Source organism: Algoriphagus sp. NBT04N3 (assembly GCF_019443765.1).
GTDB lineage: Bacteria > Bacteroidota > Bacteroidia > Cytophagales > Cyclobacteriaceae > Algoriphagus > Algoriphagus ornithinivorans.
Genome location: NZ_CP048415.1, coordinates 37501 through 95171, shown reverse-complemented (window position 1 = coordinate 95171; position 57671 = coordinate 37501). Strand labels below are relative to the sequence as shown.

Sequence of the window (57671 nt, the reverse complement as noted above, 5' to 3'; positions counted from 1 at the left end):
TCTTTCCTACTTTCCTAATCTGACCGAAAAACAAATCGAGCAATTAGACCGATTGCAGGAATTGTACGAGGATTGGAACTCTAAAATCAATGTAATCAGTCGAAAGGACATGGATCAGTTCTATGTGCATCATGTGCTGCACTCTTTGGGGATTGCTAAAGTGATGGGATTTCAGCCTGGCACCAAAGTATTGGATATCGGTACAGGAGGAGGATTTCCGGGTATTCCTTTGGCCATTTTATTTCCTGACACACACTTTCATTTGGTAGATTCTATTGGTAAAAAAATCACCGTAGTCAAAGAAGTGGCAAAAACCCTGAAGCTAAGCAATGTCGAAGCCCAGCAAGTAAGGGCCGAAACCTTAGTCAGAAAATACGATTTCGTGATCAGCCGAGCCGTGACCCGAATGATCAATTTTTATCCTTGGGTCAAAGGAAAAATCAAAAAAGAAGATTTCAACGAGTTTCCCAATGGTATCCTCTACCTCAAAGGAGGAGAGGTGGATGAAGAAATGGAAGAAACAGGCAAGTCCTATGTCACTTATCATTTGGAAGACTATTTCAAAGAAGAATTTTTTGAGACCAAAAAAGTGGTCTATATGCCTTGGGAGGATAAAAGATAAAAAAAATCACAACTAACTTCAGTGCTTTTTTTCAATCAAATGGCTTCTGTGATTGACTTAATTTTATTATCCTTTTTTTGGTAATGTTAAACCAAACTGGTTATAGAATTTAATTCTAACTCTCCCCGACAATTCCTGCCACTTGACTTTTTTGCCTCCTTCAAATGACCTAATTTGAAGCCTCAATTTTCTGTGCTGTATGTATATTATTTTCGATACCGAGACCACCGGTTTACCCCGAGATTACAATGCCCCCATGTCCGATGTGGACAACTGGCCTCGCTTGGTTCAATTAGCTTGGCAACTTCATGATGCTCAGGGCAAACTGATCTCCAACCATAATTACATCGTCAAACCGGAGGGTTTTACTATTCCCTATAATGCCGAAAAAGTTCATGGTATTTCTACCAAAAGAGCGCTGGCAGAAGGACATGACCTGAAAGAGGTCTTGGCGATTTTTGAAAAAGATGTCGCTGAGGCAAAGCATCTGGTCGGTCATAATATCGAGTTTGATATCAATGTGGTCGGTTCGGAATTTATCCGGGCTGAATTGCCCATGCCATTAACGGCCAATCCACTCGACACGAAGGATATTTCCACTGAATTCTGTGCGATCCCAGGCGGTAAAGGAGGCAAATTCAAATGGCCTACCCTAACTGAATTGCATCAAAAATTATTTGGAGAAGGATTTGGGGATGCGCACGATGCAGCTTATGACGTAGATGCAACCGCCCGATGCTTTTTTGGATTGATTACACAGGGTGTACAAAAGCCAGAAGAAGGCGTAGCCGTTTCAGAAGTAATCTACGAAGCTCCCAAGCTTGCTGAAGCAAATTTTGCGCAGGCTAAAGACAGCCAAAAAGCCGCTGCTAAAGATGTATTAAAGCAGGCTGGAAAAGCAGATATTTCTGACTTGGTGGATATACCATTCACCCATTTGCACGTTCATACACAGTATTCAGTTCTGCAAGCAACCTCAGAAATTCCCGCTTTGGTAGCCAAAGCAAAATCCATGAATATGCCAGCTATCGCGATGACTGATCATGGCAATATGATGGGCGCTTTCCACTTTGTCAAAGCTGCTATGGGCGCAGAAATCAAGCCGATTGTAGGTTGCGAATTTAACCTCTGCAGAGATCGAAAAAACAAAGGGCAAAAAGACGATGGTTTTCAAACTGTCTTAATTGCAAAAAACAAGGCAGGCTATCATAATCTTGCCAAATTGGCCTCATACGCCAATATAGAAGGCTTTTATTATGTCCCGAGAATAGACAAGGAAGTTCTTGTGCAGTACAAATGCGACTTGATTGCCACCACCGGAGGGCTTTGGGGAGAGATTCCATTTTTGATTTTGAATGTGGGAGAAACTCAAGCAGAGGAAGCGTTTATCTGGTGGAAAGAGCAGTTTGGCGATGATTTTTATGTAGAGCTCAATCGACATGGAATCCCGGAAGAAGAAAAAGTCAATGAGGTTCTCTTAGAATTTGCCAAGAAGTATAATGTGAAATATTTCGCTGCCAATAACACCTATTATAATGATAAAGCGGATGCAAAAGCCCATGATATTTTGCTCTGCGTCAAGGATGGGGAATTGGTAGAAAAACCCAAAAAATATGTAGGCAAGCGAGGACGGGAGTTTCGATACGGCTTCCCAAATGACGAGTTTTACCTCAAGTCTCCAGAAGAAATGAAAAAACTTTTTGCAGATCTGCCGGAGGCTATTGAGTGCACCCAGGAAATCGTCGAAAAATGTGAAGCCTACAAGCTGGCCAGAGAGGTTCTTCTTCCCAAATTTGACATTCCTGAAGAATTCAAAGATCAGCAGGATGATGTAGATGGCGGAAAGCGGGGAGAAAATGCCTATCTACGTCACCTGACTTATGAAGGTGCCAAAAAACGCTACTCAGAAATCACTCCTGAAATACGGGAAAGATTAGATTTTGAGCTGGCAACGATTGAGAATACCGGCTATCCGGGTTACTTCCTCATTGTACAGGACTTTACCCGGGCAGCCCGGGAAATGGGCGTTTCGGTGGGACCCGGAAGGGGTTCAGCGGCAGGGTCTGCTGTGGCTTACTGCATCGGAATCACCAATGTAGATCCTATTGAGTACGATCTCCTTTTTGAGAGATTCTTGAACCCAGATAGGGTTTCACTTCCCGATATTGATATTGACTTTGATGATGAAGGTAGAGGAAGAGTCATTGACTATGTAATCAAAAAATACGGTTCTAATCAGGTCGCACAAATCATCACCTATGGTACCATGGCGGCAAAATCAGCGATTCGGGATACCGCCAGAGTGCTCAATCTTCCCTTAGCAGAGGCAGGACGCCTTGCCAATCTCGTTCCGGACATCAAGTTGAAAGTACTGTTCGAGCTGGCGAAAAACAGAGCTGCTCTCTCTGATAAACTGAAAGGACAGGGAGAGTTGATCCAAAAAGCAGAAGAATTGCTTCGGGTTGCTCAAGGGCAGGATGAATCGGCAAAAACAGTCAATCAGGCAACAGTTTTGGAAGGCTCAGTTCGAAATACCGGGATTCATGCCTGTGGGGTAATCATTACGCCAGACGATATCACCAATTTCGTTCCTGTGGCCTTGGCCAAGGATTCGGACATGGTTTGCACCCAGTTTGACAACTCGGTCGTAGAATCAGCCGGATTGCTGAAAATGGACTTTTTGGGTCTAAAAACTCTGACCTTGATCAAAGACGCGATCAAAATCGTCAAAGAGCGTCACGGTTTAGAGTTGGACGCAGACACATTTCCGATAGATGACGAAAAGACCTACGAGTTATTTCAGCGGGGTGAAACAGTCGGCATTTTCCAGTACGAAAGTCCTGGGATGCAGAAATACATGCGTGAGCTGAAACCTACTGTTTTTGCCGATTTAATCGCGATGAACGCGCTGTATAGACCAGGACCATTGGCTTACATTCCTTCTTTCATCAAAAGGAAGCATGGGACCGAACCCATCACCTACGATCTGGAGGATATGAAAGAATACCTGGAGGAAACCTATGGAATTACGGTTTATCAGGAACAGGTAATGCTTCTATCCCAAAAACTGGCCGGCTTCACCAAAGGTGAGGCAGATGTACTTCGTAAAGCCATGGGTAAAAAGCAGAAGGATGTCTTGGATAAAATGAAACCCAAATTTATCGAACAGGCAGCTGCCAAAGGACACGACCCTAAAAAGCTGGAGAAAATCTGGACAGACTGGGAAGCTTTTGCTTCTTATGCATTCAACAAATCTCACTCCACCTGTTATGCCTGGATAGCTTATCAAACTGCCTATCTTAAGGCCCATTATCCAGCCGAATACTTAGCCTCAGTTCTGAGCAATAACATGAACGATATCACGCAAGTGACTTTTTTCATGGAAGAATGTAAGCGGATGGGTATCCCGGTATTAGGACCGGATGTCAATGAATCCAAAAATGGCTTTACTGTAAATGCCGCTGGAGAAATCCGCTTTGGAATGGCAGCAATCAAAGGTGCTGGCTCCGCAGCAGTAGATGAAATCATCAAGGAAAGAGAGAAAAACGGCCCTTTCAAAAATATCTTCGATTTCGCCAAAAGAGTAAATTCCAGAGCCTTGAATAAGAAAACCATGGAAGCTCTGGCCATGGCCGGTGGCTTTGACTGCTTCCCTGAACATCACCGCAGACAATACTTGGAAGCACCGGATGGAGATGTGACTTTGATCGAAAAAGCGGTGAAATATGCACAAAAGGTGCAGCAAGAGGAAGATAGTGCACAAGTAAGTTTATTCGGAGGCAGTAGTGGTAGCATGGATATTCCCCTGCCTAGTATTGCACCTATGGAGCCATTTTCTCAATTGCAGCAATTGAACATTGAAAAAGAGGTAGTAGGCTTATATATTTCAGGTCACCCATTGGACCAATACCGCTTGGAAATTGAGTCCTTTACGAACGCTTCTTTGCCTGACCTGAATGATTTGGACGCCTTACGTAGCAAGAAAGAAATCAGGCTAGCCGGATCAGTTTCTTCTTTCGCTCATAGAACCACCAAAAACGGGAAACCTTTCGGAACCTTGAGTTTGGAGGACTATCAAGGAGGCTTTACTTTCTTTTTGTTTGGAGAGGATTATGTGAAATATAAGGAGTACTTCATGACAGGCTGGTTTTTGTTTCTCAAAGGAGAAGTAGGGCAAAAACGCTGGGATGAAAATTCCTTGGAGTTTAAGATCAATAGCATCATGTTATTGTCTGAGGTCCGAGGAAAAATGATCAAAGGCCTCCGGGTAAATATTGACTTGGATGATTTGACTTTAGATTTGATGGAAAAGCTGGAGACAATCACCCAGAAATACAAAGGAGAGGCAAAACTCTATTTCGATGTGATCGACCGAAAAGAGAATATCAGCCTTGAATTATTTTCCAAAAAATTTTCAATTGACCCAAGTGCCGAAATGATCAAAGAACTAAAGGAAATACCTGAAATAGTCTATAAAGTAGAGTAAGAGAAGTGAATTTTGTATTTACCTATGCTCATAGACAAAAAATGATAAGTGGTAGGAACTAATTACCGATTGATTCACTTTCTCTCATATATTTGAATAAAAGAATCGAACTAAACGAATTATACAATGGGAAAAGCAATCGAAATCACCGACGCTAATTTTGAAGATGTAATCAAATCCGATCAGCCAATTCTGGTTGATTTTTGGGCCGAATGGTGTGGACCTTGTAAAATGATCGGACCAGTAGTTGAAGAATTGGCCGGTGATTACGAAGGAAAAGCAGTAATCGGAAAAGTGGATGTAGACTCTAACCCAGGAGTTGCTCAGGCATTTGGCATCCGTTCTATTCCAACCTTATTGTTCTTCAAAGATGGGCAAATCGTAGATAAGCAAGTAGGTGCAGTGCCTAAAGCTGTATTAGCACAGAAGTTGGATGCTCAATTATAAGCAGCATCTTCCAAGAATTTGAAGCCACGGAAAAATCCCGTGGCTTTTTTTATATTCGATACTTGATGAATGAAAAGCTAATTTCTCTATCTGAATTTTTCCATTTAAGGGCCTCAACACCTATTCTTGATGCCCGAAGCGGAGGAGAGTTTGAGCAAAGCCATATACATGGCGCACAGAATCTCCCTATTCTAAACAATCAAGAAAGAATTGATGTCGGAACTCTTTATAAAAATGAAGGCAGTGAAGCGGCTACCTTAAAAGGTTTTGAACTGGTTGGCCCTAGATTTCATCTCATCCAAAAAGAAGCAATTCAACGATTCCCTGAACGAAAAGTCCTACTCTACTGCTGGCGAGGAGGAATGAGATCCCAGATTTTATCTTGGCTATTGGGAATGGTAGGATTCGAAGTGTATCGCTTAAAAGGTGGCTATAAAACCTATAGAACTTTTACATTTGAAGAGGTTCGAAAACCCCGTATACTCATCATATTAGGTGGAAAAACCGGTTCTGAAAAAACACTGTTACTAAAGGAGCTCTCCAAAAGCGGAGAGCAAGTTATAGATTTGGAAGCCCTGGCAAGGCATAAAGGATCCTCATTTGGAGCGATTGGGCAAGATCCTCAGCCTACTGTGGAGCAGTTTGAAAACCTAATGGCCGAGCAATTACTCCAAATGGATACTGTTCGACCTATCTGGGTAGAAAACGAAAGCCGAAAAATAGGGAGGATTATTATCCCTGATCATTTTTTTCAGCAAATGCTTGAGGCACCCCTGATAGATATTTTCAAGACAGATAAGGAAAGAATAGCGCATATTGCTGATGAATACGGGAAACTTCCCAAAGAAGAATTGATCGCTGCTGTCAAGCGATTGAAGAAAAAATTGGGAGGACTAAGAACGGAGCAGGCGATTGAAGCAATCCGATCAGGAGACCATGCAGCTTGGATTCAGAATCTCTTAATCTACTATGACAAGGCTTACGAATATGACCTTAACCGACATCCCAACGAAAAAACGTATTCATTGGACTTGAGCAACAAAAACATTAATCAGCAAATAGAACTTTTAATTCAAACCAAATCCAAGATCCATGGAAACTCAAGCAACCCGATTAACTGAATGGAGCGAAGGCTCAGGTTGTGGGTGCAAAATCGCTCCTGCCATTCTTGATCAAATACTCACTTCCAGTAATTCATTCAGCCAAACTGATCCCAAGCTTTTGGTTGGTAATTCCGCCAAAGATGATGCAGCAGTATATCAGGTTTCGGAGGATATCGCAATCATCAATACCGTTGATTTTTTCACACCTATAGTCGATGACCCATTTGATTTTGGAAGAATAGCTGCGGCTAACGCCATTTCTGATGTTTATGCGATGGGAGGAAAACCAATTTTTGCCAATGCCATCTTAAGCTGGCCTGTAGAAAAACTGGCTCCCGAGCTAGCAGCAAAGGTACTAGAAGGAGCTAAAAGTATTTGCCAAACCGCGGGAATTGAACTGGCAGGAGGGCATTCCATAGCTGCCAAAGATCCGATATTTGGACTCTCGGTCAACGGAATAGTTCATCCGAGAAAAATAAAAACCAACAAAGGGGCAAAGGCTGGAGATTTGATATTTTTGACTAAACCACTGGGAATAGGTGTTTTGGCCACTGCCCTCAAGCGCCAACAAATTAAAGAGACGGATTATCTCAACTTACTGGATACTGCCTGTAGATTGAATCAAATTGGAGCAGTTTTGGGAAATCATGAGGAAGTTCATGCTATGACAGATGTGACTGGTTTTGGATTGCTGGGCCACTTGATCGAAATGGCAGAAGGTGCAGGACTTTCGGCAGAATTAGAAATTGAAAGACTACCCTTAATTGAAGGAATACAGGATTATATCAATCAATTCATTTTCCCTGATAATACGTACAGAAATTGGAATGCTTTTAATGCCAAAACAAAAGGCGTGAAAGGAATGGAACTGGTCAAACTTTGCGATCCTCAGACCAGTGGTGGATTGTTGATTGCAGTTGCACCGGAGAATCAGACTTGGTTTGAAAATACCTTACAAGCGGAAAATCAGGTAGCCTGGGAAATAGGAAAGTTTACTGAAAAACTGGATTTTACAGTAAAGGTAAGCTAGGAATTCCTAGGCTTTTGTAACTTGATTTCAATCAAACCTAGCCAAAATGAACCTCAAACTCTGCTTCCTGCTCTTTTTGCTTCCATCTTTATTTGCCATGTCCCAAGTCCCATCCACCATTGAAAGTGAATTAGTCATTTTAAATGTAAAAACCCTAGAAGAAAAGGTTGTTTTGAGGGAAAAACGGCATTTTGAAGCTCCTAACTGGACCCGAGACGGAAAACATTTATTAATCAATGCTGACGGAAAGCTGGAAAAAATTGATTTAAATGGGAATAAGCTAGGCTTTATATTCCCGGATCAAATTACCCGCATAAACAATGACCATGGATTGAGTTTTGATGGAAAAACCCTTGTCTTCAGCAAAAATGAGGAAGGCATGGGCTCCCGGATTTATACGATTCCTGCAAAAGGAGGAAAAGCCAAACTTATCACTCCCAAGTATCCGAGCTACTGGCATGGTATTAGTCCTGATGGCAAAACGCTCGTGTATTGTGCAGAAAGAGATGGGGCATGGGATGTCTGGGCGATTTCAACTCAAGGAGGCACGGAAATCAGGCTAACTGATTCTGAAGGCTTGGACGACGGCCCGGAGTACTCCTATGATGGGAAATGGATCTATTTCAACAGCCACCGCACAGGCAGAATGCAGGCTTATAGAATGAAGCCAGATGGGGCTCAGCAAGAGCAGCTAACTTTTGATGAGTTGGATAATTGGTTCCCTCACCCTTCCCCAGATAATAAGAGCGCTGTGATTATTTCCTATCTAGAAGATCAAAAGGGAGCCCATCCTTTTGGGAAGGATGTGAAGCTCCGGTTACTGGATGTGGAAAACAAAACACTCAGAGATCTTACACCAGTTTTTTATGGAGGTCAAGGCACCATTAATGTACATTCTTGGTCTCCGGATGGAGATTGGATAGCTTTTGTGAGGTATTATAGATAATTACCTCAAACTCACCACTCCCCTAGAAACCATAAACTTCATCACATCAGTACTTTTGACTCCTTTGAGAGGTTTGACATCATGATTCAAACTAAATATCTATCGCAATTCTTCCGGCAAATCGAAAATAGCGATTCCCGGGTCTTCATCAGTGGTTATTCCATATAATTTTCCCAATTCCTCATCGATAACCATGGATTTGATAGACCGATCTAATTTTACCTCATAAAGTGGTACTCCCTTCTTTGTGAAGATAAAGATTCTTAAAGCCAGTTCACCAGTTTCTCGGTAATGCTCTTCAGTTAAGCCTCCATATAATGCGTAAATTTTACTTTCTGAAATATAGACATCTCTATACCTAAAGGGATTAGATATTGGAATATTCAATGGCATATTCTCATTATAATACTCGAAGGGTGGAAGCTCTTCTGATGGTCCATCTATGGTAATGATTTCCTTGTTTTGTCGATTGAAAATTTCAAGTCTATCCCTAAAAATTGAGGCATTAACAAAAATATTATAAGAATCATCTGTTTTAAACCACCCATTATTCAGAACAAAATGATGGAAATAAGATAAATCCTCTTTGCCATCAACAATTTCCCAATTTCCATACCCACCCATTTTATGTCCTCTGAAATCAACTTCTACAAACTTATTTTCATCGAAAGTGGACATACCGATAAAGGTAGAATCAGGCAAAAAATAAAATAACCCTAAAGGAGTATTTGACGGAGGCATTTTGAACTCATCTAAACCAAGCAGAGAAGAATCGTTTAAATCATATTTTACAAACTTTTTATCCATTCCACTATAGACCAGAAATTCGTTTTTTGAGCTAAGAGGATGAAACACATCTGCGGAGGGAATTTCAAATGGCCCAAATCCAATTTTCCCTTTTGATGACTTATATTCCAAATCTTCTTTATCAAAAATATGGATCAAAGGCTTATTCTCAGGAATTCTTCTATCCTCTAGGATAAAAAGATATGTTTGGCTCCTAAAAATCTTTAATGGATTTAACAAGATAGGATGATTGAATTTCGCTGAACTCAACTCATACTGAGCTAGTAATTCTGGATTTAGTTTTCCTTCGTACGGTCTATTGGAATCACAACCCAACAAGGCAAAAATTAGCAGTAAAAATGATTTACTAATATTTTTCATTTTTAATTTAGCAAAGAGATTTAAGAATCAAGGATTTGGAAGAATCATTCTTCAAATTAAAAAAATGGGAAAGGTAGCCCTTTCCCCTGCCGGTTTGTCATGGACAAAACTGGCCATAATAAACATAATCTGTTGGAAAATATGAACCATCTCTTGCCCAACATCCAGTACTCTGGGATTGACAGCAAACCCAGTATTGAGGATATCCGCCACCAGGAGGCGCTGGTTCTTCAGATTGCCCTAAGGAAGGAGTGGAAGTAATGGCAATCATTGCTAAACCACCGAAGAATAATTTAATCTTTTTAAGCATAGAGCTTTGTTTTAAGTTAAAGAATAATTAAGAGTCATTTAGACTATACTTTAAAGAAAGAAAGAAAGAAAGAAAGAAAGAAGCAAGGAATTAGTTTAAAAATGATTAAATTTTTTCTTTTTCTTGAAATAATACAACTATTCATGTTTTCACCTATTTAATAATTCTTATTCAATTAATAATTATAAATTATGATTATCCGCAATCTTGCCAGTATGGGTAAATAGAAGCAATGATGAGCCGGTCAAAGAGTTTTTGACCAAAGTATCTTCTGTTGAGCTTGTAACAAAACTCATCCAGGTAGTTCTGCATCATTCGTTCACTGATCATATGGTAAGTCTGCAGGTGTTTCTTTAAGTTACTGATGGCAATGTGAACCCATCTAAGGTTAAATTTCCCTTTATCTGTTCCAGAGATTTCTCTGACATGGACATCAATACAATCACTCAGATCTGAGAAGGTGGTACTCTTATCTGTTTGAAGCACGGAGTTAGAATCAATGTATTCTTTGATTAAAGTCTGTGCTGTTTTTGCCTCCAAGTTCTTGATCTTCTTCATTTTGAAGTACCTACAACTCTTGTCAAGCTTTCCCGACTCAGGGTCTTCTAAAACAGTTGATTCGGCCATCACAGCCACTTTTGACTGTTTTTGAGTACCCCGACCTCGCTTGAGTTTGCTTCGGATTTGGGCTTTGGTGGACTTTCCCACAAAAGCTTCATCGTATTCAACCATGTCCTCGAGTCTGTAGCGATCATCACGTTTTCCCATGACGACACGGAGCTTATGGTACATCCTGAAAACGGGTTCATAACGCTTCATTCCCAGTAATCTCTGGAGCTCGGCTGCACTGAATCCTTTCTTGGTAGCGGTAATGTAGGTGATGGCCATCATCCAGATCCTAACTGGTAAATTACTGCTTTCCATAACTGTACCGCTCTTGATACTGGTTCTGAATCCACAGGAAGAACACTGGAAACAGCGCTTGTTTTCAAGCCAATAGTGTTTGCAACCGGAGCACTTCTTACAGATGATCCCCTGTTGGATTCTTTGCTCTTTGATGAATTCAATGCAGGAAACTTCGTCTGGAAACCGATTAATGAAATTGATAATATTCATGGTCAAAACCGTCTATTTTGACCTAATTTAAAGTAAGTTAAAACCTCAATGAAGCAATTGTCACTAACTGTCAGTTAGAACTTATTTGGCCACTGGTGTCATTGCGGATATACATATTATAAATACTTACAATTGGTTTTTCATATCTCTTTCAAAGAATTTTAGTTTTTTTTAACCTAAATAAAATGATCAAATCCTTTTGGGAAGGATGTGAAGCTCCAGTTACTTGATGTGGAAAACAAAACACTCAGAGACCTTACTCCCGTTTTTTATGGAGGTCAAGGCACCATTAATGTGCATTCTTGGTCTCCGGATGGAGATTGGATAGCTTTTGTGAGGTATTATAAATAAAAGATTGAAAAAATTAATGTTTCAGACTTGATACCTCGCCCAAAACCATAAACTTCTTTTTGTCGGCACTTTTTCGCCCAAGAATTGGATGAAATACCTAGGGTATTTACATCACAATTTTAGTCTTATAATAACGAGAGATTTGATTTAGGATGCCAAATAAAAAATCTATCGTAGTTCCTCAGGTAAATCAAATATAGCGATTCCAGGATCATCATCGGTAGTTATTCCAAATATTTTTCTTTGTTTTTGATCCACTACTATTGAACTAATAGATCGGTCTAACTCTAAATTGTAGAAAGGTTCACCTTCTCTTGAAAAAACAAATATTTTTCTGGCCAACTCACTGGTTTTATAATAGTGATCGTGGCTAAATCCTCCGTATAAAGCAAAAATAAATTTATCTGTTATGTAAACATCACGATACCGAAAAGGATTGGAAATGGGAATATTCACACCATCACTGGGTTGGTAATATTCAAAAGGAGGAAGCTCTAAAGAAGGCCCATCAATGATTTTAATTTCTTCAGATTCAGGATAGAAAATTTCCAATCTATCACGAAAAATCGATGCTTTTACAAATAAATCAAAATCAACATCTGGACGGAACCATCCATCATTCAAGGTGAAATGATGAAATGGGGACATGTCTTCTTTTCCCTCTATTTGTTCCCATTCACCATATCCAATGATTTTATTTCCATAAAAATCAAGCTTTAAATACTTATTTTTTTCAAATGTAGGTATTCCAAAAAATGAAGAATCAGGTAAAAGGTAGGCCAAACCTAAAGTAGTATTTGATGCAGGCATTTTAAATTCTGAAACCGCTAATCTTGAACTATCATAAATTTCAAACTCCACAAATTTACGGTCTATTCCACTATAAATTAAAAAAGAGCTATCAGATTCTAATTGATTAAACATATCAGCAGAAGGAATTTCCAACGGGCCATATCCGTTAACACCTTTTGAATTAAAATAGGTTAATGGGTTCTTTCTTAAAATATGAACTAAAGGAAGGTCAAAGGAGATTCTCCTATCTTCCAGAACAACCAAAAAATCTCCATAACCATATATGTGAAGGGGATCAATTATTTGTTCAAAATAATATTTTTTGGAATTAAGTTGAATAATTTCAAGTTGATCAGGATTAAAAACATTTTGATCGGATTCTGAGCAAGCCCAAAGTGAACAAAGGAAAAGAAAACAATAATTTTTCAATTTCATATAATATAATAGTTGAAATGAGCGAAATAAAATAGGGAGACTCTGTCTCCCTACCTTTAGTTTACGGGCAAGTTGGATGGTTGTAAAGCTTGTAATCAGTAGGCCAAAAGGTACCGTTCATATCCCAGCATCCGGTGCTTACCGATTGACAGCAAATCCACTGAGAATAATCAATTGGGCCTACGGGTTCTTCACTCTGACCCAATGATGGAAGGGACGAGATTAAAAGTAAAGCAAGCCCCGCAAAATAAAATTTGATTTTTTTTAACATGGTAAAAGAGTTTAGGTGTGAAATAAATTTAATGCCATCTAAATGACAGTTGAAAGAAAGAAAGAAAGAAAGAAGCAAGGAATTAGTTTAAAAATGATTAAATTTTTTCTTTTTCTTGAAATAATACAACTATTCATGTTTTCACCTATTTAATAATTCTTATTCAATTAATAATTATAAATACTTACAATTGGTTTTTCATATCTCTTTCAAAAAATTTTAGTTTTTTTAACCTAAATAAAATGATCAAATCCTTTTGGGAAGGATGTGAAGCTCCGGTTACTGGATGTGGAAAGTAAAACACTCAGAGATCTTACACCAGTTTTTTAACCCGGATTATGCATTAGAATCTGTAGTGAGAGGTCAAACCGCAATAAAATCAATCCGCCTGAGGCGGAGAATGAAGCATAGCACCGCTACGGTGATTGAGCTAAATACAGCAAAGCGATTGATTTTGAAGCGGTTTGGACTCGTAATAAGAAGTCTACTGCATATTTCGGGTTTATGGAGGTCAAGGCAACATTAATGTGCATTCTTGGTCTCCGGATGGAGATTGGATAGCTTTTGTGAGGTATTATAGATGAATTTAATCTTCGCTTTCAAAATGAAACTTGTAGATATGAAACACCAACTTATCTTCCTTCACTTCTTCATTTAAATAATGAGTATAAGGAAAGTAAAGCCCATCTTTTGTCACAAAAAAGGAAAGGGCATCATATTTATGGGCGGGAAGCTCAATCTCCTGAAGAAGATTTAAGTTGTGGTCCATCACTGTCAAGTAATCTTTGGTATAAGAGAAATTAAGATTTCCCAGATTCAAATCTGGATTAGGATGTTCTCCTCTGTGGGTTCTGTAAAATAAATTTCTATAGGGATCAAAGACGGTTTGGTAGAAATAGGGGTTTTCTATCAGATGATTGAGCCTAAGATGTATTTCTGAATAGGTTTCACTTGGCAATGATTTAACCGTATTTTTGGTAAACCCACTTTCAATTGTTCTTGAAATTAGCTTTCCATTTTTTCTATCGTAGACATTAACGACTGGTGAATTGGGAAATGAGTAAATAATCAGTGAATCACTTAGCACCATATTAGGATTCATATATTCTCCCAAATACTCCCCATCTAGAAGATACGAATCAGGAAAATGAAACGGGTAATCTTTGACTTTTCCCATTTGAAGATTGATCTCTGCTAAAATAGGCACTTCATAATAGGCTGATTTGTTGGGGATTGACTCCATCGAGTAAGAATGAAAAAATACTGAGTTTGATGCCGAATCAACATACAGTTTGAAATGTACGGAATTTGATAGGTACCCTACTTTTTGCTTTCCGACATGAGAACTATTTCGACTTGATGGAATTAAATCTTTACCGAAAACTATACCTAGATCATTGATAATATCCAGTGAATAATTTTTTCCATAAAAAAAGATGGAGTCAGGTTGATGAATAAAAAAATCAAAAGGAGAATCTATTGCATTTGGTCCATCGGTATTTAAAGGTATTGAATTGATAAACTCGCCCTCAGTAAGTGAAAATATATCTAACCTGTGTAGGGATTGATTATACCCATAGAAGTAATCGATAGAGTCAGTTTTGAAAACAGAGGAACGTGGATAATCATATAATTGGTTTTTATCCAAATCAATTCTTACAGTATCGACAGTATAGGTAATGCTTTTAATTAAACTCTTTTGCTCGACGTCATTTTTACAGGATACTAAAGAAATTAGAATAAAAAATCGGGCTATTTGCCCGATTTTACAACTTAAAGACATTTTGAATATTCGGTACATAGTCCTTCTGGATTTTCAATTTGGCACTCGGTTCCAGCATTTTCTCCTGGCTTAACACTACATAAGCGGTTATCGTATTTTTTTCCACCGTCTCCACCCATCGTTTGACCTGTTGCTGAAAACCCTAATAAACCTGCTATGAGTATTACAGGAATGAAAAGTTTAACTTTTTTGAACATAATAATTTTTTGTTTTGTGAAAGATAGATTAAAAGTCATTTAGACTATGCTTAAAGAAAGAAAGAAAGAAGCAAGGAATTAGTTTAAAAATATTTAATTTTCTTTGTTTTTTCTTGAAATAATACAACTATTCATGTTTTCACCTATTTAAAATTTTTTATTCAATTAATAATTATAAATACTTACAATTGGTTTTTCATATCTCTTTCAAAAAATTTTAGTTTTTTAACCTAAATAAAATGATCAAATCCTTTTGGGAAGGATGTAAAGCTCCGGTTACTGGATATGGAAAACAAAACACTCAGAGATCTTACTCCCGTTTTTTAACCCGGATTATGCATTAGAATCTGTAGTGAGAGGTCAAACCGCAATAAAATCAATCCGCCTGAGGCGGAGAATGAAGCATAGCACAGCTACGGTGATTGAGCTAAATACAGCAAAGCGATTGATTTTGAAGCGGTTTGGACTCGTAATAAGAAGTCTACTGCATATTTCGGGTTTATGGAGGTCAAGGCACCATTAATGTACATTCCTGGTCACCAGATGGAGATTGGATAGCTTTTGTGAGGTATTATCGTTAGGAAAAATGAGTGTGAAATTGAACTTAAATTAATGCCCCAGATTGGATACCCCACCAGAAACCATAAACTTCATCACATCTGAGCTTTTCACTCCATGGAGAGGTTTGACCTTGTCCTTTGGAACTAAAAACACATTCCCGGACACATTATAGCTGTGTGGAAAGTAAACAGCTATCAAATCAGGTTCGCCAATCTCGGACATATCTTCCTGAGTTATAAAACCCAGTCTTGAAAGTGTATCTGATATCTGAACAATGACAGGAGAGCTAAATTTCTTTTTATCTCCCACAAAAGCCCCCATCAAATCCTTAATGGAAGTATAAAGTAGATTTACCAATGGAATCTTAAATACTCCTCTTTCAAACCATTCAAAAAAAGGTTTGGTAAAGAATAAACTTGCCAGATATCCAATAAACGTAATCAAGCCAAGAACCATTAAGATGCCAATCCCTGGAATAGGAACAGGAATCAAATTGTCTAAGAAGACAAAAATTGCATAGATCACATAAATCGTAACGGCTAACGGAGTAATGAATAATAGTCCTCTCAGAAAGTAGGACAGAATTCTTTTATAAGTGAATCCCATGGATTTAGATCTTGAAAAGATTTGAATTACTAATTCATCAAGTACGAATACTCAAAGGTATCAATCCAGCAATTTAATCTTCACACTTCTATAAAAAATCACTGATTCTGGATCATGGGCTTGCAAAGCAATGGTTCCCTTATCAAACTTCTTCTCTCCAGCGTTGGCAGGCCTGTCGGCATCCTCAGACTCATCATATTCCATTACTACCTGATCATTGATTTTGACAGTAGCCTGATCTCCTTTGACTATAATGTGGTAAGTATACCATTCGCCATCATTTACATAGACTTCTCTTACATCATTGAAAGAATAAAGGCTTCCTGATTTTCTCCAGTCAGAATGTGATTGATTGACTTGCACTTCATATCCTTTTTCAGGCCAACCTTTTTCTTGGTAAGCAGTATGGATAAAAATTCCTGAATTGGCTTTAGGCATTGTTTTCACCTCTACCATCAATTCAAAATTTTCAAATTCATGATCTCCCACCGGTCCCACATAAAAAGCATGTGCTCTGGGTCCATCCACTTTAATTACGCCGTCCATTACTTGAAAGGAATTCGGATTTTCAGATACTTCCCATCCATCCAGATTCTTCCCGTTGAATAATTCAATCCATTCTGTCGATTGAGCAAATGATAAAGAGCAAATGAGTAGAAAGGTTAAAAATAAGTTTAGTTTTTTCATCTGTTTATAAATTGTTTTTTAGAGGTCAGATGGAATGCCCAGGAAAATAATCCCCTGTGTGAGATTTTTCCTAATGGGCATTTCATAGGGATACAATTTAGGTTTGATGTATGAATATACGATCACAATCAGCAGCTCTCCAAACCGCTGAAAAACAAAAAAGGCTCTAAATTTCTCCAGAGCCTTTTCTTATCAATTTGATGATTTTATAAGTCTATTCCCATGAAAGACATGAAAGCTATCCCCATCAAACCAGTTAGAAGCATGGTAATTCCCAAGCCTTTCAAACCGTTTGGTACATGAGAATACTTTAACTTCTCTCTAATCGCTGCCAAAGCAACAATTGCAAGGAAGAAACCTGTACCAGAACCGAAACCGTAAACAGCTGATTCAGCCAAGGTATAATCTCTTTGTGCCATGAAAAGGGAACCACCCAAGATCGCACAGTTTACAGCAATCAAAGGCAAGAAGATACCCAATGCACCATACAATGCTGGAGCGAACTTTTCTACAACCATTTCTACCAACTGAACCATCGCAGCGATGATCGCGATAAACATGATAAATCGAAGGAAAGTCAAGTCAATAGATGCCAACTCAGCATTCACCCAAGTCAAAGCTCCTTCTTTCAATACAAATTCATTCAAAAGCCAGTTGACAGGGACAGTTACAGTCAATACGAAAATAACTGCTGCACCTAAACCTAGTGCTGTACTTACTTTTTTGGAAACGGCCAAGAAAGAACACATTCCGAGGAAGTAAGCGAAAACCATGTTGTCGATAAAGATCGACCGAATTCCTAAATTAAATAATTCCATTTCTTCTATCGGATTTTAGTGTTCAACATAACCTGTTTTGGTACGCTGTACCCAAATGATCAAACCTAGGATGATGAAAGCTCCAACAGGAGATACCATCAAACCATTGGTAGCTAAAGAGAAGTCATCCCCAAAGATTCCTGACACATAATCGAAAACCGGAATTCCGAATACAGAACCTGATCCCCAAAGCTCTCGAAAGAAAGCTACTGTCAAAATAATCCAAGAGTATCCTAAAGCAGACCCAAAGCCATCCAAAATAGAATCGTAAGGCTTGTTACCCAAAGCAAATGCTTCTAGACGGCCCATTACGATACAGTTGGTAATAATCAAACCTACGAATACAGAAAGCTCCTTGTACATATCGTAAGCGAAAGCTCTCAAAATTTCAGAAACAAGCGTTACCAAGGTAGCTACAACGGCCAACTGAACGATGATACGTACTCGACTAGGAATGGTGTTTCTTAATAGTGAAATGGTCAAGTTGGCCATTACCACTACGAAAATTACCGAAATTGCCATTACCAAAGTTGGCTTCATTTGAGTAGTCACCGCCAAAGCAGAACAGATTCCCAATACCTGAATGGTGATTGGGTTATCATCCACCAAAGGATCACTTATTAATTTTTTGCGGCGCTTGGAAAGAAGAGCCTCTGAAGGCTTTTTCTCAATCGCTTTTTCTACAGTTTCAGCACTCATTAGTATAAAATTCTTGAGTTGAATAATGATTAAAATGCAGCAGCCATCGCCTTAGAACCTTTCTTAGATTCTATATAGGCTTTATAATGACCTAGGTAATTTTGCAACATGGTATTTACTCCGTTACCAGTGATGGTAGCACCTGACATTCCATCCACTTGGTGAGGATTGTCAGAATAGTCTTTGCCTTCTCCTTTTTGCATGGAAACAGCTACCAATTCACCGGATTCATTGAAAATTTCTTTTCCTACATATCTTTCCTGCACCCCAGGTTCAGTAATTCTAGCCCCTAAACCTGGAGTTTCACCAGCGTGAGCCATGGTAATACCACCTACAGTATTCATATCTGTATCTAAGGCCAAATATCCCCAGATGGCATCCCATAATCCAGCTCCATATAATGGGAAAATATAAGATTCCACAGCTTCTGAATCTCCTTCTTTATGGAAAATGAATACAGGATAAAGACGTTGGTCAGCAGGCTTTTTATAATTCTTAGCAATGTCAACCGTTTCCGCAGATACGGCTACCCCACCTTGCTCTTTTACTTCCTGTCCATTGATATCCACCACGGTGGAAGAAATTCTATTGGTATAGAAGGCATTTACTTCTTCTGGTGACATAGCGTCGATCTCTTCTCCTGGGATAACTGCCCCCAGAATCTGCTTCTTTTTATCCAAAGCTTCAGCTTCTCTTTGCATAGGACCCAAAACCTGGGAAGTACCTGAAAGAAGCAAGCCAAGAACTACGGTCAGAATGACCGAGAATGTGATGATATAAGCGTTAGACTGTTGCACGTTGTAACCTCCTTGTTTTGTTTGCTTTTACTACATAATAGTCGATCAGAGGAGCGAAAACGTTCATAAATAGAACGGCTAGCATGATTCCCTCTGGATAGGCTGGGTTTGTAACTCTAATGATCACGGTCAAGAAACCTATCAATAATCCATAAATCCATTTACCGGTTTCTGTCTGTGATGCTGAAACAGGATCAGTTGCCATAAATACGATACCAAATGCTAATCCTCCCATCACCCAGTGATATTGAGGAGGCATTGCCATGTATTCATTTACAGCAAAAAGATTCATCACGAATCCCATGATGTATGCTCCTGCGAATCCGGAAACAATAATCTTCCAGCTTGCTACTCCTGTACCGATCAGAATCAAAGCTCCAACCAATGCCATCAATGTGGAAGTCTCCCCGATAGAACCCGGAATCCATCCCATAAACATGTTAGCGAAGCTGAACATATCTGAACCTAGTGCAGTGTTGTGACTTGCTAGAGCTTCAGTCACAGGAACACCATCTACTCCGGCATTATAAGCAACAGCCAAGGCAGTTGCTCCTGAGAAACCATCGACAGCTGCCTTATCTCCTAAATAAGTCCAGACTTGGTCACCTGAAATCTGTGCAGGATAAGCAAAGTATAAGAATGCTCTTGCTGTCATAGCCACGTTCAGGATATTCATCCCTGTACCTCCAAAAACTTCTTTTGCAATAACTACGGCGAAGACTGTAGCCAAGGCAACTTGCCATAGTGGGGTAGAAGCAGGAACAACCAACGGAATTAACATACCCGTCACCAGGAAGCCTTCGTTGATAGGGTGCTTTCTAATCACAGCAAATGTAGCCTCCACCAAACCACCGGCAGCATAAGCTACAATAATGATTGGAAGAACCAATTGCAAACCGATTAGGGCTTTATCTCCGAAATTTTCCCACAAACCTGCTGTTTCACCAGTGGCCAACAAACTTTGATGCCCAACGTTGTAAATACCAAACAACAAGCAAGGAATCATAGCCACCACTACAGTGATCATCATTCGCTTCAGGTCAATGGCATCCTTTACTTGGGCACCTTTGATTCCTGTGGTATGATTTGGTGAGAAAAGAAAGGTCTCACCCGCCTCAAATGCGTAATATAAACTTTCAAGCTTGCCCCCTTTTTCAAAAAGAGGCTTCTGCTTGTCCATTAAATCTCTTAGAAACTTCATATGGATTAACTGTATTGGATTAATTCTATACCTTTTCTTACCAACTCCTGCACAGGATGCTTGGACACATCGACAAATTCACAAAGTGCCAAATCCTCTTCTACGATCTCATAGATTCCCAATTCTTCCATTTCATCAAAATCTTCTGCCATGATGGCTTTCAATAAATAAACTGGAAGAATATCCATCGGAGTTACTGATTCAAACACGCCGGTTTGAACAAATGCTCTTTCCTCTCCTCTAGCATTAGAGTCAAGTACATATTCTTTGTTTGGTTTTAGGAAGGAAAGTAAGCCTAAAGCTCTGTGATAGCTTAGCTTTTCGGTAGTAGGCTTCGCCCAACCTAAAAACTCATAGTAATCTCCTTCAGGGATTACAGTGATCTGGTTGTGATAGAAACCTAAATAACCTTCCATTGAGATTTTCTCTCCTGTCAATACATTGCCAGAGATCACTCTAACATGCCCACTGTTCAAATTTCCTTTTACAAAAGTGGACACACAAGCTCCAGCCTTTGTTTTCACGTAGGCAGTTTTAGTCAATTCTGAACCAGTGATGGCAATGACTTTAGAAGCATCAAACACACCATTCACTATCAATTTACCGATCTGTACCACCCCTGCCGGAGAAATAGTCCAAGCAATTTCACCCTTGTTGATAGGGTCTAGGTGATGAATCTGCACACCCACATTGCCTGCAGGATGTGGACCGGAGAATTGATTGATCTGAACACCTTTAGCCTGTGAGAAAATCGAAGGAATTGAATTAGAGCCATCCACATTGAGGTGAATTTTTCCTTCAGTCAATTTCGCCAAAGCGTCCAAACCTGCCTGAAAATAGGAATCTTCACCTTGAAGGGTGAATCCCAAATCAGGAGCCAATGGATGCGTATCAAAAGCAGAAATGAAAATAGCCTTTGGAGTATCTGCCGGATTAGCTACAACTCCAAATGGACGCTGAATCAAATTTGGCCAAACTCCGCTTTGGGTTAGTTTTTGGACTAGAGAATCTCTATCGATAGAGGCTAGGTTGATTTTACCCAGATCTTCAAAAGAGTTTTCTTTATCCGCCAAAATTTTGATTTCGAGCAGCTTTCGCTTTTCACCCCTTTTGACTTCAACGATTTCACCTGATACCGGCGCCACGTACATGACTTGATCCAAGGCCTTATCGAACAGGATTGGAGTACCAGCCTTCACTGCATCTCCCTCATTGACAAGTACTTTTGGTCTTTGAAGACCAATAAAGTCTGTCGGCTTAATTGCGAAGGTTTGAGCGGGAGCAAAATCAGCCAGCTCTTGCTTAGCCTTTCCTGCCAGGTTGATGTCAAAACCTTTCTTAAGCTTCACTATTTTAGACATATCTGTTTTTGAACTATGAGCTTTTGAAAAACGCCCCAAATCTAATAAATAACCTCTTTATTTATAGAGTATCTGGAAGTTTATCTTTGAATTTCTTATAGAAAGTTTCCCTTTGATTCCAAAAGGTTGATTTATGGTTTAAGCAAGCAATGCATTCTCTTCCATAGATTCCAAGTGGCTTTTGACTTGCTCCATCAGCCACATGGGAGTAGAAGTGGCTCCGCAGATTCCAACTTTATCTGTTGGCTGAAACCAGTCTGGATTCATTTCTGTTTCGTTTTCTATGAAATAACTTCTGGGATTTTCACTCAAACAAACTTGGTAAAGTGCTTTACCATTTGAGCTTTTTTTACCGGAAACAAATAAAATCACATCATTTTCTTGCGCAAATCGCTGAAGCTGAGGCTCTCGGTTGGATACCTGTCGACAGATTGAATCATTTGCATTGAAATCCACTTCTGTCAATTCACCTTTGGCCGCTTTAATTCTCTCTTCAATTTTTTGAGAAAGCTCATAAAAGCCTTTGGTACTTTTTGTGGTCTGACTGAACAGTGTAACCGGCTTATTAAAATCGATTTTCTCCAAATCTGCATCTTCCATCACAACGATGGCCTTTTCCAAGGTTTGACCAGTCAAGCCAATCACTTCTGCATGTCCTTTTTTTCCATAAATTACAATTTGGCCATTCTCCCGCTCCATTTTATCAAAGGCGGTTTTGACACGATGCTGCAATTTTAGGACTACAGGACAAGATGCATCAATCAGCTCTATGTTGTTTTCTATGGCAGTTTTATAAGTCTCCGGGGGTTCACCGTGGGCACGGATCAAAACTTTACAATCACTCAGTTCAGTCAATTGATCTCTATCTATCACCACCAGCCCCTTTTCTGCGAGACGCTTGACCTCCATATCATTATGAACGATATCTCCCAGGCAATAGAGTTTTTCTGATTGCTCCATTTCATCCTCTGCCATTTTGATGGCAAATTCTACTCCAAAGCAATAGCCTGAATTCTTATCGATGGTTACTTGCATAATCTTCTCTAGGATTAATTTTTTGCTTGGCCAAATACACAATTTGTGCAACTTGCTCCACAAAGCTGAGATTACTGGTGTCTATTTCGACGGCATCCTCCACTTGGATCAGAGGACTTTCACTTCTGGAAGAATCTATTCTATCTCTTTCGGCTAGGTTTTGCTGAATATCATCCAGGTCAATCATGTCGCCTTTTTCCAGCATTTCTTGTTGCCTTCTGTAAGCTCTAGTCTCCAAATCTGCCGTCATAAATATTTTTAATTCAGCATCAGGAAATACTACAGAACCTATATCCCTTCCATCCATCACCACACCTTTTGATTTACCTAAACGTTGCTGTTGCGCTACCAGTTCCTTTCTGATTTCCTTGATTTTAGCTATCTCGCTAACCTTCTCGGAAACGCGCATGCTACGTATTTTAGATTCTACGTTAACTCCATTCAAATAGGTTTCCTGTTTTCCTGTATCAGGATTCGGATGAAATTCGATCTCTAGTGATTTCAATCCTTTTGAAACATCCTGAGGGTTGGATGAGGCAAGATAGTTATCCAGGAAATGAAGCGTAGCTGCCCGATACATGGCACCCGAATCAATGTAGGTATAGCCCAATTCTTTGGCAACTGCCTTAGCTGTAGAGCTTTTACCACAACCCGAATATCCATCTATGGCGATGACAATTTTACCCATTCAAAAATCCAGCTTTCGCTCCTTTTTAATTCCGTCGCAAATATAGTAGTTTTAATCCAAACGAATTTTTGGGAGAGGATTTTCCCCATTTTTATTTTATTGATATAAATCAGATTTCATGATCATTATAGCCAGATATGTAGACATACATCAAAGGAGGATTTATCCAGTAGAGCTCGAAGTTTTAAAAGGAGAAATCGCTTCCATCCGGCCCACTTTCGCAAGAGGAGATATACCCTACCTGATGCCCGGATTTATTGACGCTCACGTACATGTGGAATCATCCATGCTGGTCCCGTCAGAATTTGCCCGATTAGCCGTTACTCACGGCACGGTGGCAACTATCTCCGATCCTCATGAGATTGCCAATGTCTGTGGTATGGCGGGAGTAGAATATATGATTGAGAATGGCAAACAGGTTCCATTTAAATTCTATTTTGGCGCTCCTTCCTGTGTGCCTGCTACGCCTTTTGAGACAGCTGGTGGAGAAATTGATGCATCGGATATAGAAACCCTGATGAGCAGACCGGAAATTCATTATCTAGCAGAAATGATGAATTGGCCGGGAACCGTTAATCAGGATCCTTTGGTCATGGAGAAAATCAGAATTTCCCAAAAATATGGGAAGCCAATAGATGGACATGCTCCTGGACTCAAGGGAGAATTAGCCGAAAAATATGTGAAAGCAGGACCGAGTACGGACCATGAATGCTTTACCTACGAAGAGGCTTTGGGGAAAATAAAACTCGGAATGAATATTTCGATCAGAGAAGGATCCGCAGCCAAAAACTTTGAAGCCCTCATAGACTTGATAGATGATTATCCAGAGATGATCATGTTTTGCTCAGACGATAAGCATCCAGATAATTTGGCCGTTTCTCATATTAATGAATTAGCTGCACGTGCAATAGCCAAAGGAAAAGATGTTTTTGATGTACTTCGGGCAGCCTGCATTAATCCCATCCAACATTATTCATTGAATGTAGGGCAACTCAGAGCTGGAGACCCGGCAGATTTTATCCTGGTGAAGGATCTGGAGAAATTTGAAGTACTCGCCACTTATATACAAGGACAAAAAGTCGCTGAAAACGGAAAGACGCTGATTCCAAGCATTAAAAATGAGTTGATCAATAATTTCCATACCTCTCTCAAAAAGCCGAAGGACTTTCAAATCCCTGCTTCCGGGAACAAGGTTAGAGTCATTGAAGCGCTTGATGGACAGTTGATCACTCCAGAGATATCAGGAGAAATCATACTTCGCGAGGGCTTGGCAGAATCCAATCTGGAAAAGGACATCCTGAAAATTACTGTAGTCAACCGCTACGAAGATGCTCCTCCTGCTATGGCATTTATCAAAAACTTTGGTTTAAAGGCAGGCGCTATCGCTTCTTCCGTAGGGCATGATTCGCACAACATTATTGCAGTAGGAGTGGATGACGAATCGATTTGCAAGGCAGTGAATTTAATTATAGAAGCTAAAGGAGGGGTATCGGCTGTTTCTGAAGATCAGGAAGAAATCCTTCCACTTCCTGTCGGGGGAATTATGTCAGCCTCGGATGGCTATGAGGTAGCGGCAGCCTACACTCGAATCGATCGACTTGCCAAAGAAATGGGTTCGACCTTAAACTCACCTTTTATGACGTTGAGCTTTATGGCTTTGCTAGTTATTCCTGATTTGAAACTGAGTGATAAGGGATTATTTAATGGACAGAAATTCGCTTTTTGTGATCTGTTTTTTGATTTGTGATTAAAACTTTAAAATATTTTATCCAATTAGTTTGTTTTTTTTTTGCACCTCCTATATTGCTAGTGATCTTTTTGGCCATCGATCAAATCCGGGAAATTCTAGGCATTCCCAAAACAAAATCAATTTTCAAACTTAAACTTTAAAAAATCATGAAAAAGTTAAAATTATTCGCCTTATCCGCAAGTCTAGTAGGTTTAACATCACTAGGGTTGTCTTACTTTGGAACTAATAATGCCAAGGCTCAAGACAAAATGGTTTATTGCCAATGGGATGGTGAAGGATGTACTACACCCGTAGAAACAAATCTTTGCGGTTGCGAAACACAACCAGGCGAACAAATTCAATAATCAATCTGTGGCTGTCTTTATTTCATTGATTTTGATGAAATGGGGAACAGCCACATTTTTCATCTAATTATGCGTTCAATAATTTTAATTATTTCCCTTTTACTTGTCTTTTCCTCATGTGAAAAAAAATATACTTATCCAATCACAGAGAAAAAAGTAACCGAAACATTAATCATTTCAATAAATTCAGATTTCAATCCCGATATCAGGAGGGTTCAATACATTGAGAGTGACTCAGGAGAGTATCTCGCCATTAAAAACAAAAGCAAACCCGAAATTTTACTTTTCGATCTTCAAACTAATAAAATAAATTATAAAATACCACTCTTTACTGATGGTCCAAATAGCATCGGGAATTATAGCGGATTTCAAATTTACAAACCTGATTGCGTACTTATATCTTCCATACCCCCAAAGGCCTTTAGTATCAATTTCCAAGGTGAGGTTTTAGCCAGTATCCCAATATTTGATCCCGAAAACAAGGTAAATTATGTGGGATCTACAAATGAGACACCATTCATTGTAAAAGATAAAGAGCTTTGGGGAGCCCAGCCTTTTTATTCAAATATTTTTAATATCACAGAGAGAGAGGCGATCAATACACTTTCAATTTTTAAAATAGAAGCAAATAAAACTGATACTTTATCAAGATGGATTCCAATTTCTAGGCCTCCGAATATATGGTCCGATGGAAAAAAAAGCGCCAATTTCGCATGGGATAATAGGTATGATTCCATTATTGTTGCTCCTTTTACTGACCATAGACTTTGGGTGATTTCAAAAAAAAGGGAAGGGCTAGTGAGCTACGTAAGTGTAAAGTCTAAATCTGTAAACAGTTTTAGAATTATCGATGGTTACCCTGCCCCTGGAGATAAAGGAATTATACAAGACTTAGAGAGTGATAGTTATGAGAATTTCATCTATGATATTTATAGAGATGTATTTTATCGTTTTTTCTTACCAAAGATAGACGTCAACGATTATAACCTCAGTCCAAGATCAATTTTTTCAAGAAGACCTATGATTGGTGTCATGGTTCTAGATAAAGATTTGAAAATCTTAGGTGAGTTCAATTTTTTAAACCATGAAATTGAGAACAGGAATTATTTCGTAGGAAAAAAAGGATTGTACGTGTCCACCAATAATCCCAACAGGGATGATTTCGATGAAAATATCCTTCGATATGACATTATCAGGTTTGAAGGTCTGAAGTATGAAGATTAAAACGCTTTTTATTTTGATGGGATTTTTTGCATTTCTCTCATGCTCAAATCCCAATAAATCAAAAATTTCAGGGGTTTTAAATATTTCTGAGCCTGAAGATTGGATTTTGGTAGTCAATCCTGAAGGATGTAAAACCTGTCTGGATAGCTTTTACAGTGAACTACAACTTCTCCCTAAAGATAGCCCTGGGGCTATTGTTTTAATTGCAAAGAATTCGAAAACACTTCGACAACATCCTCTAATTGAAAAATCGCCGATTCCACTTTATCTCGATGAACAAAAAATCCTAATTGAGGAAGAATTGGTACAAATGACTGATCAGATTCTGCTTTTTAGAGGGAAAGGATTTACCTCATTCGATATTTTGGATTATGAAAATGCTTTGAGTGAAATAAGATAGTATTGATCAAATACCAAAACAGAATTCTACCGGCATACCGTTCAGCTGTAGGAAAAGAAATACAGCTTAAAAAGCAGTATTATTATACACTTGAGCAATCGGTTAAAAGATAAAAGCCCGCCTTTAATAAAAAACAAACCCTCCAAGGGTGAAAACCTTTGGAGGGTGAGTATTTTAAAACTCCGAAGTAAAGTGAAACTCAATCTCGGGATAATTGTCCTGTACCAACTGAAGCCAGGCTTTAGACTAGTGCCTGCCTTACGAATTGAAATTCGCTTTTTGTGATCTGTTTTTTGATTTGTGATTAAAACTTTAAAATATTTTATCCAATTAGTTTGTTTTTTTTTTGCACCTCCTATATTGCTAGTGATCTTTTTGGCCATAGATCAAATCCGGGAAATTCTAGGCATTCCCAAAACAAAATCAATTTTCAAACTTAAATTTTAAAAATCATGAAAAAGTTAAAATTAATTGCACTAGGCATTGGCCTTTATGGGGCAGCAATCTTTGGTATGTCTTATTTGACTTCCAATGAAGCAGAAGCCCAAGGTGAGATTGCCAAGTGCGAGTGGGATGGTAAAACTTGTACCAAGCCCAAAGACAAGGCTCCCTGTGGTTGTGAAGTTGACGGAGCGGCAGTACAATAATTAATTTAATAGTAAGGCTGTTTCTAAAGTTTGAATATTCTTATATTATAGTAAAAGGAAAGTTTAGATTTTTGAAGCAGCCTGCCTTCATTATATGAAAAATATTATTTTCCTCCTAAGTCTGGTTGCATTAAACAATTGCAAACCAAAACAAAATGAAATCAAGCAAATCAATAAACAAGTTTACTCCACAATTCAAATTCCAATTGATCAGAGCTTTAATCCAGACCTATCTCGGATTCAACACTTTGATAGTGATTCCGGTGAATACATAGCTATACAAAATAAAACTAATTTTGAATTAGGTATATTTAGTTTAAACTCTCTCGATATACATCAAATCATACCATTGAAAAAGGAAGGTCCTAATGGTATAGGATTAATGAATGGTTTCACCATAAAATCAGAGGATACAATAGTAATTGCTTCGATCCCACCTAGAGTTCATCTAATCAATTTTCTTGGAGAAAAGTATTCTACGATCAAAATTGAAGACCCTGAAAAAAAAGCAAACTACTTGTCGTCCAATAATGAGACTCCCTTTATTTTTCTAGGTAAAGAATTATTTGGTATACAGCCTTATTTCCAAGACTTATATAACATAAGTTTTAAAGATATTGAAAACACTCGACCCATTTTTAAATTAACAATACATTCTGAAAGGGAAAATGAACTAAAGTGGCTAAACATAAACCGTCCAAAGGATGAATGGGACAATGGAAAAAAAAGTCTTGATATTTCATGGACGGATAATGGAGATTCAATCCTGATAGCTCCTCAATTAGACCATAGAATCTGGATTGTATCTAAAAAAAAGGAAAGACTACTTGGAATAAAAGAAATTAAATCTAATCAAATTAATGGTTTTAGAATAATAAAAGATAGCCCAGTTGGGGATGTTGAAATAATCAAAGATTTGGAAAATGGGCGATATGAACTTTTGCTTTTTGATCAATATAGAAAAATCTTTTACCGCTTCTTCTATCCTTCTATTAAGATTGAGTCCTACAATCTCACTCCCAGAAATATGTTGCAAAATCATCCAAAACTTGGCATAATGATTTTAGACAAAAGTTTAAATATCATAGGGCAACATCTTTTTGAAACGAATTACGCTCAAGCTTGGAATTACTTTGTCGGCCGTAAAGGCCTATACATCTCAACAAATAATCCCAACAGGGATGATTTCGATGAAAATATCCTTCGGTATGACATTATTAGGTTTGAAGGTCTGAATTATGAAGATTAAAACGCTTTTTATTTTGATGGGATTTTTTGCATTTCTCTCATGCTCAAATCCCAATAAATCAAAAATTTCAGGCGTTTTAAATATTTCTGAGCCTGAAGATTGGATTTTGGTAGTCAATCCTGAAGGATGTAAAACCTGTCTGGATAGCTTTTACAGTGAACTACAACTTCTCCCTAAAGATAGCCCTGGGACTATTGTATTAATTGCAAAGAATTCGAAAACACTTCGACAACATCCTCTAATTGAAAAATCGCCGATTCCACTTTATCTCGATGAACAAAAAATCCTAATTGAGGAAGAATTGGTACAAATGACTGATCAGATTCTGCTTTTTAGAGGGAAAGGATTTACCTCATTCGATATTTTGGATTATGAAAATGCTTTGAGTGAAATAAGATAGTATTCATCAAATTCAAAAAACAGAATTCTACCGGTATACCGTTCAGCTGTATGAAAAGAAATACAGCTTAAAAAGCAGTATTACTATACACATGAGCAATCGGTTAAAAGATAAAAGCCCGCCTTTAACAAAAAACAAACCCTCCAAGGGTGAAAACCTTTGGAGGGTGAGTATTTTAAAACTCCGAAGTAAAGTGGAATTCAATCTCAGGATAATTGTCCTGTACCAACTGAAGCCAGGCTTTGGATTGGGCCATAAAGATGAAATTCCTAGTCACGGAAGAAATATGTTTTCCAGTTTAGTACCTTTACTCCATCACTTCGGGATTGAGATTGATCCCCTACATACAAAACCATCCCTTTTTTTTGTCCACTGAGTTTCATCCAGTATTTCAAGTTCTTAAAGTAATCGGAATTGATGGTTTTTCCAGATTTGATTTCGACGGGAGTAAAGTCCACACCTTCATCGATCAGAACATCAATCTCATGCCCGGTTTTATCCCTCCAGAAAAACAAATTGATTTCTTGCGCTTGATGCGTTCGCTGCTTGATTAATTCGGTCACGATGAGATTTTCAAAAAGTGCACCTCTCAATGGATGCGTTTTTAATTGTTCTTTACGCTCAATCCCCAGTAAAAAGCTCACCAAGCCAGTATCCAGAAAATAGATCTTTGGTCGTTTGACGATAATTTTATTGAAATTTTGAAAATGGGGACGCAACAAATAAATCAAAAAACTACTCTCTAGAATTCCAATCCAAGATTGTATGGTTTTGCTATCTACTCCAACTTCATTCCCCAAGGATGTCAGATTCAACTCTTGGCCCACTCGCCCAGCCAGCAGTCGGATGAATCTTTCGAAAACGATCAAATCGGAAATGTTTTTCACTTGACGAACATCTCGTTCAATATAGGTTCTTAAATAATTAGGGAACCAATGGTAAGTGGGAATTCCGGGCTGATAAATCGGGGGAAAACCCCCTTTTAACATGAGAGAATCCTCATCCGGCACCTCATGTTCTTTTGAATAAATTTCTACTAATTGAAATGGGAGCAACTGCAAATAACCCACCCTTCCTGCCAAACTCTGGGTGATCGATTGCTGTAAAAGAAAGTTATTGGAACCAGTCAATATAAATTGACCCGTGATAGGTTTCTCATCAACAATCCCTTGGAGATATGAGAATAATTCAGGGGTTCGTTGTACTTCATCAAGAATAGCACCCTCTGGAAAATCTCCCAAAAAGCCACGGGGATCTTCTATTGCATACCTTCTCCGATCAGGGTCTTCTAATGAAATGTAAGGCTTTTGAGGGAAAATCGAACGAACAAGTGTCGTCTTACCGGACTGACGGGGGCCGACGACGGCAACCACCTTAAAATAAGTGGCCAGTTCCAGTAGTTTTTCAGAAGCTTTACGATAAATCATGGCTAAAAATATGGAAAAATTCGGAATTAGATTCCGAATTTTTCCAGTTTTCTAAGAAAAGACTCTTCATACCGATTTTCCGAAAGCAACATTCTATTAATCTCGATCCTGGGTAATCAAGACTACCAATTGTTAAAAACCCAACCCTTCAGTTTTTCAAAACCTGGTGGAGTATTTTTCTAAAACTCCGAAGTAAAGTGAAACTCAATCTCGGGATAATTGTCCTGTACCAACTGAAGCCAGGATTTAGACTAGTGCCTGCCTTACGAACTGAAATTCGCTTTATGTGATCTGTTTTTTGATTTGTGATTAAAACTTTAAAATATTTTATCCAATTAGTTTTTTTTGCACCTCCTATATTGCTAGTGATCTTTTTTGGCCATAGATCAAATCCGGGAAATTCTAGGCATTCCCAAAACAAAAATCAATTTTCAAACTTAAATTTAAAAAATCATGAAAAAGTTAAAATTATTTGCCTTATCCGCTAGTCTAGTTGGTTTAGCATCACTAGGGCTATCTTACTTTGGAACTAATAATGCCAAGGCTCAAGACAAAATGGTTTATTGCCAATGGGATGATGAAGGATGTACTACACCTGTAGAAACAAATCTTTGCGGTTGCGAAACACAACCAGGCGAACAAGTTCAATAATCAATCTGTGGCTGGGCTTTATTTTATTGATTTTGATGAAATAGGGAACAGCCACATTTTTCATCTAATTATGCGTTCAATAATTTTAATTATTTCCCTTTTAGTTGTCTTTTCCTCATGTGAAAAAAAACTTACTTATTCTATCACAGAGAAAAAAATAAACGAAACGTTAATCATTTCAATAAATTCAGATTTCAATCCCGATATCAGGAGGGTTCAATACATAAAGAGTGACTCAGGAGAGTATCTCGCCATTAAAAACAAAAGCAAACCTGAAATTATACTTTTCGATCTTCAAACTAAAAAAATAAACTACAAAATCCCGCTATTTACAGATGGTCCAAATAGTATCGGGAATTATAGCGGATTTCAAATTTACAAACCTGATTGCGTACTTATTTCTTCCATACCCCCAAAGGCCTTTAGTATCAATTTCCAAGGCGAGGTTCTAGCCAGTACCCCAATATTTGATCCCGAAAACAAGGTCAATTATGTGGGGTCTACTAATGAGACACCATTTATTTTAAAAGATAAAGAGCTTTGGGGAGCCCAGCCTTTTTATTCAAATATTTTTAATATCACAGAGAAAGAAGCGATTAATACTCTTTCAATTTTTAAAATAGAAGCAAATAAAACTGATACTGTATCAAGATGGATTCCAATTTCTAGGCCTCCTAATATTTGGTCTGATGGAAAAAAAAGCGCCAATTTCGCATGGGCTAATAGGTATGATTCCATTATTGTTGCACCTTTTACTGACCATAGACTTTGGGTGATTTCAAAAAAAGGGGAGGGACTAGTGAGCTATGTAAATGTAAAGTCTGAATCAGTAAACAGTTTTAGAATTATCGATGGTTTCCCTGCCCCTGGAGATAAGGGAATTATACAAGACTTAGAAAGTGATAGTTATGAGAATTTCATCTATGATATTTATAGAGATGTATTTTATCGATTTTTCTTGCCAAAGATAAACGTCAACGATTATAACCTCGGTCCAAGATCAATTTTTTCAAGAAGACCTATGATTGGTGTCATGGTTCTGGATAAAGATTTGAAAATCTTAGGTGAATTCAATTTTTTAAACCATGGAATTGAGAACAGGAATTATTTCGTAGGTAAAAAGGGATTGTACGTGTCCACCAATAATCCCAACAGGGATGATTTTGATGAAAATATCCTTCGATATGACATTATTAGGTTTGAAGGTCTGAATTATGAAGATTAAAACACTTTTTATTTTGATGGTTTTTTTTGCATTTCTCTCGTGCTCAAATCCCAATAAATCAAAAATTGCAAGGATCTTAAATATTACAGAGCCTGAAGATTGGATTTTAGTAGTCAATCCTGAAGGATGTAAAACCTGTCTGGATAGCTTTTACAGTGAATTACAACTTCTTCCTAAAGGAAGCCCTGGAGCTATCGTTTTGATTGCAAAAAATACGAAAACGCTTCGACTACATCCTCTGATTGAAAATTCGCCGATTCCACTTTATCTCGATGAACAAAAAAAACTAATAAAGGAAGAGTTGGTACAAATGACTGATCAGATTCTGCTTTTTAGAGCGGAAGGATTTACCTCATTCGATATTTTGGATTATGAAAATGCTTTGAGTGAAATAAGATAGTATTCATGATTTTCAAAAAACAGAATTCTCCCAGTATACCGTTCAACTGTAGGAAAAGCAATTCAGCTTATAAAGCAGTATTACCATACAAAAGAGCAATCGGTTAAAAGGAAAAAGCCTGCCTTTGACAAAAAACAAACCCTCCAAGGTTGAAAACCATTGGAGGATGAGTAATTTAAAACTCCGATGTAAAGTGAAATTCAATCTCAGGATAATTGTCCTGAACCATCTGAAGCCAAGCTTTGGATTCGGCCATAAAGACCAGTTTCCCGTCTTTATCATGAGCAATATGGCGGTTCTTTGATCGAACAAACTCATCCAATTGCTTTTTATCCTTACTACTGATCCAGCAGGCTTTATATAAATTCATCGGATGGAATTCCACTGTGGCATTGTATTCATTTTTCAATCGGAATTGAATCACTTCAAATTGAAGCTGTCCCACAGTACCGACTACTTTTCGAGAACCCATATCGAAGGTAAACAGTTGGGCTACTCCTTCCTCCATCAATTGCTTCAGCCCTTTTTCCAATTGCTTGGTCTTCATGGCGTCTTTGTTGACCACTTCTCTAAAGATCTCCGGCGAGAAACTAGGAATTCCCGTGAAGACCATATTCTCCCCATCCGTTAATGTGTCGCCGATTTTTAGATTTCCTGTATCATACAAACCCACAATATCACCTGGAAAAGCCTCATCAATGATCTCTTTATCCTGAGCCATAAACTGAGTCACATTTGAAAAACGAAGTGGCTTGGGTCCTCTTACGTGGTTGTAAGGCTTGTTTCGTTCAAATTTACCGGAGCAAATTCTCAAAAAAGCAATTCTATTTCGGTGATTAGGATCCATGTTCGCATGGATTTTAAAAACAAATCCTGAAAACTTGGATTCATCCGGTTTCACCTCTCTTACATCTGTATTCCTGCTTTTAGGTGCAGGGGCAATTTTGATAAAAGTATCCAGCATTTCATTCACTCCGAAATTATTTACCGCAGATCCAAAAAACACGGGGGCAACTTTTCCCTCTAAATACTCTTTCGGATCAAATTCTGGATATACCCCATCAATCAGCTCCACATCTTCCCGAAGTTGGTTTGCAGCATTCTGCCCAATCAAGGTATCCAATTCAGAATCTTCTAAATTTTCAAAGGTAGTTCGGTCATCGGAAAGCTTTCGCTGAGAAGGTGTGAAAAGATTAAGCTTCTTATCGTAAAGATTGTATACACCCTTGAAACTTTTACCCATGCCAATCGGCCAAGAAAGTGGTCGGCATTGAATATTCAACTTTTGCTCTACCTCATCTAATAAATCGTAAGGATCCCTTCCTTCTCTATCCAGCTTGTTGATAAAGCAAATAACTGGTGTATTTCTCATCCGGCAGACTTCCATCAGCTTTTCAGTCTGAATCTCCACCCCTTTTACACAGTCAATTACCATAATAACCGAGTCCACAGCTGTCAGGGTTCGGTAAGTATCTTCTGCGAAATCCTGGTGACCAGGAGTATCCAGCAAATTGATTTTGGTGTCTTTATATTCGAAGCCCATCACAGAGGTTGCCACGGAAATACCTCTTTGCTTCTCGATTTCCATCCAGTCAGACTTGGTTGCTGTATCAATCTTATTGGATTTGACAGCACCTGCAGTATTGATCGCCCCACCAAAAAGCAAAAGTTTTTCGGTCAACGTGGTCTTCCCTGCATCCGGGTGGGCAATGATGGCAAAAGTTCTTCTCTTACTGATTTCCTTATTCAAACTCATGGGTCCTTTCTTTCAGCCTGCAAAGGTAAGGAAAATGGATTTAGGAATTTAGAGTTACTAATAAGGATATCAAACTTATCCCTGATTGTTCAAGGTTGAGGATAAAGTATGGAGTTCCGATTTAATTTCGCAAATCGTCAATCTACTTTCGATAATCCCTCAATATTCCAAAATTCCTTCTGTAACAAACTGTTCTGCACCCTCTAAAGTACTGTGCAAGACAATTCTAAAGGTAGTGCCAACTCCAACTTCTGAGCTTTTAACAAAAATTTTACCGCCGTGGTAACTTTCTATGATTCGTTTAGCCAATGTCAACCCTAAGCCCCATCCCCGCTGTCTGGTAGAGAAACCTGGATTAAAAACTTTTCTGAAAAGTCGCTTTTCCATCCCCTTTCCATTATCTGTAATATCTATGATAACAAATTTATCACTGTCTTGAAGCAGCTCAATAGTAATCGTGCCTTTGCCCTTCATGGCATCAACAGCATTTTTACAGATATTTTCTATCACCCATTCAAAAAGCGGTTTATTCATCATGGCATCCAAATCTCTGGAGTCAGCCTTGATATTTAAATCCACTTTGGTCGAAATTCTTGGCCGGAGATAAGTGATCGTTTCTTCTATGACCTGATATAAGTTCTCAGCCTGAATCATAGGCTTGCTTCCAATACTTGAAAATCGCTCCGTTACCATTCTCAGCTTCACGACATCCTTATCCATTTCAGTGATAATCTCCTTATTTTCTTCCCAAACAGGAGAGTTTCTGAGATAATCTATCCAAGCCATCAAAGAGGCGATCGGAGTTCCCAACTGATGTGCAGTTTCCTTGGTCAGTCCTGCCCAAACCCGATTCTGCTCTGCGATTTTACTTTGGTTAAAAATTGCATAGGCCAGCATCCCAAAAATCAAAATTACCGCCAGTTGCACATAAGGATAATATTTCAAATTGATAAGTAATTCTGAATTGCGATAGTAAACCAGAATATCTGCTTCCCGAAGTAGAATAGGCTCATATTCGGCCTTCATTTTTTCCAATTCAATATCCAAGGTTTTCAGGGAATCCTCTCCATCCGCATTTTTCTTGAATCGTATATTTCGAAATTCTATAGGCTCACCACTGGCATCCACCATAATTACCGGAATAGAATAATTCTGCTGGATGATTTCCTGATTGATAAAAGTTAGGTTATCCGTATTGGAAGCGGCATATTCAAGCGCACTGGACAGGAGCTCTATCTGTCTTCTTTCCCGCTCTCTAAGTTCCTCCACCAGTCGGTTGGTATACCAAATGGATCCTGCTCCGATAATTAAAGATACAATTACCACCAACCATTTGACTTGTTTTCGGTTTTGATAGAAGTCGATGGAAGTAAGATCCTGGAAACGGTTTTTCATGCAGTTTAACTTGGCCTTTAAGGCTATTAACTCCTTTATCCAATAGATAGTATATCTCAGCTATAGATATTATCAGTTGGCTTCAGGAAGTGGATTTTAGTAAATTTAAGGTATTAAATCTAAGACAAAAACAAAATAAAAATATGAAAACGAATGACATCGGATTGGGCGTAAAAGACAGTATAGCCCTTATAGAAAAGTTAAATTTATTGTTGGCCAATTATCAGATTTATTATCAGAATCTGAGAAATTTTCATTGGAATGTAAGCGGTCCAAATTTCTTTGAACTCCATGCGAAGTTTGAAGAGCTTTATACCACTGCGAATGAAAACGTGGATGAAGTAGCAGAGCGAATTTTAACCTTGGGAGGAAGACCATTATCCTCTTACGGAGAGTACATTGAGAATTCTGAAATCAAGGAAGCGAGAGAAATTCAGGATTCTAAAAGAATGGTGGAAATTGTTCGAGAGAATCTAAATACTTTACTAAAAGTAGAGCGTGAAGTACTGGATTCTGCTTCCGAACAAGGAGATGAGGGTACCGTAACATTAATGAGTGATTACATCACAGCCAAAGAAAAAGTGGTGTGGATGCTCTCTGCATACCTGAAATAAATTTAGAAAGTAATTAGTTTTAATTCAATTGAAAAGTGGAACACTGAGGTTAATATCAGGTTCCGCTTTTCTTTTAATTCGAAGATTTAATCCACTTCCAAAGGGTTTTATAGGAAGGCTTGGTGCCATGCATTAAAATACCGATCCTGTAGATTTTTCCAGCAAGCCAAGTGGTAGCCAAAAACCCTAAAATCAACAAGAGCATAGAGAGTCCCAATTCCCAAAATGGAACACCGTAACTTACCCTTCCCATCATCGCTATGGGTGAAGTCAAGGGGATAATAGAAAGCCAAAAAGAAGTGGTACTATTTGGATCTTGCAACACAAATACAAATAAACCCATGTAGGCTACTATCAAAGGAACCGTAACTGGAAGCATGAATTGCTGAGCATCGGAAGGAGCATCCACAGCAGAGCCAATACCTGCAAACAAGGCCCCATATAATAAATAGCCTCCTAAGAAGTAAAATATAAAACTGGAGATAATACTGATAAAATCTATCCCTGCGATGACTTGCAGTATTTCAGTAAATTCAGAATTATCTGTTTGAATCATATCAGCCTGTGCCAATTCCATCGCTTGCTCTTGAGGCATTTGAAGGCCTAGGATTCCCGTTACAACAGTAGTCAAAGTACCTATCAAAATAATCCAGATTAAAAGCTGGGTTAAACCCACTCCGGCAATACCAACGATTTTCCCCATCATCAGCTGAAAGGGTTTGAGAGATGACACCAATATTTCAACAATCCGGCTGGACTTTTCCTCAATTACCCCTTGCATGATTTGATTTCCATAAATGAAAATGAACATGTAAATCAGAATTCCAGCTAAAAACCCTATCGCGTAATTGACTGTTGCATCGGATACTTTTTCTTCTCCTTTTTGGTTCAGTGTGATAGATTTCAAATCAACTGAAGTACGAATATCTGATAGAATTTGGGGGTCGATTCCTGAATCATAAAGACGCTGATCCTCAATTTTTTTCTTGAGACTACTCTCTAGATAAGATACCAAACTCATGCTGGGATTTTCCTCTCCGTAAAAGGTAATGCCCTGAGGATTTTTTAAGTCTATTTTAGGAATGTATAAAAACCCATAACGGTCTCCATTTTGAACGAGAAGCTTTGCCTCTTCAGGACTACTATCGGAAAATGAAAAAGCATATTGTTGAGAGCTTTCCATGAAAAAAAGCTTATTCTCATCCACCACTTCGATAATTCTTAGAGATTGGTTCTCTTTCTCTTCAACCGCAATCCAAACAAAAACCGCCATGATTGCCGGAAAAATCAGCGGCGTAAGCAAAGTGGCTAATAAGAAGGATTTCTTTTTTACCCGAGAAAGGTATTCTCTCTGAATGACTAACCAGATTTTATCCATTTTGAGTTGATTTTACCTGGTGAATAAAAATTTCTTCCATACTGGGAATTACTTCCTGAAAATTGGAAACCTGTCCGTAATTCATCAATTCTATCAAGAGTTCATTGGGAGTTTTACCGCTCAATGGCAGCGTAAAATGCACGGACTCTCCGTCAGTTTGAACCGCCCACTCAGTAGGAATAGGAAGAGTAGGTTGGTCAATACTAATTCTAAAAACTTCCGGTCTGTAGCTGTTTTTTACTTCTTTGATCGTTCCGTCTAAGATTTTGTGCGAACGGTTGATCATAGCAACCTGATCGCAAAGCAACTCTACGGATTCCATCCTATGCGTACTTAAAATGACTGTGGTACCCTGATTTCTCAGTTCTAGAATTTGGTCTTTGATGATTTCAGCATTCACAGGATCAAAGCCTGAGAATGGTTCGTCTAAAATTAATAAGGGAGGGTTGTGAATAATCGTAGAGATAAACTGAACTTTTTGAGCCATCCCTTTAGATAGATCTTCAATCTTTTTATCCTTCCATGTGCTCATTTCCATCTTGGCAAGCCAGTTATGGATTCGCTTTTTGGCTTCTTGTTGGGAAAGGCCCTTGAGTCTGGCAAAATAGAGCATTTGATCCCAGACTTTCATTTTTTTATAAAGCCCACGCTCTTCAGGAAGGTATCCTATAAGGCTGATGTGTTTTGGAGCCAAGGGCTGCCCATCAATCAAAACCTCACCGGAATCAGCATCTATAATTTGATTGATAATTCGAATCAAGGTAGACTTCCCCGCACCATTGGGGCCCAAAAGTCCAAAAATTACTCCTTTGGGGACTTTTAAATTAATATCTGTAAGAGCTCTATTTAAGCCGTAGGTTTTATTAAGGTTGAGGGTTTCTAGCATTGAAAAGGTTTTATTCTACTGTCAAAGAACCTACTCCAACATCAACAATCAATTCTAGTAAGTTGGGGTCATCAGGGTCATACCCTTTAGACACGTAGGTCTCATCTCCCAAAGAACGTAAATATTTTGGGATAGAAGTTCTGCACATAGCAGTTGTTCGGACTTTTATCCTAACTGGAAAGTTTTCAGGGGGAAGCTTAAGTTTCAATGTACCGGCGCCTACTGCTGCAATGACACTTGATGGCGAGGACATTCCATCGCTAAAATTCAAATTCAAGTTTCCATAATTAACCTCAAAAATCATTTTTTTGGCATTGGTGAAATTAGCCGACTGTACATTTACAGTACCCATATTTAAGGTAACCAACAATGTATCCATCCTGACTCTATTAGGATCTTCATTCCCGTAGTGGATTTTCACATCGGCGCTGGCACTCTTAACTTTTAATTGGCTGATAGGCAGCTGTGCCAAGTCAAATTCTGCTTTCCCTACTCCTAGAGTGAAATCCAAGTGATATAGAAAATTGGAGTTTAGACTGATATCCCAACTATGTCCGAAATCATCATTTCCTGAAGAAAAAATTTTTGAAGTGATGCTTTTACCCAGATTATCGGACTCCACATTTTTATGTACGAGAGAAGAATACAAAATATTATCGCTAACCTGATGTGAAAAATAAGGCAGAATATTAGCCTTCTCCAAGTGACCATGGATAGCGATAGGGTCTGAAATCCTTACCCTTTTAAGATGTGTAGAGCTTTTATAACTAGAGAATTCGAATAATACTAAATCGAAGCCTTCTTTTTCAGGAGCTCGGTACTCCTTAATCAACTGCGCGTTACTTGCACCTACCCCACCTAAGATTACTAGAAAAAGCAGACAGAATTTTCTCAGCATACGGATAGGTTACGACTTGACATGGAAAAGGTTTTTAAAAATATAAAAAAAGCCAGAATTGCTTCTGGCTTTATCAAATTTTAGAAAAACTCTTTCATTTTATCAAAGAAGGATTTGTCTTGTCTTCCTGGATCCGGTTTGAAATTTTCGGAATCTCTCAAGGCTTCCAAAGTCTGTCTTTCTTCTTTAGATAATTGAGTAGGAGTCCATACATTGACCATAATCAACTGATCTCCTTTGGTATAGCCATTAATATCTTTGATTCCTTTTCCTTTCAGTCTCAGCATTTTTCCAGACTGAGTACCCGGATCTATTTTGATTTTCACTTTTCCATCAATGGTTGGAACTTCCACAGAAGCCCCCAAGGCAGCATCTAAGAAAGAGATATAAAGATCGTAAATGACGTTATTTCCATCTCTTTGAAGTGTATTATCCTCAACCTCTTCTATCACTATTAAAAGATCGCCGGGGATTCCTCCTGGAATTTCATTTCCCTTTCCGGACATACTTAATTGCATTCCTTCAGCTACTCCTCCAGGGATATTGATAGAAATCACCTCTTCTTTGATGATAAGACCTCTGGAATCTGCTTCAGCAGGTTTTTTATCTACTATTTGGCCACTTCCTCCACAAACACCGCAGGTGCTAGCAGAAACCATCTGGCCAAGCATGGTATTTACCACCTTTTTTATCTGTCCAGATCCTTGACAGGTCGAACAAGACTTGAATGTAACGCCAGGGGCAATGACATGCCTTTTAACTTTGATTTTTTTCTCTACACCATTGGCTATTTCCTGAAGGTTAAGCTTCAGTTTTACACGAAGGTTTGTACCTTTTTTGGTACGTCTACCTCCACCACCTCCACCAAAGAATGAGGAGAAACCTCCCCCGCCTCCAAAAATATCACCAAACTGGGAGAAGATATCTTCCATATTCATACCTCCTCCACCGAAGCCTCCGTTTCCACCAAGGCCTTGATGACCGAATTGATCATAGCGCTGTTTCTTCTCAGGATTGCTTAGAACCTCGTAGGCCTCTGCAGCTTCCTTAAATTTTTCTTCAGCTTCTGGATTATCCGGGTTTTTATCGGGGTGATATTGGATTGCAAGCTTTCTGTAAGCCTTTTTGATCTCGTCAGCTGAGGCGCTTTTGCTTATACCCAATACCTCATAATAGTCTCTTTTTGCCATAATTACGCTCCTGTCACAACTTTGGCAAAGCGAACCACCTTATCTCCTAAGGTGTATCCTTTCTCTACCACGTCAATTACCTTTCCTTTCATTTCTTCACTCGGTGCTGGAATCTGAGTAATCGCCTCTTGAGTGTCGGCATCAAAAGGTTGCCCTATCAAATCACCCATTGGTTTTAACCCTTTGTTTTCCAATATTTTCAAAAGCTTATGGAAAATCAACTGATTTCCTTCACGCACTTTTTGAGCATCTTCCTCACTTTCATTTGCTTTGAAGGCCCTTTCAAAATCATCAACAACTGGAATCAAATCTCTAAGCACATCTTCAGAAGCAGTTTTGATCAAGTCCAGTCGTTCTTTCGCATTTCTCTTCCTGAAATTTTCAAAATCAGAATAGAGTCTCAGATATTTATCTTTTACCTCAGCTAATTCAGATTCAAGTTTCGCTAAAGAATCATCTGCTGTAGAATCAGTTTCTTGCTCTTGAGTCACTTCCTTTTCGGGAGTTTCCTCTACTGTCTCTTGAAGATTGTCTTTTACTTCTTCTTCCTTATTTTTCATAAATTATAAATCAATAGCTGGTTTATTCTAACTCATCAATATTATTGCCATAGAGCTCAACCTGACAAAGTGGCACTTATCCTTGTTGGATAGCCTGCCAAATCATATCCTTTAATTTATCCAGGTTGGTTTGGGCTACGGCTGAAATGAAAACAGATGGTATGCCCTCAGGCAATTCATTTTTCATTTCGGTCATCAACTCATCATCCAACATATCTGATTTGGAAATTGCCAGTAATCTCTGCTTATCTAAAAGCTCAGGATTATATTTTTCAAGTTCTCCCAGTAATATTTTGTATTGTTTTTTGATATTATCCGCATCTGCCGGGATAAGGAAAAGAAGGATGGAATTTCGTTCTATATGTCTCAAAAATCTTATCCCAAGGCCTTTTCCATCAGCTGCACCCTCAATAATTCCAGGGATATCAGCCATCACAAAAGACTTGTCATCTCTATATGCCACCACTCCCAAATTTGGCACGAGAGTAGTGAACGGGTAATCTCCTATTTCAGGCTTTGCTGCAGAAATTGATGAAAGGAGGGTGGATTTGCCTGCATTAGGAAAACCTACTAAACCAACATCAGCTAATAATTTGAGTTCGAGAATAATCCATTCTTCAATACCTGGTTCCCCAGGTTGAGCAAAGTGAGGGGCCTGATTGGTAGCAGATTTAAAATGATCATTTCCCAAACCTCCTCTTCCGCCTTTGGTGAGGATTACTTCCTGTCCGTCTTCAGTTATTTCAAATCTTTTCTCTCCAGTCTCGGCATCTTTTGCGACTGTCCCTAATGGAACTTCCAAAATGATATCTTTTCCGTCAGCTCCAGTGCGTCTTCCACCTTCGCCCGATTTCCCAGACTCAGCGATGACGTGCTTTTTATATTTCAAGTGAAGCAAAGTCCATAATTGGGCATTTCCTTTTAATATGATATGGCCTCCCCTGCCACCATCTCCGCCATCAGGACCACCTTTCGGTACATGTTTTTCCCTTCGAAAATGAAGAGAACCTGCACCTCCGGCACCTGATCTAGAACAAAACTTAACGTAATCTATAAAATTGGAATCTGCCATAATTTGCTTTAAATAAAAATGGCTAAGCAATCAGCCTAGCCAAATTTCGAATTGCAAAATTAGCAATTTTAAAGGAATCAGTAACTATCAATAACCTTTGTGATGTCTGAGAAGATTTCATCGATAGCACCTACTCCATTGATTTTTTTGAACTTCCCTTGTTTTTCATAATAATCAGCAACGGGGAGTGTTTCATCTAAGTAAACCTTGATTCTAGTATTTATTTTTTCATCGTCTTGATCATCCACCCTACCAGAAGTCTTACCTCTTTCTTTGATTCTAGCTTTTAGCACGTCTTCCGGTACATCTAGAGCAATCATTCCTGATATACTCATACCATGCTTTTCAAGCATTTCATCAAGTGCTTTAGCTTGAGCAGTAGTTCTTGGAAATCCGTCAAAAATAAATCCTTTGGAGTTTTTATTGGAAGCAATTTTTTCTTCTACCATCCCAATTACAACTTCATCAGGCACCAAACGCCCTTCATTCATGTATTTTTTTGCCAAGTTTCCCAATTCGGTCCCTTCGCCTAAGTGTTTTCTAAAAAGGTCTCCAGTAGATAGATGCGTCAGTCCGTATTTTTGAATCAGCTTTTCACTTTGAGTGCCTTTCCCAGCTCCTGGAGGGCCAAATAAAACGATATTATACATTCTAATTTTTTTAAATTCGGATCATTTTAACTGATAAATTTCAGGAAGTTCTCTCCCATATCCATCATAATCCAATCCATAACCGACCACAAATTTATTGGGAATTTCAAAACCCACATAATGAAGCGGGTAATTAAAACGAAAAGCATCTGGTTTAAATAAGAGTGTTGCTATAGAAACCGAGGCAGGATTATGGGTTTTCAGGGTATTTAAAAGGAAATTCATGCTAATTCCTGTATCAACAATATCTTCCACTATCAAAACATTTTTTCCTTCTATCGGGTCATTTAATCCCATTACTTCCTTTACTTTTTCTTGAGATTCAGTTCCAGAGTAGGAAGAAATCCTGATGAAACTAGTTAAAAGCTTAACGCTTTGAACCTCTCGACATAGGTCTGCAAATATGATGAAAGAGCCGTTCAGTACTCCTAACATCACTAGCTCCTGCCCATGAAAATCTTTTGAAATCTCATTACCAAGCTCCCTCAGCCGAAGTTTGATTTCTTCTTCCCTGATGAAAACCTGAAAACTTTTATCTTTTATCTGAACATCCATTATTATAGTGAATCCATTAAATATTTATGCATCTCAATCATTGACTGCAGATCTTTCAAAGATACTTTTTCATCTGGAGTATGCACATTTTCTTCTGCAGCACCCACAAACACCCAGTCAATTGCATAAGGTGAAAATTGAACCTCTCTTCCATCACTTCCTCCATATGCTTCCACTTCCAATTGAAAAGGAATTCCACTTTTTTCAGCAAGAGAAATCACTTTATCTATGAATTTTTTTCGAGGTATAAATTTATCTCGGATTGAAATAACAACTCCGTCATGTGGCAAGACACCTTCTGTCACCCAAGTTATATCGGCTATTAAGGCTTGTCTTACAGGTGAAGTTTCTTGAATAAATTTCAATAAAAACGGCATACTTCCACCACCGTGCTCCTCATATGTAGTAAAAACGACCCATCCATCTTGGATTGTCTCACAAACTTGCAATGCGGTGTATAGCCCCAACCTGTTGTCTAAATAGGCAGCCTGAATAAATTCTTCATCAATTCTTGCATTTTGAGAGAATGCTAGTCTAGTACCCCTTTCAATTGCACGTGGAAAATCATGCAGGGGAGTATCTTCATCTCCAATTAATTTACAATGGATTTTACCGAGGGAATCTTGGCCAACAAGTTCTGTCTCCTTGATAAACTCTGGACCTCCCACTGGAATCAGTTGATTTTCATACCGTACCATGAACCCAATGGTATCCATATGTGCAAAAAGAGCTGTACGAGGAGTCCCAAACTTCAGTAAAATACAATCGTGAAATTCTTCACCGAAAAACACTTTAGGCTGAACATTCCAGAATCTTTGCCGTTTATCAATGTATTCTAAGATAAAATTTGCAGTGTCTTGCTCATCGCCGGAAACACCGAATTTTTTCAATAAATCGAATAATAATTTCATATTGGCATTAATTATGTAAAGTTTTTGTTGTTATTTGAAAAAAATCGCAAGGATTATTTTATTTGTTAATTGGCATTTAAATAATTCATCTAGATTTGCAGTAAATTAAAAGTTTATAAATTTGTATTCACATCAATCAAACACTTAAAATTTGAACAAAAATTTTTTGTTATGAAAAAACTAATACTCTCAACACTTATGGCAGGAGCCTTGGCTATTGGTGCCAGTGCTCAAGACTACGACAAGTTGTCTTTGGAAATTAATGGTGGCTTTAACAAGCCAATGGCTCCATTAGCTCCTCAGTTCTTATCACCTACTTTAAACATTGGACATGTGGACTTTGGAGTTCGATATATGTTCAATGAAAAATTTGGAGCGAAACTCGATTATGGTTTCGGATCCATGAGCGAAGCGAACGGTAACAGAGTAAACAGCCTTCAACCATTTGACACAAACTATTGGAGATTAAACCTTCAAGGTGTGGCCAATATGGGAAGAGTCTTAAACTTTGAATCATTTAGCAGATCATTCGGCCTATTGTTGCACGGTGGTGCAGGTATGGGTGCTGTGAAGCCACAGAGCAACAGATTTGCTGGAACCAATGATATCGTATACAATTTAATATTTGGATTAACTCCACAATTAAAGTTATCCAAAAATATTGCCTTGGTTGGTGACATTTCTACTATCTTGAATGGTCGTCAGACTGTATCTTGGGATGGATCTACTGAGATTCTTCCTGATCTAGAGAATGGTTACTACGGTACTAACGGTACTTGGTGGACTGGTACTATTGGATTGAACTTCTACTTAGGTAAAAGCGAAGAGCACGCTGACTGGTATATTGCAGCTGACAAATACGCTACAAAAGAAGAGCTTGCTTCTCAAATCAACGGAATCAAAGATATGTTGAAAGATTCTGATGGTGACGGAGTTCCTGATTACTTAGACAAAGAACCAAATACTCCTGCTGGAGCAAGAGTTAATTCCGCTGGTACTACTTTAGATTCCGACGGTGACGGTACACCTGACCACTTGGATAAGTGTCCATTCCAGCCAGGACCTGCTTCTACTAACGGATGTCCGGTTGAAGAAGTAAGAGAAGAAGTTGATTATTTGAAGAAGGCTATTAATGATGGTTATGTAAATGTTTACTATGCTTTCGATAGCTCCAAGCCTTTAGGCTACTCTATTAGCGCTGCAAATTATGTAGCTAACTTCTTGAAAAGAAATCCAGGTGTATCTGTAGAAATCAAAGGATATGCAGACGAATTAGGTCCAGAAGATTACAACATGAAGCTTTCTGAGAAAAGAGCTAAAGCAGTTTATGATATTCTAATCGCTGCAGGTATTAATTCCTCAAGACTTTCTTACAAAGGATATGGTGAAGATACTAGCGTAGACAAATCTTCTGCAGATGCTAGACAAATGGCAAGAAGAGCTTCTTTCGAAGTAAAATAATTGTAAATACAATACAATAAAAACCTGATCGTAATGGTCAGGTTTTTTTTTGCCCTATTTAAGCCTATTGAACCTGAAAATTTCAATATCTTTGAGACACACCCTTAAAAAAATCCTCACATAACCATGAAAAAAGTAATTCTAATCTTGGTTTACCTGTGTCTGTCTACAATAGGGTACGCACAGAAAGAGTTTAACCAATGGAGTATTGAAACAAGTGCCGGCTTTAACAAAGCGATGTCTCCCTTAGCTCCTCCGTATTTAACCCCCACTTTGAATATTGGGACTATAGATGTTGGAGCCAGGTATATGATCAATGAAAAGTTTGGATTAAGAGGACTTTTAGAACTTGGTAATTTTTCAAGTATAAAAAACTTAAACCCATCCTTTCAGACAAATTACTTGCACTTTGGAGTCATGGGAGTTGCCAACCTAGGGCAAATCTTGAACTTCCAGTCATTTACAAACAGAATTGGTTTATTAGGATCTTTGGGGATTGGAGTCATTGGAATGAAATATGTCACTACTCCACTTCCGTTTACAAAACCTGAATACAGCCAGACAATCAAATCTGGATTCACTGGGATGTACAAAATCACAGAAAAATTAGCTTTAACTGGAAGAATTGACATCAATTTTAATGGCCGTCAAACTTATACATTTGATGGATCGAGATATAACGCCTCAGAACCTACAAATTTTCCAGAGCCACCATACGTTCATGCTACCGGTATTTGGTGGACTGGAACCTTAGGGCTAAACTTCTATTTAGGATCCAAAGAGCAACATGCTGATTGGTATATAAAACCTGATCCCTATTTAACAAAAGATGAACTTGCAAGTCAAATATCAAGTATCAAGGATATGTTGAAAGATTCTGATGGAGACGGAATCCCGGATTATTTAGATAAAGAACCTAATACACCTATTGATGCTAGGGTAGGAACTGATGGGGTAACCTTAGATTCTGATGGAGACGGCCTTGCTGATCATTTGGATAAATGTCCATTCTTACCTGGACCCGCTGCAACTTCAGGATGTCCAGTAGAGGAAATAATAAACAAAGAGGACTACTTGAAAAAAGCAATTCAAGACAAATACGTCAATGTCTATTTCTCATTTGACTCTTCAAAACCGCTGGCATTTTCTATCTCCTCAATTCAATATGTTTCTAACTTCTTGAAAAGAAACCCAGGTATAAAATTAGAAGTAAAAGGATATGCCGATGAATTAGGGCCAGAAAACTACAATTTGAAACTATCTGAAAAAAGAGCCCAAGCAGTTCATGACCTATTAATTAAATCAGGAATAGACGCGGCAAGATTGACCTTTAAAGGATATGGCGAAGATACAAGTGTTGACAAAAATTCAGAAAATGCCCGACAAATGGCTAGAAGAACAAGTTTTGAAATAAAATAATTTGCACGAAATAAAAATCTGAAAACCCGGCCTCCATCAGCCGGGTTTTTTCTATTAAATTAGCTCCATGTTCATCTTAGCAAATCAGCCATCTATAGCTAATCAATTCATAGCAGAAATGCGAGATATCCGAGTCCAGCAAGATAGAATGAGATTCAGAGAGAATTTAAAAAGACTTGGAAGCATTTTGGCATATGAGATTTCAAAATCCTTTCCATACGAAGAGAAAGAAATAACAAGTCCACTCGCAAGCTCTAACACTTTATTACCTTCGTCGCAACCTGTCTTGATAGCTGTCTTAAGGGCATCTCTTCCCTTTTATAATGGATTTTTGAGCGTTTTTGATCAATCTGAAAGTGGATTTATTGGAGCTTTTAGGCAAGAAAACACAAGTGATGAAATCCAGATAAACTTAGGCTACCACGCTAGTCCTTCTTTGGATGGAAAAATCGTCATCTTGGCAGATCCAATGCTTGCAACAGGAAAATCATTTCTTGCATCCATTGAAAAATTATTAGAACACGGAACACCATCTAAAATCCATATTGCTGCTGCATTTGCTGCTCCAGAAGGTATTCAATACTTACAAAATCACCTGAAAATCTCACACCAATTTTGGATTGGTGTGGTTGATGAAAAATTAAATGCTCAATCTTATATAGTTCCTGGGCTTGGAGACGCGGGAGATTTGGCATTTGGTCCTAAACTTTAAATAATGATTGCATATTTATTACTGGCTCTAGGTCTAATCATATTATTGGTAGGCGGAAAATTTTTGGTTGACGGAGCTTCAGCGATTGCCGTTAAATTGGGAATGAGTAGTGGATTGATTGGACTAACGATCGTAGCCTTTGGCACCTCTGCGCCTGAGTTACTAGTGAGTGTTAATGCTGCCTTAAAAGGAAACAGCGATATTTCCATAGGAAATGTGGTAGGCTCAAATATTGCAAATATAGGCTTAGTACTAGGTTTAAGCGGAATATTTTACCCCATCATGATCAAAAGTTCACACCTTCGATTTGATTATTTGGTTACTGTTTTGGTTACTATTTTATTTTTCATCCTAGGATTAAACGGATTAATTGGCCTTTGGGAAGGAATACTTCTATTTAGTGTTTTTATTCTATTCAACTTTTATCTATTTAAAAGTTCCAAAGGAGGGATTGCTGATGATAAGGAGGTAGAAGCAGAAATAGAACAGGTGAAAGGTTACAGTTGGCTAATTTCGATAGCACTTTTTTCAGCAGGAATTATTGGGCTTTATTTTGGGTCAGAACTTCTGGTTGAAAATGCAGTTAAAATATCCAGAGAATTCGGAGTTTCAGAAAGAGTAATTGGGGTTTCAATTATTGCTATTGGAACAAGCTTACCGGAACTGATCACCTCAATAATGGCAGCTCTTTCTAAACGTACTGATTTAGCCTTGGGTAATATTCTTGGAAGTAATATCATGAATATTTTATCTATCATTGGAATTACAGCAATCATACAGCCTATTGGAGTTTCTGAGGATTTTCTGGATGTAGATTTTCTTTGGATGATAGGTATTACGCTTCTATTATTTCCTTTAATGAAAACAAAAATGCAAGTTTCAAAAATTGAAGGTTCTATTCTATTTGGAAGCTATTGTCTTTACATGTTTTTCCTGTTATGAGTGAGGCTGTAATAACATTTTTAGGAATTTATTTCCTTAGCTACTTTAAATTTATAGCAGGGCCAGTTTTAGGTTCTGCAGCAGGTTACAGTATTGGGTTAACTATCTTAGTCACTGTAGCAGGAATGATGTCTAGTGTATTTTTGTTCACCATGCTTGGTGAAAAATTCAGGTCCTATCTAGCTTTGAGGTTTTATAAGGATAAGGCTGTTTTTTCTAAAAAGAATAGAGCAATTGTGAAGCTTTGGAAAAAATATGGTGAAATAGGGATAGCACTTGCTACCCCATTAATTCTGACTCCAGCGGGTGGAACTTTGATTTTAGTTTCTTTTGGGACTCGGAAAAGAACAATTTATTTCCATATGCTGTGGTCATCTATCCTTTGGGCTACTTTTTTCAGCCTTACCATAGATAGAATTCTTTCAATTCCATTATTTCAAAATTTACTCGGGTAATTCTTCATCTGGCAGGATTTCAATATCCTGAATCAATACTCTTTTCGATATCTCTTGACCCGTAAGGGTTGCCGCTAATCCTCCCATAGCTGTCTCCTTGTACTTGCTTTCCATAGAAGCGCCTATTTCCCCCATTGCTTCAACACATTCATCAACAGGGATAACGGCATTCACATTTGCCAAAGCAATCTGAGCAGAACTGAAAGCAATACTTGCAGCACTGGCATTTCGAACCACACATGGAACTTCTACCAGGCCTGCAACAGGGTCACATACCAAACCCAACATACACTGGATAGTGACTGCAACAGCCGTAAAAACTTGATCTATATTTCCTCCAAGGCAATAAACAATTGCTCCAGAGGCCATAGCGGCTGCTGAACCCGTTTCTGCCTGACATCCTCCTACAGCACCTGCCAAACTTGCTCTTTGTTCAATAATCAATGCGATGCCTGCACCTACAAGGAGTCCATTTACTATTTGTTCATCTGAAAGCGAATGGATTTCCTGCAACGTCACCATTGTTCCAGGTAAAATTCCGGAGGCTCCAGCAGTGGGAGCTGCCACAACTCTTCCCATACAGCTATTGACTTCTTTGGCTGCCAATGCTCTGGAAATGAGTTTTTGAAACTCAGGAGATAAAACTGTCAATGGGTGATTAAAAACTTTCTTAGCCCCATTATCTATCATCCCACTGTTGGATTTCATATCTTTTTCAAGCCCGGTCTTTACAGCATCTTTCATGACCGAATAGGCTTTTAACAAACCAGCTAATATTTCTTCTTTATTGGCGCCTTTTTCCTCACATTCATATTCAATGACAGATTCTTCTAGACTGATGTTTTTATCTAAACAATAGTCTTTCCATCCTTTAAAATTTTCAAAGAGATAGCACATAGGTTTTGGGTTTATATTATTTAAAAAGGAGACTTTAGAAATTAAAATTGATGGTTTGTTTAATTTCTGAATCTAAGCTTAATGCTACTGGGCAAGTTTTGGCTGCATTTTTCAGTTTTTGAATCAATACCGGATCGCTGATTGGATCTTCCCATTGAAAATCAACTATAATTTCAGCTATTTTTCGGGGATTGGATTGCATTACTTTTGTAACCTCCCAATCCAAACCATCTAATTTGTGACCATTATTTTCTGCAACTATACCCATGATTGTAACCATACAGGAGCCTAGAGCTGAAGCCACCAAGTCTGTAGGAGAAAAAGCTTCGCCTTTTCCATTATTATCAACGGGAGCATCTGTAAGTATGTTCTTACCTGATTGTAAATGCGTTGAAGAGGTTCTCAAATTTCCTAAATATGAACTTTTTATCGTGGGCATAAACTCTTACTTTTAATTTTCAGTTAAATACTTGAGTTCAAAAATAATTTAATATTTCCTACCCACAGTCAATGAGCAATTTTAAAATCCTCTTTTTTATTTGGTTTGCCTTCTTGGCTAACAGTGCTCTGGCACAGCGGGAAGATGCTGGAAACTATGAGTATGACAGAGAATTCCTTTTTGGTTTAAATAAAAACACCAATGGAGGATTAATTGGAGGTTTAGTTTTTAAGGTCGGTACCCGAATAGACGATCAACAGTTTTCTTTTCTTTCTGTAGAACTTTCCAATGTTAAAAGCCCAAAAGAAGTACGCTATAATACAGTTCTTGGCAATAGCTACATATTCGGAAAATCGAATTATCTATACTCAATTCGGCCTCAATACGGGCGGGAAATAATTCTTTTCAAAAAGGCACCAAATCAAGGCGTTCAGGTTTCTGCATTAGCAGCCGTAGGCCCATCAATTGGTTTGATTGCCCCATATTATATAGAATATGCAGTGAATAGACTTGAAACAGTAAGAGAGCAATATAATCCCGAGGTTCATCAAAGTAGATTTAACATACTCGGAACGGGTAGGCTTTTTGAGGGAATTGGTGAATCGGAATTAGCTATTGGGGGTAATTTCAAAGCTGCATTAAATTTTGAATTTGGGGTGTTTAGAAGTAATGTGACAGGAGTGGAACTTGGATATATGTTGGAGGGTTTTACCAGAGAAATCCCATTAATACCGACTTCTGAAAACAGGCAAATATTTCAGTCTGCCTATTTCACATTTTATTATGGTTTCAGAAAGTAGGTAAAATTGGGTTTTGAATTGATTACCTGTAATTTTGCCCTCAAATAAATCGACTATGATTGAATTGCCAGTGATATCCGAAGAAGCTACCAAAAGAAAAAAGCCTGATTGGCTTCGGGTTAAGCTTCCTATCGGTAAAGAATATGCAAAAGTCAGAAAACTAGTAGATGAGCATAAACTTCATACCATTTGCGAAAGCGGTAACTGTCCAAATATGGGTGAATGTTGGGGTGCTGGTACTGCTACTTTCATGATTCTTGGAAATGTATGTACTAGATCCTGTTCATTTTGTGCAGTAGCTACCGGAAGGCCTCCAGAATATGATGAAGACGAACCAAGAAGAGTTGCTGAAGCAATCAAGTTGATGGGAGTAAAACATGCCGTTCTTACTTCTGTTAATAGAGATGAATTGAAAGATCGTGGAGCTGAGATTTGGTATCAGACAGTTGTAAAAACAAAAGAACTTTCACCAGAGACTACCATTGAGACATTGATTCCAGATGTAAAATCTAACTGGGATGCTTTGTATAGAATGATCAGTGCGGGACAAGAGGTGGTCTCCCATAACATGGAAACTGTGGAATCTTTGTATAGAAGAGTAAGACCTCAGGCGAAATACAATAGATCCTTGGAACAAATAAAGCTTACCAAGGAGTATGGTAAAAGAACCAAGACAGGTATCATGCTAGGTCTTGGAGAAACTAAAGAGGAGGTTTATAAGGCTATGGATGATCTAGTGGAACACGGTTGCGACATCCTAACTCTGGGACAGTATTTACAGCCAACCAAAATGCATATTGAGGTGGCTGAATTCATTCATCCTGACCTATTCGACCATTATCGTGAAGAAGGCCTCAAAAAAGGCTTGAAATACGTTGAATCAGGACCATTAGTAAGATCTTCCTATCATGCTGAAAGGCATGTCAATGTTTAATAAAAATTAAAAAAAGCCGGCTAACAGTCGGCTTTTTTATTGTTTATTTTTTCTAATATTCAAATTAGCCGTGTTCAACTTATAAGTGCAACACCTAATTTTTGTTTGAGTTTTTGTATTGGACTAAGGTAATTAAACTTTCTAACGGGTCTGTTATTGATTTTAGCCTCGATTGCTTGTATTTGTTCTGTTGAGATTTCATTGAGGTCAGTTTTTTTAGGTAAGAAAGCTCTAATCAATCCTATTCTGTTTTCGACAGTTCCTTTATCCTGCGAAGTATACGGCCGAGTAAAGTAGGTTGGGATATTGTATTTGTCTCGAATCAAGTGATGGTTTGCAAAAGCCATGTCATTATCAAAGGTGATCGATTTGAAAAAGGAAGGCCCAATCCTTTGGATTCGCTTAGCTAATTTCTGTTCAATAGCATCAGCATTCTTACCGGATAATTTCTCCATAGTGGTAATCAGGGTAGCCCTATCTACCAAGACCAGAAGAGCAGACTGGTGGTTCTTACCCATCATCAGATCGACTTCTATATCGCCTATTCGCTCCCTTAGGGCTACAACAGCAGGTCGTTGTTCAATAGGCACTCTTTCCTTTATGATTCCTCTGGAATCTCTGTAATTGCCTCTTTTTCGCTTTCTTTTCCCATGGCGGAGGCATTTATAAAGCTCCCGATCTCTGGTCAATGACCAATGCTTACTTTTCTTGGCTTTCCAAATCCATTGATAAATGGTTTCATGGGACACGCCCGGGTTTCCATCCAATTCCCATTTGGCAGCAATCAATTCCGGACTCAGTTTTTCCTCCTTGAGCCAAACTCGAGCTTGTTCCTTTAGCTCAGCCTTGAAACGGATATTCTTGGGTTTAAGCTTATGCCGTTCATCGGTTCTGTTTTGAGCGACACGAGCGACATATTCACCCGCATTGCGCCCGCGTAGACCCGTGTTCCGACGAAGCTCCCGACAAATGGTGCTTTTATGAACTCCTAAAGCTCGGGCAATACCGGTCTGAGTCACCCCTTGTTTGATTAAAATTTCGATTTGGTACCTTTGCTCTGGGCTGAGATGATTGAATTTCTGCATGACAACACTAATTTAATTCTTCAGCCTAAGGAAGGAAGCCTAGGCTTCCTTCCTTAAACCTTTAGTGTTGCACTTATTACTTGAATCTGGGTTATCGATTGCCACCCTTTTCAGATTAATAAATACGCCCAGAGATCCATCCCTAAATCTGGATATGGCTTATGACTATAATTACTTCAATGAAGCAGTTTTCACCTGACGTTAAAGGGAAAGTTTGATGGGTTATTGGTTAATAAGTTGTTGAGTAATTTGTTATTGGAATATATCTTCAATTGAATTCTTTATTCTTTCAGCTTTCTCATTTAAGCCTTCATCCTTTCCAGCCTACTGCCTACTCAACCCTGCCTACTGTAATTCCCCTAAAACACAAAAACCCCAGCGGTTAGGCTGAGGTTTGAATAATGTGGCGGCGACCTACTCTCCCGTGCGCCGCGGCGTACCAGTACCATCGGCGCTGCAAAGCCATTCCGCCCTTTCAGCATTCTCACTTGAGCCTTCCTTTGGGAGATAAACCTCCAAACTTCCCTACTGCCTACTTAATACAGCCTACTGTAATTCCTCTAAAACACAAAAACCCCAGCGGTTAGGCTGAGGTTTGATTAATGTGGCGGCGACCTACTCTCCCGTGCGCCGCGGCGTACCAGTACCATCGGCGCTGCAAAGCCATTTGTCACTCCCTGAAATAGGTTGACCGTTTTTAAATCAGAATGAAGATGCTAAAAACGGGAAAAAGGATCAATTCACATCGTAAATTTTCTGAAGAATTTAAACGTAAATTGGTAGACGACTTCGAAAAAGGAGTCATGTCTGTTCCTCAAATGCAAAAGCATTACGGAGTTTGTAATGCTCTTATTTATCGTTGGATTTACAAGTATTCCACTTACAATGAAAAAAATATCAGAATCGTTGAGATGAAAGACAGCCAGACACATCGGTTAAAGGAACTCGAAGAAAAGGTCAAGGAGCTCGAACGAACTGTTGGACAGAAACAGATCATGATTGACTATTTAGAAAAGATGATTGACCTGGCCAAGGAAACCTATTCAATCGATATCAAAAAAAACTCCAACACCCCACTCTCTGGTGGTTCCAAACCAACAGGAAAGTGATGAGCTATTCTCTCAATGAACTCTATCGGACTGTTGGGGTCAGTAAGCAAGCAGTTCAGCAGGCCAAGCTAAGGCAGGATCGCTTTGACAGGGAGCTTGCCGAACTGGTAATTTTGGCCGATCAGCTGAAGGAGGAACATCCGGGATGTGGGGTGGAAAAGATGTATTATACCCTGAATCCGAATTGGATGGGCAGGGATCAGTTCTGTGAGATTTTCTTGGGACTGGGCTATGGAGTGAAGCGTATAAGAAACTATCATAGAACCACTTACAGCGGGAGCTGCCACTATCCCAATCTGATTGAAAGAATATCTGTTACCCGCCCCTTTCAGGTGATCCAGAGCGATATTACCTATTTTCACCTAAATGGGGAACACTATTATCTGGTGTTTATCATAGACGTCTACACCCGATTACTGGTCGGTTATTCGGTCAATGACCATATGAGGACCAAAGGCAATTTAGAAGCAATGACAATGGCACTGAAACAGTTGGACTTTCTGCCTTGGGGACTGATCCACCATTCAGACAGAGGATCCCAATACAGTAGCGGGGAATATACCCGATTACTGAAAACAAACTGTATCCACATTAGCATGGGGAAAGTCGCATGGGAGAACGCCTACGCAGAACGCATCAATGGAATCATCAAAAATGAAGACCTCAAAAGATGGAAGATCAAAGATATAAATGAGCTAAAGAGAAAGGTGAAAAAAGCGGTCAACAACTATAATACAAAAAGATTGCACAGAGCTTTTGATATGAAGTATACACCGATGGGATTCTACCAAAAAACACTAGATTTACCTGCCCAAGAAAGACCGACGGTGAATGTTTATACCGAAGGAAAGAAAAACTACTCGGGGGCATCGAGCCCCCAAGTAGTTTGCCCAAGAGAAGAACCTCTGGCTCATATATGCCCGATGGAATTTATAAATGAATGTTGAACCAAACGGTCAACGTTATTTAGGGATGTACAATTCCGCCCTTTTAGCATTCTCATTTCAGCTTTCAGCCTTTGTTGCTGACTACTGCCTACTCAACACTGCCTACTGCTACTGTAATTCCCCTAAAACACAAAAACCCCAGCGGTTAGGCTGAGGTTTGAATAATGTGGCGGCGACCTACTCTCCCGGGTGTAACCCCAGTACCATCGGCGCTGCAGGGCTTAACTTCTCTGTTCGGGATGGGAAGAGGTGGGACCCCTGCGCTAGGCCGCCTAATCTGTAAGTATGCAGTGATCAGTTTCCGGTCGGCAGTTTCCTGCTTTCCGATCCGATGCCCTGCATCTAATATTTTTTGTTCTTCGGTCTTCAGTCTTCCGACTGCTGACTCTTTTTAACATATATCGTAGAAACTGTAACACAGCCAGAATAAGCTTTTGGGCAATTAGTACTGCTCAGCTATGACATTACTGCCTTTACACCTGCAGCCTATCAACCTCATCGTCTCTGAGGGCCCTATTTGGAAGTCTCATCTTGAGGGGAGTTTCGCACTTAGATGCTTTCAGCGCTTATCTCTTCCCGACGTAGCTACCCGGCAGTGCAGTTGGCACCACAAATAAGTACACCAGCGGTCAGTCCAACCCGGTCCTCTCGTACTAAGGTCAGGTCCTCGCAAACTTCCCACGCCCGCAACAGATAGGGACCGAACTGTCTCACGACGTTCTGAACCCAGCTCGCGTGCCACTTTAATGGGCGAACAGCCCAACCCTTGGGACCTTCTCCAGCCCCAGGATGTGACGAGCCGACATCGAGGTGCCAAACCTCCCCGTCGATATGAGCTCTTGGGGGAGATCAGCCTGTTATCCCCAGCGTACCTTTTATCCTTTGAGCGACGGCCCTTCCATTCAGAACCGCCGGATCACTATACCCGTGTTTCCACCCTGCTCGGCTTGTCGGCCTTACAGTCAAGCTCCCTTATGCTATTGCACTCCTCGTACGGTTACCAAGCGTACTGAGGGAACCTTTGGAAGCCTCCGTTATCCTTTTGGAGGCGACCACCCCAGTCAAACTACCCACCAAGCAATGTCTCCCGAGCCGGGATTAGATACCAAACAAACAAAGGGTGGTATTTCAACAGTGACTCCACAGATCCTGGCGAACCCGCTTCATAGTCTCCCACCTATCCTACACATCATTTGTCCAGTACCAATGCTAAGCTGCAGTAAAGGTGCATGGGGTCTTTCCGTCCCGTTGCGGGTACACGGCATCTTCACCGTGACTACAATTTCACCGAGCTCATGGCTGAGACAGCGCCCAGATCGTTACACCATTCGTGCAGGTCGGAACTTACCCGACAAGGAATTTCGCTACCTTAGGACCGTT

Annotated in this window: 57 protein-coding genes and 2 rRNA genes (2 of these 59 only partly in view); 27 read left to right on the top strand and 32 right to left on the bottom strand. The window is 38.9% G+C overall.

All coding sequences use genetic code 11. From position 1 onward, the window contains the following. The 6 genes from rsmG to GYM62_RS00455 form a co-directional block, all read left to right on the top strand. On the top strand, nucleotides 1–622 hold the 3' portion of the coding sequence (gene rsmG, locus GYM62_RS00480) for a 16S rRNA (guanine(527)-N(7))-methyltransferase RsmG (RefSeq protein ID WP_219957896.1). It extends 23 nt beyond the left edge of the window; 622 of the gene's 645 nt are visible here — the last part of the coding sequence; the start codon falls outside the window, past its left edge; its stop codon occupies nucleotides 620–622. 199 nt (nucleotides 623–821) lie between these two features. Then, nucleotides 822–5108 (top strand): DNA polymerase III subunit alpha, encoded by a 4287-nt coding sequence (gene dnaE / locus GYM62_RS00475; protein WP_219957895.1) that lies wholly within the window; start codon nucleotides 822–824, stop codon nucleotides 5106–5108. Between the two features lie 126 nt (nucleotides 5109–5234). Continuing rightward, nucleotides 5235–5555, top strand: a complete 321-nt coding sequence (gene trxA / locus GYM62_RS00470) for a thioredoxin (protein WP_091654947.1) — start codon at nucleotides 5235–5237, stop codon at nucleotides 5553–5555. Between the two features lie 65 nt (nucleotides 5556–5620). Further along, nucleotides 5621–6676: a tRNA 2-selenouridine(34) synthase MnmH gene (gene mnmH, locus GYM62_RS00465; protein WP_219957894.1), complete on the top strand. Its 1056-nt coding sequence runs from the start codon at nucleotides 5621–5623 to the stop codon at nucleotides 6674–6676. Beyond that, nucleotides 6648–7688 carry a selenide, water dikinase SelD gene (gene selD, locus GYM62_RS00460; RefSeq protein WP_219957893.1) on the top strand — a complete coding sequence of 347 codons (1041 nt, stop codon included), beginning with the start codon at nucleotides 6648–6650 and terminating at the stop codon, nucleotides 7686–7688. Before mnmH ends, selD begins: the two co-directional genes overlap by 29 nt. A gap of 46 nt (nucleotides 7689–7734) precedes the next feature. Beyond that, on the top strand, nucleotides 7735–8634 hold the full coding sequence (locus tag GYM62_RS00455) for a transporter (protein WP_255590458.1): 900 nt from the start codon (nucleotides 7735–7737) through the stop codon (nucleotides 8632–8634). 99 nt (nucleotides 8635–8733) lie between these two features. On the opposite strand, the gene GYM62_RS00450 is transcribed toward GYM62_RS00455, so the two are convergent. The 3 genes from GYM62_RS00450 to GYM62_RS00440 form a co-directional block, all read right to left on the bottom strand. Further along, entirely contained in the window at nucleotides 8734–9801 is a 1068-nt protein-coding gene (locus tag GYM62_RS00450) for a BF3164 family lipoprotein (protein ID WP_219957892.1), read from the bottom strand. Between the two features lie 97 nt (nucleotides 9802–9898). Then, nucleotides 9899–10111: a hypothetical protein gene (locus GYM62_RS00445; protein ID WP_219957891.1), complete on the bottom strand. Its 213-nt coding sequence runs from the start codon at nucleotides 10109–10111 to the stop codon at nucleotides 9899–9901. A 195-nt stretch (nucleotides 10112–10306) separates the two neighbouring features. Continuing rightward, the gene (locus GYM62_RS00440; protein ID WP_219957890.1) at nucleotides 10307–11227 is read right to left on the bottom strand and encodes an IS1595 family transposase; all 921 of its coding nucleotides are present in this window, start codon (nucleotides 11225–11227) and stop codon (nucleotides 10307–10309) included. 210 nt (nucleotides 11228–11437) lie between these two features. Between GYM62_RS00440 and GYM62_RS00435 the strand changes: the two genes are divergently transcribed. Continuing rightward, a complete protein-coding gene (locus GYM62_RS00435) occupies nucleotides 11438–11578 on the top strand; it encodes a DPP IV N-terminal domain-containing protein (RefSeq protein WP_219957889.1) in 141 nt (46 codons plus the stop codon). A 168-nt stretch (nucleotides 11579–11746) separates the two neighbouring features. Here GYM62_RS00435 and GYM62_RS00430 read toward each other — a convergent pair whose 3' ends face one another. The 12 genes from GYM62_RS00430 to cmk form a co-directional block, all read right to left on the bottom strand. Then, nucleotides 11747–12805 (bottom strand): BF3164 family lipoprotein, encoded by a 1059-nt coding sequence (locus GYM62_RS00430; RefSeq protein ID WP_219957888.1) that lies wholly within the window; start codon nucleotides 12803–12805, stop codon nucleotides 11747–11749. Between the two features lie 857 nt (nucleotides 12806–13662). Then, nucleotides 13663–14877 carry a DUF4221 family protein gene (locus GYM62_RS00425; RefSeq protein ID WP_219957887.1) on the bottom strand — a complete coding sequence of 405 codons (1215 nt, stop codon included), beginning with the start codon at nucleotides 14875–14877 and terminating at the stop codon, nucleotides 13663–13665. Further along, nucleotides 14850–15095 (bottom strand): hypothetical protein, encoded by a 246-nt coding sequence (locus GYM62_RS00420; RefSeq protein WP_219957886.1) that lies wholly within the window; start codon nucleotides 15093–15095, stop codon nucleotides 14850–14852. Before GYM62_RS00420 ends, GYM62_RS00425 begins: the two co-directional genes overlap by 28 nt. A 570-nt stretch (nucleotides 15096–15665) precedes the next feature. After that, nucleotides 15666–16223, bottom strand: coding sequence for a DUF502 domain-containing protein (locus GYM62_RS00415; protein ID WP_091654951.1), 558 nt, complete (start codon nucleotides 16221–16223; stop codon nucleotides 15666–15668). A 60-nt stretch (nucleotides 16224–16283) separates the two neighbouring features. Next, on the bottom strand, nucleotides 16284–16910 hold the full coding sequence (locus GYM62_RS00410) for a DUF1080 domain-containing protein (protein WP_144607352.1): 627 nt from the start codon (nucleotides 16908–16910) through the stop codon (nucleotides 16284–16286). 206 nt (nucleotides 16911–17116) lie between these two features. Beyond that, the gene (gene nqrE, locus GYM62_RS00405; RefSeq protein WP_091654953.1) at nucleotides 17117–17728 is read right to left on the bottom strand and encodes an NADH:ubiquinone reductase (Na(+)-transporting) subunit E; all 612 of its coding nucleotides are present in this window, start codon (nucleotides 17726–17728) and stop codon (nucleotides 17117–17119) included. Nucleotides 17729–17743: 15 nt separating this feature from the next. Next, nucleotides 17744–18427 (bottom strand): NADH:ubiquinone reductase (Na(+)-transporting) subunit D, encoded by a 684-nt coding sequence (locus GYM62_RS00400; RefSeq protein WP_091654954.1) that lies wholly within the window; start codon nucleotides 18425–18427, stop codon nucleotides 17744–17746. Between the two features lie 29 nt (nucleotides 18428–18456). Further along, nucleotides 18457–19224, bottom strand: coding sequence for an NADH:ubiquinone reductase (Na(+)-transporting) subunit C (gene nqrC, locus GYM62_RS00395; protein WP_144607353.1), 768 nt, complete (start codon nucleotides 19222–19224; stop codon nucleotides 18457–18459). Beyond that, on the bottom strand, nucleotides 19211–20425 hold the full coding sequence (locus tag GYM62_RS00390; protein WP_144607354.1) for an NADH:ubiquinone reductase (Na(+)-transporting) subunit B: 1215 nt from the start codon (nucleotides 20423–20425) through the stop codon (nucleotides 19211–19213). The genes nqrC and GYM62_RS00390 overlap by 14 nt, the downstream gene beginning before the upstream one ends. Nucleotides 20426–20430: 5 nt before the next feature. Then, nucleotides 20431–21786, bottom strand: a complete 1356-nt coding sequence (locus GYM62_RS00385; RefSeq protein WP_219957885.1) for a Na(+)-translocating NADH-quinone reductase subunit A — start codon at nucleotides 21784–21786, stop codon at nucleotides 20431–20433. Nucleotides 21787–21924: 138 nt separating this feature from the next. After that, the gene (locus tag GYM62_RS00380; protein ID WP_219957884.1) at nucleotides 21925–22821 is read right to left on the bottom strand and encodes a 4-hydroxy-3-methylbut-2-enyl diphosphate reductase; all 897 of its coding nucleotides are present in this window, start codon (nucleotides 22819–22821) and stop codon (nucleotides 21925–21927) included. After that, entirely contained in the window at nucleotides 22802–23509 is a 708-nt protein-coding gene (cmk, locus tag GYM62_RS00375) for a (d)CMP kinase (protein ID WP_219957883.1), read from the bottom strand. Before cmk ends, GYM62_RS00380 begins: the two co-directional genes overlap by 20 nt. A gap of 118 nt (nucleotides 23510–23627) precedes the next feature. On the opposite strand from cmk, the gene ade reads away from it, so the two are divergent. The 7 genes from ade to GYM62_RS00340 all read left to right on the top strand — a co-directional run bounded on the left by ade (nucleotide 23628) and on the right by GYM62_RS00340 (nucleotide 29523). Then, entirely contained in the window at nucleotides 23628–25256 is a 1629-nt protein-coding gene (gene ade / locus GYM62_RS00370; RefSeq protein WP_219957882.1) for an adenine deaminase, read from the top strand. Between the two features lie 149 nt (nucleotides 25257–25405). Further along, nucleotides 25406–25603, top strand: a complete 198-nt coding sequence (locus GYM62_RS00365; protein WP_219957881.1) for a hypothetical protein — start codon at nucleotides 25406–25408, stop codon at nucleotides 25601–25603. Nucleotides 25604–25672: 69 nt separating this feature from the next. Then, the gene (locus GYM62_RS00360; protein ID WP_219957880.1) at nucleotides 25673–26827 is read left to right on the top strand and encodes a DUF4221 family protein; all 1155 of its coding nucleotides are present in this window, start codon (nucleotides 25673–25675) and stop codon (nucleotides 26825–26827) included. Further along, nucleotides 26817–27227, top strand: a complete 411-nt coding sequence (locus tag GYM62_RS00355) for a hypothetical protein (RefSeq protein WP_219957879.1) — start codon at nucleotides 26817–26819, stop codon at nucleotides 27225–27227. Before GYM62_RS00360 ends, GYM62_RS00355 begins: the two co-directional genes overlap by 11 nt. Before the next feature lie 452 nt (nucleotides 27228–27679). Then, a complete protein-coding gene (locus GYM62_RS00350) occupies nucleotides 27680–27874 on the top strand; it encodes a hypothetical protein (RefSeq protein WP_219957878.1) in 195 nt (64 codons plus the stop codon). A 94-nt stretch (nucleotides 27875–27968) separates the two neighbouring features. Continuing rightward, entirely contained in the window at nucleotides 27969–29123 is a 1155-nt protein-coding gene (locus GYM62_RS00345; protein ID WP_219957877.1) for a DUF4221 family protein, read from the top strand. After that, nucleotides 29113–29523 (top strand): hypothetical protein, encoded by a 411-nt coding sequence (locus tag GYM62_RS00340; RefSeq protein ID WP_219957876.1) that lies wholly within the window; start codon nucleotides 29113–29115, stop codon nucleotides 29521–29523. Before GYM62_RS00345 ends, GYM62_RS00340 begins: the two co-directional genes overlap by 11 nt. 269 nt (nucleotides 29524–29792) lie before the next feature. Here the strand turns inward: GYM62_RS00340 and GYM62_RS00335 are convergent, their stop codons facing one another. Then, nucleotides 29793–30950, bottom strand: coding sequence for an ATP-binding protein (locus GYM62_RS00335; RefSeq protein WP_219957875.1), 1158 nt, complete (start codon nucleotides 30948–30950; stop codon nucleotides 29793–29795). Nucleotides 30951–31403: 453 nt separating this feature from the next. Between GYM62_RS00335 and GYM62_RS00330 the strand changes: the two genes are divergently transcribed. From GYM62_RS00330 to GYM62_RS00320, 3 genes are all read left to right on the top strand, one after another. Continuing rightward, nucleotides 31404–31601, top strand: coding sequence for a hypothetical protein (locus GYM62_RS00330; RefSeq protein ID WP_219957874.1), 198 nt, complete (start codon nucleotides 31404–31406; stop codon nucleotides 31599–31601). Nucleotides 31602–31671: 70 nt separating this feature from the next. Further along, entirely contained in the window at nucleotides 31672–32826 is a 1155-nt protein-coding gene (locus GYM62_RS00325; RefSeq protein ID WP_219957873.1) for a DUF4221 family protein, read from the top strand. Then, complete coding sequence (locus tag GYM62_RS00320) at nucleotides 32816–33226, top strand: hypothetical protein (protein WP_219957872.1); 411 nt, start codon at nucleotides 32816–32818, stop codon at nucleotides 33224–33226. The genes GYM62_RS00325 and GYM62_RS00320 overlap by 11 nt, the downstream gene beginning before the upstream one ends. Before the next feature lie 175 nt (nucleotides 33227–33401). Here GYM62_RS00320 and GYM62_RS00315 read toward each other — a convergent pair whose 3' ends face one another. Together GYM62_RS00315 and GYM62_RS00310 are read right to left on the bottom strand one after the other, a co-directional pair. Beyond that, a complete protein-coding gene (locus GYM62_RS00315; protein ID WP_091654961.1) occupies nucleotides 33402–34982 on the bottom strand; it encodes a peptide chain release factor 3 in 1581 nt (526 codons plus the stop codon). A 159-nt stretch (nucleotides 34983–35141) separates the two neighbouring features. Further along, nucleotides 35142–36377, bottom strand: a complete 1236-nt coding sequence (locus GYM62_RS00310) for a PAS domain-containing sensor histidine kinase (RefSeq protein WP_219957871.1) — start codon at nucleotides 36375–36377, stop codon at nucleotides 35142–35144. Between the two features lie 143 nt (nucleotides 36378–36520). Here GYM62_RS00310 and GYM62_RS00305 point away from each other — a divergent pair, with 143 nt between their 5' ends. Continuing rightward, nucleotides 36521–36991 carry a Dps family protein gene (locus tag GYM62_RS00305; protein WP_091654963.1) on the top strand — a complete coding sequence of 157 codons (471 nt, stop codon included), beginning with the start codon at nucleotides 36521–36523 and terminating at the stop codon, nucleotides 36989–36991. Nucleotides 36992–37064: 73 nt separating this feature from the next. Here GYM62_RS00305 and GYM62_RS00300 read toward each other — a convergent pair whose 3' ends face one another. The 9 genes from GYM62_RS00300 to GYM62_RS00260 all read right to left on the bottom strand — a co-directional run bounded on the left by GYM62_RS00300 (nucleotide 37065) and on the right by GYM62_RS00260 (nucleotide 45091). Further along, a complete protein-coding gene (locus GYM62_RS00300; protein WP_219957870.1) occupies nucleotides 37065–38369 on the bottom strand; it encodes an ABC transporter permease in 1305 nt (434 codons plus the stop codon). Continuing rightward, on the bottom strand, nucleotides 38362–39255 hold the full coding sequence (locus GYM62_RS00295; RefSeq protein ID WP_219957869.1) for an ABC transporter ATP-binding protein: 894 nt from the start codon (nucleotides 39253–39255) through the stop codon (nucleotides 38362–38364). The genes GYM62_RS00300 and GYM62_RS00295 overlap by 8 nt, the downstream gene beginning before the upstream one ends. A gap of 10 nt (nucleotides 39256–39265) precedes the next feature. Then, nucleotides 39266–40153 (bottom strand): hypothetical protein, encoded by an 888-nt coding sequence (locus GYM62_RS00290; protein ID WP_144607367.1) that lies wholly within the window; start codon nucleotides 40151–40153, stop codon nucleotides 39266–39268. Between the two features lie 80 nt (nucleotides 40154–40233). After that, complete coding sequence (dnaJ, locus tag GYM62_RS00285; RefSeq protein WP_219957868.1) at nucleotides 40234–41343, bottom strand: molecular chaperone DnaJ; 1110 nt, start codon at nucleotides 41341–41343, stop codon at nucleotides 40234–40236. Between the two features lie 2 nt (nucleotides 41344–41345). Continuing rightward, nucleotides 41346–41903 (bottom strand): nucleotide exchange factor GrpE, encoded by a 558-nt coding sequence (locus GYM62_RS00280; protein WP_091654968.1) that lies wholly within the window; start codon nucleotides 41901–41903, stop codon nucleotides 41346–41348. Nucleotides 41904–41979: 76 nt separating this feature from the next. Then, the gene (gene obgE / locus GYM62_RS00275; protein ID WP_219957867.1) at nucleotides 41980–42975 is read right to left on the bottom strand and encodes a GTPase ObgE; all 996 of its coding nucleotides are present in this window, start codon (nucleotides 42973–42975) and stop codon (nucleotides 41980–41982) included. 77 nt (nucleotides 42976–43052) lie between these two features. Then, on the bottom strand, nucleotides 43053–43625 hold the full coding sequence (locus GYM62_RS00270) for an adenylate kinase (protein WP_219957866.1): 573 nt from the start codon (nucleotides 43623–43625) through the stop codon (nucleotides 43053–43055). Between the two features lie 21 nt (nucleotides 43626–43646). After that, nucleotides 43647–44180, bottom strand: a complete 534-nt coding sequence (gene hpt / locus GYM62_RS00265; protein WP_219957865.1) for a hypoxanthine phosphoribosyltransferase — start codon at nucleotides 44178–44180, stop codon at nucleotides 43647–43649. A gap of 2 nt (nucleotides 44181–44182) precedes the next feature. Beyond that, entirely contained in the window at nucleotides 44183–45091 is a 909-nt protein-coding gene (locus tag GYM62_RS00260) for a M20/M25/M40 family metallo-hydrolase (protein WP_219957864.1), read from the bottom strand. A 171-nt stretch (nucleotides 45092–45262) separates the two neighbouring features. Here GYM62_RS00260 and GYM62_RS00255 point away from each other — a divergent pair, with 171 nt between their 5' ends. The 5 genes from GYM62_RS00255 to GYM62_RS00235 all read left to right on the top strand — a co-directional run bounded on the left by GYM62_RS00255 (nucleotide 45263) and on the right by GYM62_RS00235 (nucleotide 50080). Further along, on the top strand, nucleotides 45263–46552 hold the full coding sequence (locus tag GYM62_RS00255) for an OmpA family protein (RefSeq protein ID WP_219957863.1): 1290 nt from the start codon (nucleotides 45263–45265) through the stop codon (nucleotides 46550–46552). 126 nt (nucleotides 46553–46678) lie between these two features. Further along, nucleotides 46679–47971, top strand: a complete 1293-nt coding sequence (locus GYM62_RS00250) for an OmpA family protein (RefSeq protein WP_219957862.1) — start codon at nucleotides 46679–46681, stop codon at nucleotides 47969–47971. 67 nt (nucleotides 47972–48038) lie between these two features. Further along, complete coding sequence (gene upp, locus GYM62_RS00245) at nucleotides 48039–48683, top strand: uracil phosphoribosyltransferase (RefSeq protein ID WP_219957861.1); 645 nt, start codon at nucleotides 48039–48041, stop codon at nucleotides 48681–48683. Nucleotides 48684–48686: 3 nt separating this feature from the next. Further along, entirely contained in the window at nucleotides 48687–49625 is a 939-nt protein-coding gene (locus tag GYM62_RS00240) for a calcium/sodium antiporter (RefSeq protein WP_219957860.1), read from the top strand. Further along, complete coding sequence (locus GYM62_RS00235; protein WP_219957859.1) at nucleotides 49622–50080, top strand: hypothetical protein; 459 nt, start codon at nucleotides 49622–49624, stop codon at nucleotides 50078–50080. Before GYM62_RS00240 ends, GYM62_RS00235 begins: the two co-directional genes overlap by 4 nt. On the opposite strand, the gene sdaAA is transcribed toward GYM62_RS00235, so the two are convergent. Together sdaAA and GYM62_RS00225 are read right to left on the bottom strand one after the other, a co-directional pair. Continuing rightward, entirely contained in the window at nucleotides 50069–50977 is a 909-nt protein-coding gene (sdaAA, locus tag GYM62_RS00230) for an L-serine ammonia-lyase, iron-sulfur-dependent, subunit alpha (RefSeq protein WP_219957858.1), read from the bottom strand. The genes GYM62_RS00235 and sdaAA overlap by 12 nt on opposite strands. Before the next feature lie 34 nt (nucleotides 50978–51011). Beyond that, the gene (locus GYM62_RS00225; RefSeq protein ID WP_091654979.1) at nucleotides 51012–51416 is read right to left on the bottom strand and encodes an OsmC family protein; all 405 of its coding nucleotides are present in this window, start codon (nucleotides 51414–51416) and stop codon (nucleotides 51012–51014) included. A 71-nt stretch (nucleotides 51417–51487) separates the two neighbouring features. Between GYM62_RS00225 and GYM62_RS00220 the strand changes: the two genes are divergently transcribed. Further along, the gene (locus GYM62_RS00220; protein WP_219957857.1) at nucleotides 51488–52216 is read left to right on the top strand and encodes a hypothetical protein; all 729 of its coding nucleotides are present in this window, start codon (nucleotides 51488–51490) and stop codon (nucleotides 52214–52216) included. Nucleotides 52217–52271: 55 nt separating this feature from the next. Beyond that, nucleotides 52272–53150 (top strand): lipoyl synthase, encoded by an 879-nt coding sequence (gene lipA, locus GYM62_RS00215; RefSeq protein ID WP_219957856.1) that lies wholly within the window; start codon nucleotides 52272–52274, stop codon nucleotides 53148–53150. A 74-nt stretch (nucleotides 53151–53224) separates the two neighbouring features. Here lipA and GYM62_RS00210 read toward each other — a convergent pair whose 3' ends face one another. After that, on the bottom strand, nucleotides 53225–54235 hold the full coding sequence (locus tag GYM62_RS00210) for an IS30 family transposase (protein ID WP_219956726.1): 1011 nt from the start codon (nucleotides 54233–54235) through the stop codon (nucleotides 53225–53227). A gap of 713 nt (nucleotides 54236–54948) precedes the next feature. Here GYM62_RS00210 and GYM62_RS00205 point away from each other — a divergent pair. Next, nucleotides 54949–55344 carry a transposase gene (locus GYM62_RS00205; protein ID WP_219957855.1) on the top strand — a complete coding sequence of 132 codons (396 nt, stop codon included), beginning with the start codon at nucleotides 54949–54951 and terminating at the stop codon, nucleotides 55342–55344. After that, nucleotides 55344–56291 (top strand): IS3 family transposase, encoded by a 948-nt coding sequence (locus GYM62_RS00200; protein ID WP_219957854.1) that lies wholly within the window; start codon nucleotides 55344–55346, stop codon nucleotides 56289–56291. Before GYM62_RS00205 ends, GYM62_RS00200 begins: the two co-directional genes overlap by 1 nt. Before the next feature lie 164 nt (nucleotides 56292–56455). Here GYM62_RS00200 and rrf read toward each other — a convergent pair. Then, nucleotides 56456–56567 (bottom strand): 5S ribosomal RNA (gene rrf, locus GYM62_RS00195). Between the two features lie 146 nt (nucleotides 56568–56713). Beyond that, a 23S ribosomal RNA gene (locus tag GYM62_RS00190) occupies nucleotides 56714–57671 on the bottom strand; it runs 1914 nt beyond the window's last position.

Excerpts from the sequence above, each read along its gene's own strand:
- dnaE (WP_219957895.1), top strand. The coding sequence starts at position 822 with ATGTATATTATTTTCGATACCGAGACCACCGGTTTACCCCGAGATTAC.
- trxA (WP_091654947.1), top strand. The coding sequence starts at position 5,235 with ATGGGAAAAGCAATCGAAATCACCGACGCTAATTTTGAAGATGTAATC.
- mnmH (WP_219957894.1), top strand. The coding sequence starts at position 5,621 with ATGAATGAAAAGCTAATTTCTCTATCTGAATTTTTCCATTTAAGGGCC.
- selD (WP_219957893.1), top strand. The coding sequence starts at position 6,648 with ATGGAAACTCAAGCAACCCGATTAACTGAATGGAGCGAAGGCTCAGGT.
- GYM62_RS00455 (WP_255590458.1), top strand. The coding sequence starts at position 7,735 with ATGAACCTCAAACTCTGCTTCCTGCTCTTTTTGCTTCCATCTTTATTT.
- GYM62_RS00450 (WP_219957892.1), bottom strand. The coding sequence starts at position 9,801 with ATGAAAAATATTAGTAAATCATTTTTACTGCTAATTTTTGCCTTGTTG.
- GYM62_RS00445 (WP_219957891.1), bottom strand. The coding sequence starts at position 10,111 with ATGCTTAAAAAGATTAAATTATTCTTCGGTGGTTTAGCAATGATTGCC.
- GYM62_RS00440 (WP_219957890.1), bottom strand. The coding sequence starts at position 11,227 with ATGAATATTATCAATTTCATTAATCGGTTTCCAGACGAAGTTTCCTGC.
- GYM62_RS00430 (WP_219957888.1), bottom strand. The coding sequence starts at position 12,805 with ATGAAATTGAAAAATTATTGTTTTCTTTTCCTTTGTTCACTTTGGGCT.
- GYM62_RS00425 (WP_219957887.1), bottom strand. The coding sequence starts at position 14,877 with ATGTACCGAATATTCAAAATGTCTTTAAGTTGTAAAATCGGGCAAATA.
- GYM62_RS00420 (WP_219957886.1), bottom strand. The coding sequence starts at position 15,095 with ATGACTTTTAATCTATCTTTCACAAAACAAAAAATTATTATGTTCAAA.
- GYM62_RS00415 (WP_091654951.1), bottom strand. The coding sequence starts at position 16,223 with ATGGGATTCACTTATAAAAGAATTCTGTCCTACTTTCTGAGAGGACTA.
- GYM62_RS00410 (WP_144607352.1), bottom strand. The coding sequence starts at position 16,910 with ATGAAAAAACTAAACTTATTTTTAACCTTTCTACTCATTTGCTCTTTA.
- nqrE (WP_091654953.1), bottom strand. The coding sequence starts at position 17,728 with ATGGAATTATTTAATTTAGGAATTCGGTCGATCTTTATCGACAACATG.
- GYM62_RS00400 (WP_091654954.1), bottom strand. The coding sequence starts at position 18,427 with ATGAGTGCTGAAACTGTAGAAAAAGCGATTGAGAAAAAGCCTTCAGAG.
- GYM62_RS00390 (WP_144607354.1), bottom strand. The coding sequence starts at position 20,425 with ATGAAGTTTCTAAGAGATTTAATGGACAAGCAGAAGCCTCTTTTTGAA.
- GYM62_RS00385 (WP_219957885.1), bottom strand. The coding sequence starts at position 21,786 with ATGTCTAAAATAGTGAAGCTTAAGAAAGGTTTTGACATCAACCTGGCA.
- GYM62_RS00380 (WP_219957884.1), bottom strand. The coding sequence starts at position 22,821 with ATGCAAGTAACCATCGATAAGAATTCAGGCTATTGCTTTGGAGTAGAA.
- cmk (WP_219957883.1), bottom strand. The coding sequence starts at position 23,509 with ATGGGTAAAATTGTCATCGCCATAGATGGATATTCGGGTTGTGGTAAA.
- ade (WP_219957882.1), top strand. The coding sequence starts at position 23,628 with ATGATCATTATAGCCAGATATGTAGACATACATCAAAGGAGGATTTAT.
- GYM62_RS00365 (WP_219957881.1), top strand. The coding sequence starts at position 25,406 with ATGAAAAAGTTAAAATTATTCGCCTTATCCGCAAGTCTAGTAGGTTTA.
- GYM62_RS00360 (WP_219957880.1), top strand. The coding sequence starts at position 25,673 with ATGCGTTCAATAATTTTAATTATTTCCCTTTTACTTGTCTTTTCCTCA.
- GYM62_RS00355 (WP_219957879.1), top strand. The coding sequence starts at position 26,817 with ATGAAGATTAAAACGCTTTTTATTTTGATGGGATTTTTTGCATTTCTC.
- GYM62_RS00350 (WP_219957878.1), top strand. The coding sequence starts at position 27,680 with ATGAAAAAGTTAAAATTAATTGCACTAGGCATTGGCCTTTATGGGGCA.
- GYM62_RS00345 (WP_219957877.1), top strand. The coding sequence starts at position 27,969 with ATGAAAAATATTATTTTCCTCCTAAGTCTGGTTGCATTAAACAATTGC.
- GYM62_RS00340 (WP_219957876.1), top strand. The coding sequence starts at position 29,113 with ATGAAGATTAAAACGCTTTTTATTTTGATGGGATTTTTTGCATTTCTC.
- GYM62_RS00335 (WP_219957875.1), bottom strand. The coding sequence starts at position 30,950 with ATGATTTATCGTAAAGCTTCTGAAAAACTACTGGAACTGGCCACTTAT.
- GYM62_RS00330 (WP_219957874.1), top strand. The coding sequence starts at position 31,404 with ATGAAAAAGTTAAAATTATTTGCCTTATCCGCTAGTCTAGTTGGTTTA.
- GYM62_RS00325 (WP_219957873.1), top strand. The coding sequence starts at position 31,672 with ATGCGTTCAATAATTTTAATTATTTCCCTTTTAGTTGTCTTTTCCTCA.
- GYM62_RS00320 (WP_219957872.1), top strand. The coding sequence starts at position 32,816 with ATGAAGATTAAAACACTTTTTATTTTGATGGTTTTTTTTGCATTTCTC.
- GYM62_RS00315 (WP_091654961.1), bottom strand. The coding sequence starts at position 34,982 with ATGAGTTTGAATAAGGAAATCAGTAAGAGAAGAACTTTTGCCATCATT.
- GYM62_RS00310 (WP_219957871.1), bottom strand. The coding sequence starts at position 36,377 with ATGAAAAACCGTTTCCAGGATCTTACTTCCATCGACTTCTATCAAAAC.
- GYM62_RS00305 (WP_091654963.1), top strand. The coding sequence starts at position 36,521 with ATGAAAACGAATGACATCGGATTGGGCGTAAAAGACAGTATAGCCCTT.
- GYM62_RS00300 (WP_219957870.1), bottom strand. The coding sequence starts at position 38,369 with ATGGATAAAATCTGGTTAGTCATTCAGAGAGAATACCTTTCTCGGGTA.
- GYM62_RS00295 (WP_219957869.1), bottom strand. The coding sequence starts at position 39,255 with ATGCTAGAAACCCTCAACCTTAATAAAACCTACGGCTTAAATAGAGCT.
- GYM62_RS00290 (WP_144607367.1), bottom strand. The coding sequence starts at position 40,153 with ATGCTGAGAAAATTCTGTCTGCTTTTTCTAGTAATCTTAGGTGGGGTA.
- dnaJ (WP_219957868.1), bottom strand. The coding sequence starts at position 41,343 with ATGGCAAAAAGAGACTATTATGAGGTATTGGGTATAAGCAAAAGCGCC.
- GYM62_RS00280 (WP_091654968.1), bottom strand. The coding sequence starts at position 41,903 with ATGAAAAATAAGGAAGAAGAAGTAAAAGACAATCTTCAAGAGACAGTA.
- obgE (WP_219957867.1), bottom strand. The coding sequence starts at position 42,975 with ATGGCAGATTCCAATTTTATAGATTACGTTAAGTTTTGTTCTAGATCA.
- GYM62_RS00270 (WP_219957866.1), bottom strand. The coding sequence starts at position 43,625 with ATGTATAATATCGTTTTATTTGGCCCTCCAGGAGCTGGGAAAGGCACT.
- hpt (WP_219957865.1), bottom strand. The coding sequence starts at position 44,180 with ATGGATGTTCAGATAAAAGATAAAAGTTTTCAGGTTTTCATCAGGGAA.
- GYM62_RS00260 (WP_219957864.1), bottom strand. The coding sequence starts at position 45,091 with ATGAAATTATTATTCGATTTATTGAAAAAATTCGGTGTTTCCGGCGAT.
- GYM62_RS00255 (WP_219957863.1), top strand. The coding sequence starts at position 45,263 with ATGAAAAAACTAATACTCTCAACACTTATGGCAGGAGCCTTGGCTATT.
- GYM62_RS00250 (WP_219957862.1), top strand. The coding sequence starts at position 46,679 with ATGAAAAAAGTAATTCTAATCTTGGTTTACCTGTGTCTGTCTACAATA.
- upp (WP_219957861.1), top strand. The coding sequence starts at position 48,039 with ATGTTCATCTTAGCAAATCAGCCATCTATAGCTAATCAATTCATAGCA.
- GYM62_RS00240 (WP_219957860.1), top strand. The coding sequence starts at position 48,687 with ATGATTGCATATTTATTACTGGCTCTAGGTCTAATCATATTATTGGTA.
- GYM62_RS00235 (WP_219957859.1), top strand. The coding sequence starts at position 49,622 with ATGAGTGAGGCTGTAATAACATTTTTAGGAATTTATTTCCTTAGCTAC.
- sdaAA (WP_219957858.1), bottom strand. The coding sequence starts at position 50,977 with ATGTGCTATCTCTTTGAAAATTTTAAAGGATGGAAAGACTATTGTTTA.
- GYM62_RS00225 (WP_091654979.1), bottom strand. The coding sequence starts at position 51,416 with ATGCCCACGATAAAAAGTTCATATTTAGGAAATTTGAGAACCTCTTCA.
- GYM62_RS00220 (WP_219957857.1), top strand. The coding sequence starts at position 51,488 with ATGAGCAATTTTAAAATCCTCTTTTTTATTTGGTTTGCCTTCTTGGCT.
- lipA (WP_219957856.1), top strand. The coding sequence starts at position 52,272 with ATGATTGAATTGCCAGTGATATCCGAAGAAGCTACCAAAAGAAAAAAG.
- GYM62_RS00210 (WP_219956726.1), bottom strand. The coding sequence starts at position 54,235 with ATGCAGAAATTCAATCATCTCAGCCCAGAGCAAAGGTACCAAATCGAA.
- GYM62_RS00205 (WP_219957855.1), top strand. The coding sequence starts at position 54,949 with ATGCTAAAAACGGGAAAAAGGATCAATTCACATCGTAAATTTTCTGAA.
- GYM62_RS00200 (WP_219957854.1), top strand. The coding sequence starts at position 55,344 with ATGAGCTATTCTCTCAATGAACTCTATCGGACTGTTGGGGTCAGTAAG.